This window comes from Marinomonas ostreistagni, from assembly GCF_016461785.1.
GTDB lineage: Bacteria > Pseudomonadota > Gammaproteobacteria > Pseudomonadales > Marinomonadaceae > Marinomonas > Marinomonas ostreistagni_A.
Map to the genome: position 1 here is coordinate 173014 of NZ_JAEMUH010000004.1, position 57671 is coordinate 230684.

Here is a 57671-nt window from a genome sequence, read left to right on the forward strand (position 1 = left end):
CTGACCTCAGAAATGTCATCTACATGAGGTCCATCTTTACGCGCAAATAATGACTGACTAACGATAGAGTGAGGAGAAGAAAAGAAAATATGCTTGGCGCGCTCTTCTGAATAAGCAATGTTCTGTAGAACATCGTAGGTTCCATCTAATAACCCTGTATAAGCACTTTGCCAATCAGTCATGGTGAGGTCGATGTCTAGGCCCATGGTTTCTGCAATGGCGTATGTTAGTTCAACGGTATATCCCGCAGGCTGTCCTTCTTCGTCTAAAAACTCGTAAGGGGGGTAATTATAGTCTGCGGCAATATGCACTACCCGTTTAGGTGTATTGCTGAGTGTTGTTCGTGTTTCTGCATGAGCAAAAGAAACGCTAACTAATACCGTCATCAACCAGAGAATGAACGTTCTCATTGTATGTTTAATCTACAAAATTGGAGGAAGAGTGCATCTTAACGACTCTTCTAAGGGATGAGAAGAGGCGGAAGAATAACATGATTTTTATGTCTTATAACTTAAGTTATAGCTATAAGAAAGGTTATATGTCACTGGTTTGCCCCTTTAAAAATGGGCTTTTTAGCGATTCTGAGAGAGTTATTCATTGAAGAGTATAACTATTGTTATAGTCCGTAAGGTGCTAAAAATCACCTTTTTAAATTAAAAAATCTATATTAATCATTGGTTTAGGTTGTTTTTTCGAAATTGGCATCGTATTTGCCATAGATGTCCTTGTTTTGACAATTTGATAACAAAAAAATGACACAACGAGGAATTTTCAATGAAGAAAGCAATCTTTAAGACAGCGATCGCGACGGCTTTTGCCGCAGCTACAACGGTATCTATGGCGGCTGAAACTCAGTTCATTTCTATCGGTACTGGCGGTGTAACAGGTGTTTACTACCCAGCGGGTGGCTCTATCTGTCGTATGATCAACAAAGACCGTAAAGAGCACGGCATTCGCTGTTCTGTAGAGTCCACTGGCGGTTCTGGTTACAACGTAAACAGCATTCGCGCGGGCGAGCTTGAGTTCGGTGTAGCGCAGTCTGACGTTCAAGCTGCAGCAATTGCAGGCAAAGGCCAGTTTGAAGGTAACCCATTCCCAGAATTGCGCTCTGTATTCTCTCTTCACCCAGAGCCTATTCACCTAATGGCTCGTGCTGACTCTGGCATTAAGTCGTTTGACGACCTTAAAGGTAAGCGCGTTAACATCGGTAACCCAGGTTCCGGTAACCGTTCAATGATGGAACTTCTAATGTCTGAGAAAGGTTGGACAACAGAAGATTTCGCATTTGCTGCTGAGCTTAAATCTTCAGAAATGTCTCAAGCACTATGTGACGACAAGTTTGATGTGACTATCTTCGTTGCGGGTCTACCAAACGGTTCTGCGCAAGAAGCAACGACCACTTGTGACGTGCGTATGATTCCATTAACAGACGACGCTTCATTAAGCGTTCAGAAGAAACACAGCGAATTCTCTCAGGCTGTGATTCCTGGTGGTATGTACAACGGCAACCCAAATGACGTGGTTACCTTTGGTCCAAAAGCAACCATCGTAACGTCTAGCAACGTGTCTGATGAAGTGGTTTACCAAATGACAAAAGCGGTATTTGAAAACTTCGATTCTTTCAAACGTCTACACCCTGCATTTGCACCACTACAACCCGTTGAAATGGTTCACTCTTCTCTTGTAGCACCTCTACACCCTGGTGCTGAGAAGTACTACCGTGAGCAAGGCCTACTTAAATAATCCCTACCATTATTAAGTAGTCTGCCATGTGAAAGCGCCAGCCAAATGGTTGGCGCTTTCTTCTTCTATCGTTCGTACCTAGGAAACTTCTATGTCGACTCAAACCTCAAGCGCTTTGGATACCGATAAGCTCAATGAAATGGTGGCCGAAGCCGATACTGGTAAACGTGCGCCGACCGGTCGTTTTGCGTTGGGCTTGTTGTTCCTCGTCCCTCTAAGTTGGTCCCTATTTCAATTATGGATCGGCTCGCCTCTACCTTCTCAATTTGGTTTTGGCTTTTTAAACGATACCCAATCACGAGCACTGCATTTAGCCTTCGCTGTCAGTTTAGCGTTTATGGCCTTTCCTGCTTTCAGTTCAAGCCCTACTAGGCATATTCCAATTGTGGATTATGCTTTGGCAGCACTGGGAGCATTTTGTGCTTCGTACTTATTTTTATTTAATGATGAGCTGGCTATGCGCCCAGGCTTACCTACGACGTTGGATTTAGTGGTAGCAGGCATCGGCTTATTATTAACCCTAGAAGCAGCAAGACGTTCTTTAGGGCCACCACTGATGATGGTTGCTATTGTCTTTTTGCTTTACGTATTTTTTGGTGATTCGTCTTGGTTACCAGAGATCTTACGTTGGAAAGGGGCGTCGTTTGAAAAAGCCATGACGCACATGTGGCTTACCACAGAAGGTGTGTTTGGTATTGCCCTAGGCGTTTCGTCTGGCTTTGTTTTCTTGTTTGTATTGTTTGGCGCATTGCTCAACCAAGCAGGTGCCGGTAACTACTTTATTCAAGTGGCCTTTGCATTATTGGGCCATATGCGTGGTGGTCCTGCGAAAGCGGCGGTATTGTCTTCAGCAATGACTGGTCTGATCTCTGGCTCATCCATTGCTAACGTGGTAACGACGGGTACGTTTACGATTCCACTTATGAAGAAAGTAGGGTTCAGTCCTGAAAAAGCGGGTGCGGTAGAAGTCTCTTCATCGGTCAACGGTGTGATCATGCCACCTGTCATGGGGGCAGTGGCTTTCTTAATGGTGGAATACGTCGGTATTCCATACATTGAAGTGGTGAAGCATGCTTTCTTACCAGCAACGATTTCCTACATTGCCTTGCTTTACATTGTGCATCTTGAAGCCTTGAAAGCTGATATGCGTGGCTTACCTCGCTCAACACCTCCTCGTCCATGGAAAATCGCATTACTTCGTTCAGGCATCATTATGTCGAGCATGATGATTCTAGCGGGCGCGCTTTACTATTTGGTTCTAGGGATCAAATGGGCGCTGGGTGATTGGTCAAACCTTGGTCTGCTGTTGCTAGTGGTATTTGGCTACTTTGCTCTGCTGTTTATTTCAGCGAAATCTAAAGATCTAGACATGGGCGACACCAATGGTGAAATCGTAAAGCTGCCTGTGTTTGCAGACATTTACCGCGCTGGTCTTTACTATCTAGTACCACTGATCGTTTTGGTTTGGTTCTTGATGGTTGAGCGTAAGTCACCAGGCTTGTCCGCTTTCTGGGCAAGTATGTTGATGGCGTTTATCTTAATCACGCAAAAGCCTCTTAAAGCATATTTCCGTCAACATCAAAATGTGGGCGCTCAGTTTAAAGAGGGATTTTGGGATCTGATCGAAGGCCTAAATACTGGTGCGCGTAATATGATCGGTATCGGTGTGGCGACCGCGACCGCAGGTATCATTGTAGGTACGGTGACGCTAACAGGTGTAGGACAGGTCATGGCAGAGTTTGTAGAACTTCTGTCTGGTGGTGTTTTGATCATTATGTTGTTGATGGTGGCGCTGATTTCCCTTGTATTGGGTATGGGGCTACCGACAACGGCCAACTACATTGTTGTATCGTCATTGATGGCAAGTGTCGTAGTAGAGCTCGGTGCCCAGTCTGGTTTGATTGTGCCTATGATCGCAATTCATATGTTCGTGTTCTACTTCGGTATCATGGCAGATGTAACACCTCCGGTCGGCCTAGCATCCTTTGCAGCCGCGGCCGTATCGGGCGGTGATCCGATCAAGACTGGCTTTACTGCGTTCTTCTACTCAATGCGTACGGCGCTATTGCCATTCCTGTTTATCTTTAACACGGATTTGCTGCTCATTGATGTGACTTGGTATCAAGGCGTGATGGTGTTCTTCGTAGCGCTGGCCGCGATGTTGATTTTTGCTGCCGGCACACAAGGTTACTTCTTCGCGCGCAGCAAGCGCTGGGAAAGTGCCATTCTGTTGCTGGTCGCATTCACCTTATTCCGTCCAGGGTTCTGGTTGGATCAAATCATTGCCCCGCATGAGCATTATCAAGGTTCTGAGCTTACACAATACATTGAGCAACACCCAGATATGCAAAGTGTTCGTATAGCGGTGGAAGGTGAGAACCTTGATGGCCGATGGATCGAAAAAACGGTTGATCTACCACTAAGTGCTGCAGGCTCTGCTACGGACCGTCTGATGGAAGGTTCTGGACTTGAAGTACGTGATGAAGACGGACGTCTTTACATCGATAACATTGTTTGGGGTGGTGTTGCTGAGCAAATGCAGTTGGATTTCGATTGGGAAATCACAGGCTTCGATATTGAAAATGAACGTCCTGCAAAAGAATGGTTCTTTATTCCAGCCTTCTTATTGGTGCTATGGATCATTCGCCGCCAAAAGAAACGATTATCTGAATAATCCTCGCTAGCAAGCGACAGATTTGCCGGGGCTTTGCTCCGGCTTTTTTTATTAAGAGTTAGCGTTTTCAAATTTGGATGAAATATGTTCTTTTTTATCCAACTCAGATTTTCATCTGTTTACATGTTAGCTTTAACTATCAGTTATATTTTTTAGATAAAGACTAAGCATGATATTTGTTTTACTGACTTGTTTTACAGCGATTCTGTTTGCTGTCACTTTTTTGCCCATGATGCGCATTACTCATTGGGTGGTTCGCGCTTGTGATTTTCCACGACTGCAGTTTGCAGTTATTGCTGCTGTGCTATTGATACTGGAATTGCTCTATTTACCCTTTGGGCAGATATCGAGCTGCTTGATCCTTTTCATTACCTTGGTTTGTTTTTGTATACAGCTGTGGTGGGTTATACCTTACACACGGTTGTTTTCGAAAGAAGTGAAAGCTTCAGAGAACCCAGATCAGAGATCGCAAATCACTCTGCTAACGTCGAATGTGCTAACGCCTAATCGCCAAGTTCATAAGCTGATTAATCTGATAAAACATCATCAGCCTGATGTGGTGGTCACGTTAGAATCGGACCAATGGTGGGAAGAGCAACTAAGTGTCATTGAACAAGACTTGCCTTACACGGTTAAGTGTCCGCTCGATAATTTATATGGCATGCACGTATATTCTCGTTTTCCATTGAGTGACACGTCGCTAAGCTTTTTGGTCGAGGATGATGTGCCTTCTGTTCATACCAATATGATGTTAGCCAATGGTCAAGTGGTTCGCATACATTTCCTTCATCCTGCGCCACCTAGTCCTACTGAAAATACGCTATCGAGTGAAAGAGACGCAGAGATTGCTATTGTTGCAAGGAGCATTGCTGACAGCGATGAACCTGTTATCGTGACAGGCGACTTAAATGATGTCGCTTGGTCCACAACGACGCGGCTATTTCGCAAAATCAGTGGGTTACTTGACCCAAGAGTAGGGCGCGGAATGTTTTGTACCTTTCATGCTAGTTTTCCTTTTTTACGTTGGCCCCTGGATCATGTTTTCCATAGCTCGCATTTTACGCTAAGTCATATTGAAAGGTTGCCTTCCATTGGTTCTGACCACTTTCCGCTGCTGACTCAACTGGCCCTTACTCCCAAACAAGGACATGACCAAGAACCAATCAATGGCGATGTTGAAGATGAGCAATTAGCAAAAGATATGGCGCAAGAGGAAGGGGTGAGTGAACAAGATGTTCCTGAGCCAAGAAGCAATACTTAGGTCAATATAATTTGTATTAATAACCAAGTAGTCTTGTGAGATGCTAGGTTTTTATATAAGTTTATTCTAATTTAAGGCCGCCATACCAAGGAGCTGATATGAATATAGCCACTGATGAACTGCCTACTCCTGATATCTATAAATTGTTGGTAGGTGGTATCACGCCGCGTCCAATCGCTTGGATCAGCACGCGATCTGACCAAGGTGTTGATAACATTGCACCGTACTCATTTTTCTCCGTCGCCAGTGTGAATCCGCCTATTCTTAGCTATACCCAAGTTAATCCTCAGACAGGTAGTGATAAGGATACCCTAACAAATTTACTGGCGACCCAAGAGTGTGTGGTCCATATCGTGAACTCTGAAACAATGCAAAAGATGAACCTCTCCTGTGCTGGTTTGTCACCGGATCAAAGTGAATTTGAATTTGCAGATATTGCCTCAGAGCCAAGTCAGCGGGTTGCACCATTATCTGTATCGGACTCACCAGTAAGATATGAATGTCGCCTGCGTGAGGTCATACGTATGGGGGATCAGCCAGGGACTGGAAGCTTGGTGTTGTTGGATGTGGTTTCTGTATTTATTGCCGATCACCTGTACCAAGACGGAAAAGTGAATCAACAAGCGTTAGACAGTGTTGGAAAAATGGGCGGAGACTTTTACAGTTTTACTAAAACATTAGAATCTTTGGCAAGGCCTTAAAAATCGGTAGGTGAAAAGGTTGGCTTCATCGTGAAATCAAGCTAAGGTCGAGCTGACCATTTAGCCAACTTTTTGTTTCAGGTAATTTTATGTCCTCATCCTCCACTTATATCACCTCTAAGCAATACGATCATTTGGTGCATATAAAAGATCATTCAGAGTTGGCTCTGTATGAACTGATTCCCGATGTCGTGTGGTTCTTTGATTTAGATAAACATGGATGGTGGTGGGGCAATTCTGCGGCGGTGAAGTTTTGGGGTTTGAATAACGTTGAAGAGTTGATCAATAAAGATCTTTCTGGAGACACTCAGGGGGCCAAAGACCGAACCGCACAAACCTTTGAGTTAGCGGCTCAAAATGGATTAACGATTGATCCTTGGACAACCTACCCAAATGGTAAGCCTAAAACTCTTTACATGCGGCATCGAGCTGTTCTTCTAGGCCCAGAAAAACACCGAGGTATCATTGCATTCATTAATGAAGAGGTAAACTTAGGCGAGACACCTGAGAACCTTTTATTAGTTGAGGCGATGCGTTACACCCAAGTGCTCGTCACCAGTTTTACGTTCGATGGCGAGGCAGTTGTAGAAAACCCAGCCGCGACAGATGCGTACAAGCATATCGACCGTTCAAAACTAACGTCTCCTGATCAGTTTTTTAGTGCGCGTTTTACCAATCCCTTGGAAGGTAAAGCAATTCTGGCGCAGGCGGTGGCTGAAAAAGGTGGGCAATGGACACAGAAGGTGCAAACAGCAGAGGGAGAGCGTATTCATACAATTGATATAAGAGTGACGCGCCATCCTTTGACGGGGGACTTCTTGCTATTGGTCTCGGAATACGATGTCACGCCATTACATCAAGCATTAGATGTGGCTGAACGTGCCCAAGAGGAACTACGCCAACTGGCACATTTTGATGCGGTCACTGGTATTCCTTCTTTGCGCTATTTGATGGACCAAGAGAGTGAATTGATTAATAGTTCATCCTCAGATGAGTATTCTTTAGCCGTTCTATATTTTGACCTGGATGGCTTTAAAGAAGTGAATGACAGTTGCGGTCATGAAGCCGGTAATAAAGTTCTTACCGAGGTTGCGACTAGACTGAGCAAAGCCGTTGAAGGAATGGGTGGGGTAGCCCGCCTAGGTGGAGATGAGTTTTTAGTATGGCTAGAGCGTTTTGAAAACGAGCAAAATGTCTGTGAGATAGCTGAGCTGTTGCTTTCTGAAGTTCAAAAGCCGATTAATATTACACCTAATATTTCTTTTAAAGTCAGTGCTAGCATAGGGGTAGCTATGCACCGTCAACATGGCCAAACTTTAGATGAAATCATTCAAGCCGCTGACCAAGCCATGTACAGTATCAAGCGCTCTGGAAAATGTGGTGTAGAATTAGCGCCCCTAGCTGAATAGAGGCGCTTAGGAACGTTTAGGATTGCGCAGTGTTGCCTTCGTCGATACTGCGCTGGATGATAGGGGAAATGGTCGACCCCTGAACAATGATCGAGAAAATGACTACAATATAAGTCACTACAACAATAAGCGTATGGTAATCCGCTCCGTTTACCATTAAAGCTCCCTGCGGAATGGACGCTGCCATCGCTAACGCTAACCCTCCGCGCAAGCCTCCCCATGTTAAGATTTTTACTGAGTGAGGATCATACTTTCTAAAACGTCGGAAGACTTTGTACATAGCGCCAACGCTAATGAAGCGTGCGATAAGCACTGCTGGGATCATCAGTAAGCCAAGGCCAACCTCTCCCCATGTCACGGGCAGCACCACCAACAATAAGCCAATCAAGATAAACAGAAGAGAGTTCAAGAAAGCATCAACGGTATGCCAAAAGTGCGTCATAGTCGTCTGGCTCCTTTCTGAAAAGCCTTTCGAATGAGTCACATTTCCAATAAAGATACCACTTACAACCATCGCGAGAGGGCCTGAAATGCCCAGTACGTTCGCTAGTGCATAGCCTGCTGTTGGGATACACAATGTAATCAGTAGCTCTATGCTTGTGTCATGACTGGTTCGAATCAACCAGTGGGAAATCAGTGCAATGACTAGACCGAACAATACGCCACCCACTGCGTCCACTAGGAATAGCTCAGCCACACCACCAAATGTCGGTGTTTCTCCAGAGAAAGCTAGGGCAAAAATTGTAGTAAATACAACTAAGCCAATACCATCATTGAAAAGAGACTCACCTTCGACTTGAACTGAAATTTTCTCTGGTGCATTCATTTTTTTGATGATCGCGAGAACTGCAATAGGGTCAGTAGGGCTGATTAATGCGCCAAATAATAAGCAGTATATGAAGGGTAATTCCCAGCCAAATAGATGGAAGGTGCCATAGCAAAGTCCGCCAACAATGAATGTAGAGAGGATGGTCGAGAAAAAGGCCATGATAGCAATTTCCCAGCGCTGATTTCTCAGTAGTTTTAAGTCAATCTCTAATGCACCAGCAAACAGTAAAAATCCTAACATCCCGTTTAGCAACAACATATTGAAGTTTAAGCTAGCGACCGAGGTGGTAATTGCTTCTGTGAAACTATTGTCGTAAAACTGGGTGAAGCCCATTAATAGTAAGGAAATCACCACAGATCCTGTAGTGATGGCAATCGTTGTTTGAAGTTTGAGCACATATTGATTGCTAAAGGCAATTAAGATGGCAACTACGGATAGAAGACAGAGGAAGTACCAAGCGTTCATAGAGTTCCTATTTGATAAGCATGTTTACAACTAAACGCCCACAGAGGGAGGAAGGCAAAGCGTATGACGCTTAGTTTTAAACACGACAACGCTAAAATTATACGCCTGATACAGGTCAAACTTTTAGCGTCGCTTATTGTATTCCTATAAAAACACTATTTGTAGGGAATTGTGTAAAAAAATTACGTAATGGTCTCATCTACGAATGTTTAACGTTTTTAGCTGATAAGGTTGGCGATGCAATAAAGCTCGAAGTTGAGGCATAATACTCGCTTTATAAAATAAGTGATGCATTCGTGAATGATTCATCTAAAGGAGTACTTTTGAATCTTTTAAAGAAGGTGGTACAGGCAGCGGTTTTTTACAGTGTCTGTTCTAATGCGTTGGCTGATCAAGTGCATGTTGCGGTGGCATCGAATTTCTCAGGTGCAGTAAAAGCACTGGTGGAACAGTTTGAATATGAAACGGAACACGATGTTGTATTGTCGTTCGGCTCTTCGGGTAAAATTCTAGCGCAAATTCAAAATGGTGCACCATTTGATGTGTTTTTATCCGCTGACCAAGCGAAGCCTGCCGCGCTTGAAGTGACCAACTATGCCGTGCCTGATACACGCTTTACTTATGCTATTGGTGCACTGGCGTTGTGGTCTTCAATACCTGAATTTCTAGATGGGTCTCCCACTAAGCTTTTATCAGGCGAGTTTAATAAGATCGCATTAGCTAACCCCAAATTAGCGCCTTATGGATTCGCCGCGACGGAAGTTCTTAGTGCTATGGGAGTAACTGAATCGACGCAACCACATTGGGTAATGGGAGAAAACATTTCTCAGACTTATCAGTTTGTTGCGTCTGGAAATGCCGATCTTGGTTTTGTGGCTCTATCACAAGTTGTGTCGTATGAAAAAGTCAAGAAAGGCTCAAGCTGGGTGGTTCCGCAATCGCTTTATCACCCCATTAAACAGGACGCTGTTTTGCTGACACGAGGGCGGTACAATCTTGCTGCGAAGGATTTTATGGTGTTTCTGAAAAGTCCAGCTGCGCTGGAGACGATACATTCTTTTGGCTATCAGACAGATTCTAAGCTGTAATGTTTAGCGCGGCTGACTGGTCTGCAATCGCGTTAACGTTTCGTTTAGCGCTCACTGTTACCATTGTGTTGCTTATTTTAGGCACTCCTATTGCCTGGTGGTTGGCAAGAACACGCTCATATTGGCGAGGGCCAGTTGGGGCAGTAGTGGCTCTTCCCTTGGTATTGCCTCCTACCGTGTTAGGCTTTTACATGCTCATAGCCATGGGACCTAACGGGCCGGTCGGTCAGTTAACCCAAACTTTAGGTATTGGATTACTACCTTTTAGCTTTTGGGGGTTAGTGATTGCTTCGGTTTTTTATTCATTACCCTTTGTTGTACAACCTATACAAAATGCTTTCGAATCATTAGGTGAGCGTCCACTAGAAGTGGCGGCTACGTTACGCTGCGGACCTTGGGAGACATTCTTTTGTGTGGTCGTGCCACTGGCTAAGCCTGGTTTTCTCACTGCTGCAATTCTTGGTTTTGCTCATACTGTCGGAGAGTTTGGAGTAGTCCTTATGATCGGTGGCAACATTCCTAACGAAACTCGGGTGGTGTCGGTACAGATTTATGATTATGTAGAGGCTTTAGAGTATGGCCGAGCACATAGCTTGTCTCTCGCAATGATACTTTTTGCTTTTGTTGTTTTACTGGGGGTATACGGCATAAGACGTAATGCTAAAACCTCCTCTTTTTGGAAAGCTAGATAATGGGTAGCGTTGAAAATGACATTAAAGTCCAGCTTAAGTTAAATAAGCAAAATAGCTTCAGGTTGGATATTGAATGTCATTTACCGATACAAGGTGTGACGGCTATCTTTGGCCCTTCAGGTTCAGGGAAAACCACCTTTTTACGCTGTATGGCTGGCCTGGAACGACCAGAGGTGGGGAATATCAATGTAGCAGGTGAATGTTGGCAAAGTTCTGAGCTATTTTTACCTGCTTACCAACGAGCTATCGGCTATGTATTCCAAGAAGCGAGTTTATTTGAGCATCTGAGTGCTCAAGGTAATTTACAATTTGCCCTCAATAGAGCGGCAGATCCGATTTCTGATCTGTTTTTTGATGAAATCATCGACCTTCTAGGACTGAAGAAACTGCTCAATCGCTATCCTAATGAACTTTCAGGAGGAGAGCGCCAACGTGTTGCTATTGCTCGTGCCTTGTTGATTCAGCCACAAATATTGCTGATGGATGAGCCATTAGCATCACTTGATCAGTCGCGTCGAGAGGAGATTATCCCTTACCTGTCTAAATTACGTAAGACTTTGTCTATCCCTATACTTTATGTGACGCACTCAATCGATGAAATCGTGCAATTCGCTGATTATATTTTGGTGTTAGAGGAAGGGCGCCAAATGGCTGAAGGGCCAGTATCTGATGTCTTATCTCGTTCCGATTTGTCGGCTTTTTCTGGGTACAATACTGGCTGTTTATGGGAAGGAAAAGTTGTTGAGCGCTCAGAGGATTGGCATTTGGCCAAAATTGAGTGTTTTTCGGATGTTTTTTTATGGGTAAAGGATACAGGCGTTGAGGTTGGTGAAACATTGCGGGTTCGTATTCTTGCGCGGGATGTCAGCCTTACTCTCTCTGAAGATAATTCGACTAGTATTTTAAACAAACTACCGGCAAAAGTGGCTGATGTAACTGACGATCAAGATGTGGGGATGGTATTGGTTCAGTTGGATTGTGAGTCTGGCTCTTTAACAGCGCGTATCACAAAACGCTCCGCCAATGAGTTGGGTATCTCTGTTGGGGCAAATGTCTTTGCCCAAGTGAAGTCTGTTGCTTTGGTTTGTTAATAATCAGCAAGACTATTTGCCAAAAGATAGTGGCGCATAGTCTTGCCGGTTGTGGCTAACCGTCTTGATTGACTATTTTAATAATGTCCGCAAGTGCTTGTTCGGCTTGCTCGTTATCTATCTGGCACGTACCAGCGTTCAAATGACCGCCTCCGCCATATTTCAAACACAATTCTCCGACATTAGTATGTGAGCTGCGATTTAATATGGATTTGCCGATTGCAAATACGGTGTTCTGCTTTTTTAGTCCCCACATTTTGTGGATTGAAATATTGCAATCTGGATATAACGCATAAATCACGAAGCGGTTGGTGGTATAAATGGTTTCTTCATTTAGCAAATCCAGCACAACAAGGTTGCCGTGAACGGTCGCACAACGTTGGATTTGTTCTTTCGCTTTTGCATCGTGTTCAAGATATAAATCAACACGCTCATTAACATCTTCGAGAGCCAGAATTTCTTCAATCGTGTGACTTTTACAATAATCGATGAGTTGCATCATTAGCTGATAGTTTGAGATACGGAATTCACGGAATCGACCAAGGCCTGTGCGAGCATCCATAATGAAATTCAAAAGTACCCAGCCTGATGGGTTAAGTACTTCATCTTCATTAAACTGAGCTGAATCGCCCTTATCGACGGCATCCATCATATCAGTAGAAATATCAGGAAAACGCTCTTTGCCACCATAATAGTCGTATACCACACGAGCTGCTGAAGGTGCATTTGGGTCGATAATATGGTTTTGGATGTTGCTATCGTTTCGGACTGTTTCACTAAGGTGGTGGTCGAATGCTAAATGGCAGCCTGCAACATAAGGTAGGTTTGTGGTGATGTCATTGGCATTGATGTCAACTTTGCCATCTTGCATGTCTTTGGGGTGTACGAATAAGATATCGTCAATAAGATCTAGATCTTTTAGTAGAACGGCACATACCAGCCCGTCAAAGTCACTGCGAGTCACTAAACGAAATTTTTCGTTGCTCATATTTTTACGTCCCTACGCTGAGTTCTATAAGAATGCCTTTTAGTTTAACAGCGATTCTTTGGCTCTGTGTAAAATTTAGTGTAGCGCTTTATTAATCTTTATCAATATTTAAGTCATTGCTGATATTGAGAGGTATCCATTGTGATCTGACCGTCTGTTAATAAATTCTCAAGGTCATTTTCCCGTGATTTATATTGGTGGCATAATACTTCCAAAATTTATCATCAATACAGTGTAAAGAGACGTTTCATGGCGAGAGGGCGACCCTCCAAAAAAGGTGTAATTGCAGAGGCTGCGTTACGTTTATTTGAAGTAGCTGGGTATCAAGGAACCAGTATTGATCAAGTGGTACTGGAGGCAGGCGTCTCAAAACCCACGGTATACAGTAACTATCCGTCGAAGTTGTTGCTCTGGCAGGAAGTGCTCAAACGAATTATAACACGTAGCCAGCTAGAGCTTGATCAGTTATGTAATAAGCTGGAACAGGACGAAGTTCTGTTTTCTGAGGGTTGGGTACGGTTGTGGTTAGAATGGTCTAGCGCAAAAGACCGCATTGCCGCATATCGAGTGCATTGGGGCGAGCAACATAAATTAAGTGCTGACGAAAAGCAGCTTTTTGACGAGTTTGAAAACGCGCTCACAAGTGCTCTGAAACGTTGGATGCGGTATCACAGTATTCATGAGAGACATTTGTTTATTTTATTTGCTTCTGCCCGTGAAGCCTTCTTATTACCGAAGATTAGTCAATGCGCAAGTTCAGTTAAGCAACCGTTTGAGTCGTATCAAGGTCTAATAGACGCAGTGCTGAAAGATACCCAGATTGATTAATGCTCTAAACGGACTGCTAGATAGGCAAAGAGACTTCCCATCAGGCAGATGAACCATACTAAGCCGATCAGCCCATGTAATCCGTAAGCTGTAATTAAGGTGGCGAAACTTGGAGGGCCTATGGTTGCCCCAAGGTTGCCTAACTGAGCAATCAAACCGTAGCCGTTTGCTTGTTCGTTACTGTCACGCGCTAAGCGTGGAATCATTGCAAGTGCAGCCCCTGGGATGAGTCCTGCAAAAAGCACCATTTGACCTACAACAAAGCAGAATGTAATCGGCGTGGTGAACCCCATAAAGAGCATAAAAGCACCAAATGCAAGGCCTGCATAGGCCATCTGCGCGACTCTTTGTGGCTTCATCAAATATTGCGATAACGCACCTGCTATAAAAGTGCCTGCAGTACTGAGTAAGGGTAATACCACTTGCATGGTAGCTCGCAGAGAATCTGATGCTATAAAATTTGGGATATAGGTCAGTAACGAGACCAGTGTGCAAGTATAAAAAACGAACACTAGTCCAGGTAGTAGTGTCTGTGGTGTGCGATAGATCTTTCCCAGCTTTTTGAAATAAGGCTCTGAATTCGAAGTGGATCCTGTGTGATAGCGTTGCTCATCTGCATCCAGTAGAAAAATCAGTGCAACAGCCATGACTCCCATTAATAATCCGTGTGTTAGGTATAAGCCATTCAGTTGGTAAGCGGCTATTAAAGGTTTACCAAACAATCCTGTTAATGCGAAGGCCACTCCAAAGAAAGTTCCCCATAACCCCATGGTAATAGAGCGATGCTGTGGTGCGCTCAATTTTGCAATCATTGTAGGTGCTGCCACGACCACTCCAAGCTGAGAGAACCCCTCAAGAATGCGTGTGGCCATAATGATTTCAAAACTTGGTAAGAAAGATTGAATAAAAGAGAGGGCTGTTCCTAGCATTAGCGCCCCAATTAAGACTTTTCGATAGCCTATTTTGCTAGCGATGAGTCCAGCTGTAACGCCAAACACAAGGCCAATCGTACCAACCACCGAAATAGATGCGCCGGTCCAAGTCGGTCCTGCTTGATAATAGGCTAGTAGTTCATTATATGAGACAGAGAACTTTGCAAACTGCATGGCCGCACTTATGCCTGCAAACCAAAGTAAACCTATTTCTAGCCAAGCCGTTTTCTCTGCCGCAGCGGTGGACATGACGCTTCCTTATATTCCATCAACCAAGTACTTAAAATGAGTGCGCATTCTAAACCGTTTGGTCAATAATGTCCTTAGATTATTCCTGTGACTGTTTTGCCAACAGATTTAATAATTCTTCTTTCTCAACAGGGTACGAAAGGTAATACCCTTGTGCTGCTGTACAGCCTATATTTTTGAGCGCACCCAGTTGCTGTTCGGTTTCTACGCCTTCGGCGATGGCATCAAGGTGCAGTCCTTTGGCAATAGACAGAATGGATTCAATGATGACGTAATCTCTGGACTCATCAGCTAGTCCATTTATGAAGCTCCTATCGAGCTTGAGTAGGTCAACAGGAAGGTGCTTTAATGTCGCTAAAGAAGAATAACCTGTCCCAAAGTCATCAATCGCGATCTTGAAACCTAGCTGTTTGATTTGATGAATAGCATGTTCACATTGCTTGATATTGGTGATCATATCGCGCTCGGTAAGCTCTAAAATGATCTTGCTTACCACCTTTGCAGACACATGATAATAGTCATGTAACTGCTGAAGAAGTGACTCCGAAAAGAGCTTTCTACCTGAGAAATTAATGGAAACTTTGAAGTCATCATCAATGAGCCCTGATTCAACCCACGAAAGTAACTCCTCGAATACTAGATGAAAAACATACTCATCAAGATCAACGATAATGCCAGTTTGTTCTGCGACATGGAGAAATTCATCAGGCCTTAAAACCCCTTTTGTGGGGTGGTCCCATCGGACAAGGGCTTCCGCACCAAAAATTTTTCCTGTCGTTAAATCGTACTGAGGCTGGAAGACAACAAAAAGCTCTTTATTGATGAGCGCATTTTTTAGTCCCGAGCTTTTTGACATAAGCTCATGGGCTTCTGAAGTCATTGAGTTTTTGTAAACACGAAAATCATCTCTGCCCTCCCGTTTAGCATGATACATGGCTGTATCTGCATTTCGTACCAGCGTTTCAGCGGAATCACCGTGTTCAGGGTACAAACACACACCAATACTGCTACTCACGTAAACAGTCTGATTTTCTACGGTAAAAGGGCTGCGAAGTGATTCGTTAATCGCTTTCGCCAGTTGGGTGAGCGCCACCATTGAGGTAGCCGAATAGCATAACACCATGAATTCGTCGCCGCCTAAGCGTGAGACGATATCAGATTGGTTCGTTAGACTCTGTAAACGATGAGCCACTTCCTTAAGAAGTTCATCCCCCGCATTATGTCCAAGTGAATCATTAACCGTTTTGAAGTGATCAATATCCATGTAAAGAATGGAAAAGGTTGGTTGATCCGTGTGGGTCTTTAGTTGAATCGCTTTGTTTAACTCTTTATAGATCAATAGTCGATTCGCTAGACCTGTGAGTGGGTCTTGGTGAGCAAGTTGGTCTAGCTTAATGCGCTCTTCTTCTAAATCGCCATAAGTCTTTTTAAGGCGCGTCGACATCCGATTCAAAGCACTTTCTATTATTAGCCATTCATCGTGTCTATCTAAGCTTACTGGGTGATCGAAATTGTTATGTTCAATTTCTTTAAAGCTATCTTTTAGTTGTGTTAGTGGTTTTGTTATGTGGCGCCTTACCATTATCAAAATAATGGATATGCCGAATATTAGGGCTGCAAAACTGATCACAAATACCCAAGCTCGTGTGACCACTAGATCATTTTTTAAGTCAGTAGAAATTCGTAGCGCACTGTTTTGAACAGCCTGTTCATTACTTGCAACATAATCAATAAGGTTTGACTGAGAGTCTATTAATGCAGACATGACTTCCCAGCGCTGGTTTAGGTTAGCGGTCATTTTCCTTAGCGCGGCGCGGTAGCGTCGAATGGTGCGTTTCATCGATTTCTGAGCACTTTGTACTTGATTATCATACGTACGCATATTCGTGAGATGCATTTCAAGAATGTTAAGCTCTTTCTCAACTTTTATAATGATCACTCTCTCTGTATCAGGAGTGATACGACTGCGTACAGAGGCCGCCATTTTGCCTGCTCTTAGATACGTTTCGCGGATAAAGTGCATCGTATCTAGATCATTCGAGTTAGGCGCTGGCGAAGTGTTAAGCGTTTGATTGACAAAATGTTTGGTAAGCTCTGCGTCTAGGGCATCAATCTCTCTTTCTAGTTGCTCATCAATCACTGATAGCTCTTTCAGAATGCGATTAAGTGTTACGGAGTTACCAATAAAGCGATGGAAATCAACGATAAAGTCATCCATCTTTAAAACGAAATTTGAGTCGTCGGATAAGGCTCTAATCTTTTGCAATTGCTCGTCGATATTAAAGCCTTGTTCTGACAAGATATCTTCATCATAAAGAAAGGTTTGTTCCAGAAGCTTCACTCGTGATGAAAGCTCGAAGATTTCACGGCTTACAACAGAATTTACAGTCAGCTCTTGGATATGGCGCGCTGACTCCTGCTCTAAAAGAGCCTCTATGGAAAATAAAGAGCGTATTAAAAAACCGATCCCAAGCCCAAATACTGAGAACAAGACAATGACTGTTAACGCAAATCGGGCGCTTAGGCTCACTCTTTTAAAGATCATTTCCAGATCCTCTTATAGGCCTCTCGATATGAATTCTTCGGATCATATACACCAATATTCCTGTCTATGGCTTCAACATTTTCGTTTACGATCAAGTGAACAGGAGCATTATATCCACTAGGGGGCAAGCGATTAAATGCGCGATTAAATTCGTCTACGATTTGCCAGCCTTGCATAAAAAGGGGTTCTGGTACAGTAGCAAGCTGAAAAGATTGATTTCGGATCCGGTGGTAGGCTTCAACGCTCCCGTCGCCTGCAGAAATACTTTTTGGAAGTAGGTGTTGGTTTTGCCCTGAAGCGATTAAAGAGGGTATGGCAAAATCAATATACAGGTCATTGATCACCAGAAAGTGCGTAATCTGTCTAGGGTATTGCTTGAGTAGTCGAGCAATCGTAGTGGGAAGCTCGTTCGCTATATTGTCCAGCGGAATGTCTTCTATGGATAGCAACTCACAACGCTTACATTGGTCGATGGTTGACGCCATACTTTGTGCTTTAAGCTGCGCAATACTGTAATTAGAATCAGTAAAAATCACCACTTTCGCGTACTCTTTTGCATCGACAATTGCCAATGCAGCAGCAATGGCTCCAACTTCCTCTGCGTTGGTGGTGATATTTGTGAAAAGGCCAAGCTCTGGGTGGTTATTGAGATCATTGACCGCGTGCCAACCAATCACTGTGATGCCAAGTGCTTTCGCTTTTTGCAGGGCTTGCTCATGGTATTTAGCGTCAATTCCACCTAAAACAATACCATCTGGTTGTAATGCCAGAGCTCGGTTAATTGCGGCAGCTTGACGTAATTTCGAGCCATTTCCATCCAGTAAACGTAGATTCCAATCCAGCTCAGTTATGGCGTTTGTCATGCCTTTTGCAACGCTGCTTACGCCATCGTTCCGTAAATCTGAGGCGATAAAAATAATTTGTTTTCCGGCGAGTGATTTAGGCCCTGAAGTGGGGCCTGTCCATTGTGAATCTTCTTGAATGGCAAACGCTACTTTTTCTACTAAGTCTGTGAAGTTGTCAGTCTTGGCAAGGGCCAGTGAACTGTGCTGCATCAGCAAGACTGCTAAAAAGGGAATGATGAATAGAGCTTTGAGTAATGTACGTCGTATCACGGTTACAAACCCTTACCTTTTTAAGTTAATGTAATAAGGAAATTCCGTGTACCTTTTGACTATATTGTATGCGTTAAAAACTGATTTGACTGTTTTTGTAGGAACGATAAATGTCTAAATTTGTAAAAGGAATGCTTTTGATAGCCTTAATGCCTTGTTTTGGTATGGCAGCAGATTCTGCTTTGCAAAGTGACGATGTAAAGCCTTACTTTCTTCCTGAGGAACTCAATTCTCCCGGGGTGCTGAATTCGTTTCAAGAACTAGTCAGCGCGCCCGCAGTACCTTTAAAAGATACTCAAAAACGTCTGGTTAACATTGCACTGATTTATCCAAGTAGTGATTTGTCTGACTTTTGGACCCGTAATTTTCAAGCTTTGACGGCGCGTCTTAACGATCTAAATATTGACTTCCAAGTGGACGAATACAGTTCTCGTCAGCTTGAGCATTCTCTTCAGACTCGATACACAGAAGAGGTGCTCGCTAAAGCAGACCATTATGATTACGTCATTTTTGGCCCTTCAGAGCTATTAGTCCAAACAGACAATATACAAAAACTGTCGGCATCATCTGAATTTCAAACTTATATTTGGGCTTTTCACACGCCTTATAAAGACTGGCAGTATCAGCCTGACGCATGGTTTGATTTCTCCAGCTCAGCGGGCGCTAAGGTGTTGTGCAAATTTATGATCGAACGTTTAGGGCATGACGTATATTTTGCCATGAACCGTGGCATACCAGGTATCACGGATGACCAACGCTCTGGAGAGTTTAAAGAGTGCGTCGAAGCCCAAGGTGACTGGTTGAATTTGTATGAACATTTTGGACAGTATCAAGCGGGTGGTGGGGTAGATGGTGCCTCGTTGGTAACAGAGAGTTTCCCCGAAGTTACTATGTTGCATAATGCCAATACTGCCATGACACTTGGTGTATTAAGGTATTTGAAAAAACACCAACTTTTGAACCAACTCTATGTCACTGGATGGGGTGGTACTGCTGCTGAAATTGATCAAATTAAGCAAGGGTATCTTAATGCGACACCCATGCGTATGGGGGACGATGTGGGAGTGGCGACCGCTGAAGCGATTAAGCTAACACTGGAAAATAAGATTGATCAAGTTCCAAAAATTTATCTCGGACGTATTCAAATCGTAGACGATCAAATGTCGAATGAAGAGATTAACAAACTGACAGACGAAGCGTTTCGATACTCAGGACATATTGATCAATAAGCTTTTTTGCAAGGTCTAATGCGCTGTTTTGTTATTTGCTGAGAGGGCTGGGTTTGCAATCATGAGTAGGTGTTGAATCTACTCGGAGCTTTGCCCATGGCAAAACCTAATAACAATAATTACCCACACTTGTTTCAACCGCTTGATCTAGGATTTACGACACTTAAAAATCGTATCTTGATGGGATCGATGCATACCGGTTTGGAAGAAAAAGACCGCACAGGTGAGCGTTTAGCCGCCTTTTACCGCGCCCGTGCCAAAGGTGGCGTCGGGCTGATCGTAACAGGTGGCTTTAGTCCTAACGCAGAAGGCTCTCCGTACCCATTTCCTTATGAACCGCTGCGCCTACCTGTTCATCAATGTATTACTGATGCAGTGCATGAAGAAGGTGGCAAAATTTGTCTGCAAATCCTTCACACAGGGCGTTATGCCTACCATCCAAACCTTGTTGCGCCTTCACCTATCACTGCTCCGATTAACCGTTTTGAGCCTCACGCGCTGAGTTCAGAGCAAATCGAGAAGCAAGTGCAAGACTTTGTTGATACCGCTTTGTTTGCTCGCACGGCTGGTTACGATGGCGTGGAAATCATGGCGTCTGAGGGCTATTTGCTAAACGAATTTTTAGTCAAACGCACCAACCATAGGGAGGATGAATGGGGTGGGGAGTTCACGAATCGCATTCGCTTTCCCGTTGATGTAGTTCGTCGCATTCGAGCTGCCGTAGGCGAGCACTTTATAATTATTTTCCGTTTATCCATGTTGGACTTGGTTGAGCAAGGCTCTTCGTTTGAGGAGATTGTTGCACTGGGGCAGGCAGTTGAGCAGGCGGGCGCAACCATCATCAATACTGGTATTGGCTGGCATGAAGCCCGCGTACCGACCATCGCCACTTGTGTCCCTAGAGCGGGATTCAGTTGGGTGACTAAAGCTTTTAAAGACCACTTTTCTATCCCCGTGATCGCCACCAATCGCATTAACACGCCTGATATTGCTGAGCAAGTATTAGCTCGTGGTGATTCTGATATGGTGTCTATGGCGCGGCCATTCCTCGCGGATCCTGAGTTTGTGAACAAGGCCGAGCGAGGGCAAGCGGAGCGCATTAACACTTGTATCGGTTGTAACCAAGCCTGCTTAGATCATGTATTCGAAGGTAAAGTAGCGAGTTGCCTCGTCAATCCTTATGCCTGCCATGAAACGGAATTGGTCGTTCAGCCAGCAGAAACAGCTCGTAGGATCGCTGTTGTCGGCGCTGGGCCAGCGGGACTTGCTGCGGCTGTGACGGCTGCAGAACGGGGCCATCAAGTGACCTTGATCGACGCGAACGACCGTGTTGGTGGGCAATTTAATGTTGCCAAAACCATCCCAGGAAAATCCGAATTCTCAGAAACATTGCGCTATTTTTCTACGCGACTGAAAGAATTAGGGGTAGAGGTTCGTCTAAATACTAAAGTAGACGCCAGTACCCTAAATGCTATGTCTGTTGATCATGTGCTATTGGCCACGGGTATTCGCCCTAGAGTGCCTGAGCTGGAGGGCGTTGGTCATGAGAAAGTGCTTTCGTACCTCGACGTTCTGAAAGATCGAGTCAACGTTGGTAAAACTGTAGCGATTATTGGTGCCGGAGGCATTGGCTTTGATACGGCTGAGTTCTTGCTAAATGAAGCCGACGAGACGACCACGGTTGAACAATTTGCTCAGCAGTGGGGTATTGATCAAACCTTACAAGCGCGAGGCGGATTAGCCGCTGAATCCAGTCAACCAATGATGGAGTCGGCACGTAAGATTTATCTACTGCAACGCAAGCGCAGTAAGCCTGGGGCAGGACTCGGTAAGACAACTGGTTGGATACATCGAGCGCAATTGAAACAGCATGGCGTTGAGATGTGGTCAGGCTGTCAGTATCAGCGAATTGATGACTCGGGACTGTGGATCGAACGTGATGAACAGAGCCTTTGTTTAGCGGTTGATCATGTCATTTTATGTGCGGGTCAAGAGCCTGATCGCACCCTAGTCGATGGGTTGGAGTTGCCTTACACCCTGATCGGTGGTGCAGACGTTGCCAAAGAATTGGATGCGAAACGAGCTATTGCCCAGGGAACAAAAGTCGCTTTGCAAATTTAAAAGAGGACGATACCAGTCCTCTTCCTACTCAACGATACAGAGTAATGAATAAGAGGACAGGTTATGAAACAGCTTCTTTTAACCAGTGCCGTGACATTCGCGGCACTGAATATGACTACCCCAACTATGGCGCAAGAGCAAAGCTTGATTGTTGCTGGCGGCTGCTTTTGGTGTGTCGAATCCGACTTTGAAAGCATTGAAGGTGTCACCGATGTAGTGTCAGGCTACATCGGTGGACACGTTGCCAACCCGACTTATCAGCAGGTTTCGAGCAAAAAAACAGGGCATTACGAAGCCGTCAAAATCACCTTTGACGATGACGTCGTTAGCCTACGAGAACTCACCGATTATTTTTGGTTAACCATCGATCCAACCGACGCAACAGGACAATTCTGCGATAAAGGTGATCCTTATCGCACCGGCTTGTTTTATCAAAATGCGCAACAGCACGACGTGTTTAAAGCCTCACTCGCAAGCACTGCTAAGAACAAACCTTTTGACGCCGACATCGTCACCGAAATCCTCCCTGCAAGCACCTTCTACTTGGCCGAAGACTACCACCAAGACTACTACCTGAAAAACAACCTTCGTTACAAGTTCTACCGCTTCAACTGCGGGCGGGATGCACGCATCGAAGAGCTATGGGGGAGCGTGGCGAGTAAACAATCTCAAAAATGATTATTCTGAGATGATATAGCACTTAAGTATGACTTGTTGACATAGACAGCCTTAGACGACTGTGACAGTCTAACTGCACGGTGAGCTAAGCATTGAATCGTCAAAGGAATATATAGGGTGCTTTAATGGAATATTATGCCTATTGGGGAAAAGCCCAGAAGAATGAACTAGACAGCAAAGGTGATCCTTATCACTTATTAGCGTTTCACAGTTTGGATGTAGCTGCTGTGGGTAAAGTGTTGCTCACACAAAACAAAGCGTTAACTAAGAATATTGCGTCATTTCTTGAGCTAGACGAAGAAGCGTTTATTTCACTATTTATCTTTTGTTTGTTGCTCCATGACTTAGGTAAATTTGCGTCGGCCTTTCAGGCTTTATTCAAAGATGAGTCTGGTTTTCTATTTAATGCTAATCCCACATGGCACTACAACAGCAAAGAGCATCGTCATGATCAGCTGGGCTTATTTTTCTGGCATGAGCTTAGAGAATTAGAAGAGCTGTTCCCGCTCTCTCTTTCAGATAGTGAAGAAGCGCAGGCTTTTGAAACATTCTCAGTATTGATGGAGTGCAGTTTAGGGCATCACGGAAAGCCGATTCGGTTTGATAAGCCCAGCGATCTAAAACGTTATATTCAAAAGCACAATGTCTCGGCGGCAAAGTCTTTTGTTTTAGATGCTTATCATTTGATCAAACCGTCAATTCTATTCGAAAAGTTTCTTGATGCTTCATGGCGTGCACGTCTGAAGCAGGTGAGTTGGTTGCTTGCAGGAGTTGCTGTGTTAGCTGACTGGATGGGATCTGATCGAGCCTATTTTCCATATCGCTCTAAGCCTGTTGAGGCTCTAGGTGATTATTGGGAAGACGCACTGGCAAATGCTCAACGAGCTTGGCAAGCAGCTGGGTTAAGCAGTAGTGCTTCGATAAAACCTTTTCAGTCGGTGCAGGCTCAATTTGGCTTTTCACCAACGCCTCTGCAGGCTTGGGCTGAAAGTGTAGATATTGATGATTCACCACAGCTTTTTATCCTCGAGGACGTTACCGGGAGCGGTAAGACCGAAGCTGCTCAAGTGTTATTACATCGATTACTCGAAGCAGGGGCTGCTGATGGCTTTTATTTTGGTCTGCCAACCATGGCGACCTCTAATGCAATGTATCAGCGTGTGCTCGATCATTATTCATTCATGTTCCAAGATCATTCAGCTTTACCGAGCATTGTGTTAGCGCATGGCGCTCGTGATATGAACGAACAGTTCCAAGCCACCCTCATGTCTGAAGGTAGTAGTGAAACAAGTTATACCCGCGATGATCAAACTGCGACCGCTCAATGTAGCCAATGGTTAGGGGATTCGCGTAAGAAAGCTCTATTAGCACCGATTGGTGTTGGCACATTAGATCAAACTTTATTGGCAGTTTTACCGCGTCGTCATCAATCTTTGCGGTTATTGGGGCTACACCGAAAAGTATTGGTATTCGATGAGGTACATGCGGCTGATGAGTATATGTTTGAACTGCTCGAAAGTTTGCTATCACTGCATCTGCATTTTGGTGGTAGCGCTATTTTATTAACAGCAACTCTTTCTCAACAGCAGCGTCAGCGTCTCACAGATGTTTGGCTCAACGCTTCGGCTCACTCAGGTAAACAGCTAGAACAAACACATTTTCCTTTAGCGACTAAAGTCTCGCTTTCTAGCGAGCAGTCTTTACTAGAACAGCCGCTAGATAGCCGAGAAGATGTAAGCCGTTCGGTAGCTGTGCACTTTATTGATAAGAAAGACACGGTCGTTGAAAAGGTTGTTCAAGCAGCGAGGGCTGGTGAATGTGTTGTCTGGGTTCGTAATTCAGTAGACGATGCTATAAGTGCTTACACTGAAATCCGCGAGCAATTGGATAATCCAGATAATGCGCTCTTATTTCACAGCCGCTTTACATTGAGTGATCGTCAAACTATCGAGTACAAGGTGCTAAATTGGTTTGGTAAGCACAGTGACGCTCAAGCTCGACATGGCAAAGTGTTAGTGGCGACTCAAGTCTTTCAAGAAAGTTTGGACGCGGATGCGGATCTCATGATTTCCGATCTTTGCCCGATTGACGACCTTATACAGCGGGCTGGGCGTTTACAACGCCATACTCGCAATGCTCAGCGTGAACGAGAGCTCGGCATCCGCGATACGCGACCTGCGCCATTGCTGTACGTTCATGCACCAGCTTGGTCTGATGATCCTAGTGCGCATTGGTTGAGAGATGTTTTGCCTAGTGCGCAAGCAGTGTATCGCTCACCCGGTAGACTGTGGTTAGGGATGAAGACGTTAAGAGAGTTGGGCGGTATTCATATGCCGGAAAAAGCCCGCGATCTAATTGAGGCTGTGTACTCTCCAGAAGCTCAAATGCAGATCCCAAAAGCACTAGAGGAAGCAGAATTAGAAGCCGTTGGAGAGCAAGTTAGTAAAGTCAGTGCCGCTAAATTCAATCGGCTCCAGTGGCAAGATTATGGTTACAGCGCTCAAAGCAATCAACAATGGTACGACGATCAAACGGATATCAGCACGCGCTACAGCAACCTAGAATACGAAAATATTTTACTACTTAAACGTGATGGTAAAGGGGAGCTGGTGCCCTATGCTAATCAGCCTAAATTTGCTGTGCCGTTGAGTACTTTCAAAGTACTGAAAAGTAAGTTTGCGGATCAAATGACTCAAATCAGTGAAGAAGAGGGGCTTGCTTTGGAGATGCGCTATCCTAGTGCTAAATACCTTCAACCATGGCTCAACAGTGACGATCCGAATTTTAGTTATAGCGATGTGTTTGGTTTTCAACAATTCAATGAAAAGGATGCCTAATGAACTTAGTAAAAGACCCATGGTTGCCGATGCGAATGCGCGACGGCTCGGTGCAGTCGCTGCCGATTAGTCAGATTAGTGCAGATAGCGTAGTGGATTTTGCTTTGCCACGTGCAGACTTCCAAGGTGCGGCTTATCAGTTTGCAATTGGATTGTTACAGACAGCCTTTGCTCCTAAAGACTCAACGCAGTGGGTAGAGCGATTTAAGCAAGCACCTACTGAGCAGGAGCTTGAGCAAGCTTTGCAAGCAGTGGAGCATGCTTTTAATGCCGAGGGTGATGGCCCCCTGTTTATGCAAGACTTTGAATCACTCTCTGAGCAAAAGCCCTCAAATATTGCAGGACTACTGATCGACGCGCCAGGTGAAAACGGCATCAAGAACAACACTGATCACTTTATTAAACGTGGTGTGTGCGATCAGATGTCGTTAGAAATGGCCTTGTTAGCGCTATTCACTCTTCAAATCAACGCACCCTCAGGTGGTGCAGGGCATCGCGTAGGGCTACGTGGCGGTGGGCCGTTAACGTCTCTCGTGATACCGGCAGATTCGGATGCATCTTTGTGGCAAAAGCTTTGGCTCAATGTGATCAATCGCGAGAGCTGGGTCTATGATGCCCCTGATTTTAGTGATGGCTCAGTGTTTCCTTGGTTAGCTCCGACACGCACTAGCGAAAAGAAAGGCTCCGAAGTCCTTCACGATCATGTACATCCATTGCATATGTTCTGGGCCATGCCACGACGTATTCGTTTAGAAGTGCGAAACCAAGAAGGGACATGTGCGATTACTGGTCAGATGACGAGTAACGTTGTAAGTGACTATCGTACGCAAAACTACGGTTACAACTACTCGGGTAATTGGGCGCATCCGTTAACGCCTTATAAAAGCGATCCGAAAAAGCCCGATAGTGATTGGCTATCGGCTAAAGGTCAGCCAGGAGGGATTCAATACAAGATTTGGGATGCCTTGGCTTTTTCTAGTGAGGCAAATGCGCAGCGATGCGCAGCAGTGATTAGCCACTTTGAAAATGTGAGTGCTGCCAATCGCCGAGCATTTAAAAATGTTGTCACCAGTCTCTGGGTGTTTGGCTATGACATGGACAATATGAAGCCCCGTGGCTGGTACAGCACGACTATGCCTTTGTTTCAATTCGATCCTGAACAACAAACGGATCTTCTATTAGAGGTTAAGCGTTTACAAAAGCTTTCTGGAGACGCTTTGTGGCATTTACGCACACAAGTAAAAGCCGCGTGGTTTGAAAGCCCAGGTGATGCTAAGGGTGATATGTCTTTCATCGATTTGGAATTTTGGCAGCGCAGTGAGGCAAGTTTCTTTAGCGCTATCTCACAATTAATGGATGCTGTAGACGATGGCTCGGAAGTTTTACCTAGCGCCACTGCAAAAGTATGGCTCGGCCAATTGCAGCATACAGTCCTAGATTTATTTGACGAGTATGCGCTTTCGGAGCTTGGCTCGGAGCGAACCATGCTCAAACGAATCGAAGCTCGACGAGCATTGTGTGGCTGGTTGTTTGGTGGCAAAGATATCAAAACCTTTAAAAAAGATTATCGGATAGAGCAACAACAGGAGGTGATGCCATGAGTGGAATAAAACAATATGAACATACCGTCCTACGCTGGTGGCAGAGTATGTTTGAAGACTCTGCCACATTAAAAGCTAAGGGCAATGTGCCAGCGCCAACGTCTCACAAAGCTCAACTGAAGCGATGCGACAGCGCAGATGCAGTAATGCTACAAGAAGGCTTTCGCATGCTTTGGTTAGAATTGTTAAATCAAGGTCTTGAAGACTCATCACAAAACCTTGAAGCATGGGCGACTGTCGCTGCAGTACTGGTACATATCAAGCAAGATAATGGCGAGAAGCTGGCGTCCCAAGCAGGCAAAAAGGTAAACAAACATGGCGAGCCTGCTGAAAAATCGATTGTTAGTGAGCTTCGTTTTGCCAAGCTACAAAACGCCCCAACACCAGATGACTTCCTCAAGCGTATACGTCGTATTGTACTGCAATTAGATGGCAAAGCATCACCCACAAAAGTGGCTGATGACATATTGCAATGGTTTGATGAATTCTACGCATGGTCACCGCGTAAAGCGGATAAGCGCATTAGCGTGCGTTGGGCGATGGACTACTACCAAGCTGCTAACCAAAAATCTTCTAAATCTAAAACTGCTTAAAAAGGAATTTTCCATGAGTCAATTTATCCAACTTCACTTCCTAACCTCTTACGCACCATCTAATTTAAACCGTGATGACTTAGGGCGCCCAAAAACTGCAAAAATGGGCGGTTTTGATCGCTTGCGTGTTAGCTCACAAAGCTTGAAACGTAACTGGCGTTGCTCCGAAATCTTTGAAGAGTCTATGGCAAATAACCTTGGCAAGCGCACAAAACGTTTTGGCGGCGAAGTTTTTAAAGCTCTAGTTGAGAAAGGCGTAACCGAAAAGAACGCTCAAAAATTGGCGGCCAGTATTGCCGGTGTATTTGGTAAAGGTAAAAAGGATTCGCTTGAAATTGAGCAGTTAGCGCATATCAGTCCAGAAGAGCAACAAGCTGCCTTGGACTTGGCTGTTGTATTAGCAGAAGAAAGCCGCGAGCCAACTAAAGATGAGCTAGATTTGCTACGCCATAACCAAAGTGCGGTGGATATTGCACTGTTTGGTCGTATGTTGGCCTCTAGCCCAGCTTTTAATGTTGAAGCTGCTTGCCAAGTGGCCCATGCGTTAAGTGTTCATAGTGTAGTAGTGGAAGATGATTACTTCACTGCCGTAGACGATCTAAACGATGGTAAGGAAGATTCAGGCTCTTCTCATATCGGTGAATCTGGCTTTGCTGCGGCACTGTTTTACAGCTATGTTTGCATCAATAAAACTCAACTTATCGAGAATTTGGATGGCAACGAAGCTCTAGCAAACCAAGCTATTCAAGCTTTGACTGAAGCTGCGGTAAAAGTATCGCCAAAGGGCAAGCAAAACAGCTTTGCGTCACGCGCCTACGCGAGCTATGTACTGGCTGAAAAAGGTGAGCAACAACCGCGTTCCTTGTCCGCAGCTTTTCTAAAACCAATAAAAGGCGAAGATCAAGCGTTACTGGCGATTAGTGCATTAGAAAAGCAAACCGAGAATTTTGACAAGGTATACGGCCAGTGTGCGGATGCTCGTTATAGTATCAATGCAGTCGTTGGTGAAGGTTCATTTGATGAACTGAAAGCATTCGTTGCTAATTAATAGCTGGGGTGCAGATCATGAAAGACTATTTGGTATTTCAACTCTATGGACCTATGGCAAGCTGGGGCCAGCCAGCCGTAGGTGGCGATCGGGCGACACATATGTCGCCTACCCGCTCAGCTATTTTAGGGCTATTAGGAGCAGCTTTGGGGATTAAGCGTGAAGAGGAAGATCGCCTCCAAGCTCTACATCAAAGTGTGCTGGTTGCGACCAAGCAACTGACACCGACCAGTTTGCTACGTGACTACCATACCAGCCAAGTGCCTGCTCGTAACAACAAGTACGTTTATCGTACACGTAAAAACGAGCTGCTTGATGAATCAAAGGATAAATTAAATACTATTTTGTCCACGCGAGATTATCGTTGTGATGGTTTATGGGTGGTGGCGCTTTCTTTAACTGAAACGGCCACTATTACATTGGATGCACTTCGGCATGTGCTTATTCGTCCCGTGTTTACTTTGTATTTAGGGCGTAAGTCTTGTCCGGTTTCTGCGCCCTTATGCCCCGTATTAGTAGTTGATAGCGAATTGAAAGACGCCTTAGACCAAGATTTTCCAGAGCTAACACCAGAGGGCGTTTCAGATAACACTTGGTTGCGACGTAGCCGGGCGTTTACCTATACATGGGAAGGTGACATTTCTGAGATTCAAGGCGATACAGTTATGACTACGCACCCATGGGATGATCCGGTTAGTCGAACTCGATGGCAATTTCAACAACGTGCGATGCATCAAGTCACAACTCGGGCTTCTGAAACTAGCAAGGAGGTATAAATGTATTTATCAAAGATATCTTTGCAATCGTCAGATCAAGCGCGATTGTTACTAGCAGGTTTCGGGAATAAAGGTGTTTACTCTTCGCATCAAATTTTATGGCAATTATTTACTAACGATGAAGCTCGTTCGTTTTTATTTCGAGAAGAGCAAGACGATCAAGGGCGTCCGGTATTTTATGTCCAATCTGAAAACGAACCCGAAGTGGATAGCAGTTGTTTCAAAGTGCAGAGCAAGCGCTTTGAGCCAAAGTTGTATTCGGGTCAAAGGCTTAGTTTTACCTTAAGAGCCAACCCGACAATTACGGTTAAAAATGCGCAAGGTAAAAACCAGCGTCACGATGTCATGATGCACGCGAAACGAAATGCTAAACAGGAAGGTATTACTGACCCCGAGGAAATTAAAGAATTGATGGAGCAAGCTGCTCAACAGTGGTTAGTAGCATCGGATCGGCTTCAGGATTGGGGGATCACGCTTGATTCGCTACCATTTATTAAAAGTTATCAGCAACACCGTTCTAGAAAATCTTCTGATACGACGATTCAATTCTCAAGTGTCGATTATGAAGGGGTTCTGACAGTGCAAGATCCAAATCGTTTCGTAGGCAAGCTCAAGCAAGGTGTCGGGAAATCAAAAGCGCTTGGCTGTGGACTTATGTTAATCAAACCAATATAGCCATTTTAATATGAACTTAAGGACAAGATCATGACACCAAAATTGCAAGTTTTAGAGCAGGAGATACGTACTCTCACCAAGGATGGTGTGGAGTACATCTGCATTACAGACATTGCTCGCTATAAAAATCCTAGTAGAACCGGGGTAATTATTGGGAACTGGCTAAGAAACCGTAACACTTTAGAGTTTCTTGGTATCTGGGAGAGATTGAATAATGAAGCATTTAATGTCATCGAATTCGATGACATTAAAAAGGAAGCAGGACTCAACAGTTTCACGATAACGGTGACGGAGTGGGCTGTCAAAACATCAGCTATGGGACTTATTTCTAAAGCGGGGCGTTACGGTGGTACGTACGCTCAAAAAGACATAGCATTTGAGTTCGCAAGCTGGGTGTCGGTCGAATTCAAACTATATTTAATTAAAGAGTTCCAACGTCTCAAGGAAAGAGAGCATCAAACCTTAGGTTGGGATATTCGCCGAAATTTAGCCAAAGTTAACTACTTGATTCACACTGATGCGATTAAGGAAAACCTTATTCCTGATACCTTGTCAGCCTCTCAAATTCGGTTTGTATACGCTAGTGAAGCCGATGTTCTAAATATGGCGTTATTTGGAACTACCGCAAAGCAATGGCGTGATGCAAATCCTTCAACTCTGGGAAATGTTAGAGATCATGCCAATGTTCACCAGCTAGTGTGTTTAGCGAACTTGGAATCTCTAAACGCACATTTTATTGAACAGGGAGTCCCCCAATCTGAAAGACTAGTGAAACTAAACGAGTTAGCGATACGTCAGATGAGTATTCTAAGTAACTCACAGTTAAAACTGATGGACTCTGAGGCGTAAAACGATGAGTAGTTTTATCCCGCTAAATCCCATCCCGATTAAAAATCGCGTTTCGATGATCTTTCTACAATACGGTCAACTGGACGTCAAAGACGGCGCGTTCGTCTTGATTGATGTAAATGGTGTGCGTACCCATATTCCGGTGGGCTCGGTAGCATGCATTATGTTAGAGCCGGGCACACGGGTGTCCCATGCAGCAGTTAAGCTCGCCGCCACAGTGGGCACATTGCTGGTTTGGGTTGGTGAAGCGGGTGTGAGGTTATATGCCTCAGGGCAGCCTGGTGGTGCGCGCTCGGATCGTCTTCTATATCAAGCTAAACTCGCTTTAGATGAGAATTTAAGACTTAAAGTGGTGCGTAAAATGTTCGAACTACGCTTTGGGGAAGAACCGCCAAGCCGTCGTTCTGTGGAACAGTTGCGTGGTATTGAAGGCGCGCGTGTAAGGGAGACCTATAAGCTACTGGCGAAGCGTTACGGTGTGGATTGGCGGGGGCGCCGTTATGATCCTAAAGATTGGGAAAAAGGCGACACCGTAAACCAATGTATTAGTGCTGCAACTTCATGTCTTTATGGTATCACGGAAGCGGCCGTACTAGCCGCAGGATACGCACCAGCGATTGGCTTCGTTCATACAGGTAAGCCTTTGTCTTTTGTTTACGATATTGCTGACATTATTAAGTTCGATTCGGTCGTTCCCAAGGCATTTGAAATAGCATCGAAAGGTACTCACCAACCTGATAAAGATGTGCGTATTGCCTGTCGCGATATTTTTCGAAGTTCCAAAGTGTTAGATCGGCTAATTCCATTGATTGAGGAGGTACTTTCAGCTGGCAGAATAGAGCCTCCCGAACCACCTAAAGACAGCCAGCCTCCTGCGATTCCTGAACCAGAATCGTTAGCAGACAGTGGGCATCGCAGTCACTAGAGGAGGGAAGTTTATGAGTATGCTGGTAGTAGTAACAGAAAGCGTTCCAGATAGATTAAGGGGGCGTTTAGCTATTTGGTTACTCGAGATTCGCGCAGGTGTTTATATCGGCGATACCTCACGCAAAATACGTGAAATGATTTGGGAGCAAGTCAACGCATTAGCCGAGCAAGGAAATGTGGTAATGGCTTGGGCTACTAATACTGAATCGGGTTTTGAGTTCCAAACTTATGGCGAAAATAGACGAATTCCAGTGGACCTAGATGGGCTTCGTCTGGTGTCATTCTTGCCTCAGAAATAGTTAACATAATGATTTCTATGGATTTTTGGTGGAATTTAGATTTTTAAAAGTCTTTCGAATTAAACTCTTTACAATCAATTAGTTATAGATCTTTAAAAACTTGATATGAGCATTAAATCTTGGTGGATTTTTTTGTGAGATATATTCCTTTATAAAACAATCATCTACACTAAGAGCGTTCCCCGAGCACTCGGGGATTAACCGCATTCTTGGTTACAAACCATTTCACTCACTAAAGCGTTCCCCGAGCACTCGGGGATTAACCGTTGATTATATGACAAATTCAAATATAACTCTAGCGTTCCCCGAGCACTCGGGGATTAACCGCATATTTTTCTGTAGAGTTTATTCGCTTCATCGCGTTCCCCGAGCACTCGGGGATTAACCGGCTCTTTGCTGTTGTTCTAATAACTCTGAAATGCGTTCCCCGAGCACTCGGGGATTAACCGGAATGGCGACAGGCATTATTTTTTAAACAAAAGCGTTCCCCGAGCACTCGGGGATTAACCGGCGGTTACATTGTCAGGCACAGGAGCAGGGGCGCGTTCCCCGAGCACTCGGGGATTAACCGTCAGTGAACGACGTGGCAAGCTCTCCACTACCGCGTTCCCCGAGCACTCGGGGATTAACCGCGGGGCAGAAGCTACGCAAGAAGAAACCGACACGCGTTCCCCGAGCACTCGGGGATTAACCGCATTTGTAAGATTTTCTGTTTCATTGATTCCAGCGTTCCCCGAGCACTCGGGGATTAACCGCACCAATATCAATTACAGCATCATCTTCTAGGGCGTTCCCCGAGCACTCGGGGATTAACCGCACCAATATCAATTACAGCATCATCTTCTAGGGCGTTCCCCGAGCACTCGGGGATTAACCGATGAATGTAAATCTAGCGGTGATAAAGCAGGGGCGTTCCCCGAGCACTCGGGGATTAACCGCGTCGTAAATTCACTAAGACAGCAACGGGTGCGCGTTCCCCGAGCACTCGGGGATTAACCGCGTCGCTGGTTCCATTTTGTTGTCGGACTTGATGCGTTCCCCGAGCACTCGGGGATTAACCGATGCGACTGATTTCGTAAGACGCGTATTTCGAGCGTTCCCCGAGCACTCGGGGATTAACCGTGGGCGCTTAAGTACGGCTGGTCACGCGATCTGCGTTCCCCGAGCACTCGGGGATTAACCGATCGCCTACAGCCCTAAAGACGGTGCCAACCCGCATTCCCCGAGCACTCGGGGATTAACCGAAGACATTGTTGCAACAGCATCTGTTTATCGTGCGTTCCCCGAGCACTCGGGGATTAACCGTGTGATGTCGTAACCCAATCGGTGAGACGCGGCGCGTTCCCCGAGCACTCGGGGATTAACCGTAACCCAAATCTTGAATCACTTCACGCATCATGCGTTCCCCGAGCACTCGGGGATTAACCGTTTTCTGGAATATAGCGCTTTGACTTAACGAGGCGTTCCCCGAGCACTCGGGGATTAACCGGGAGGCATTGGGGACACAGCAATTTCTACATTGCGTTCCCCGAGCACTCGGGGATTAACCGTGGAACGATTCAGTTTTATGACAACCGAGCTTGCGTTCCCCGAGCACTCGGGGATTAACCGTAACCCAAATCTTGAATCACTTCACGCATCATGCGTTCCCCGAGCACTCGGGGATTAACCGTTTTCTGGAATATAGCGCTTTGACTTAACGAGGCGCTCCCCGAGCACTCGGGGATTAACCGGGAGGCATTGGGGACACAGCAATTTCTACATTGCGTTCCCCGAGCACTCGGGGATTAACCGTGTACGCCGCTAGTTTGGCAGTGCCGGACATTGCGTTCCCCGAGCACTCGGGGATTAACCGGGAATCAATACCGAGTGGGTGCGAAATCACTTGCGTTCCCCGAGCACTCGGGGATTAACCGCAGAAGCAAGCAGGCGCACAGGTTATCTACCAGCGTTCCCCGAGCACTCGGGGATTAACCGCCGACACCCTCAACCCAGAGCGACCTGATGCTGCGTTCCCCGAGCACTCGGGGATTAACCGGTGGAGAAAATGGATAAGACAACGAAAATGATGCGTTCCCCGAGTACTCGGGGATTAACCGACTACAACGAACAACGAGGAAAACCGCACACAGCGTTCCCCGAGCACTCGGGGATTAACCGTTCTGCCACTTCGATTTGCGATCATCAACTTGCGCGTTCCCCGAGCACTCGGGGATTAACCGTTTGTAACCTCGAATGAAGATGGAACATTAATGCGTTCCCCGAGCACTCGGGGATTAACCGGAGGCCGCTAGATGAAACGCTTTCTAATGTGTGCGTTCCCCGAGCACTCGGGGATTAACCGCGGAAATTTATCGCGCTCCATGACATCGTTGAGCGTTCCCCGAGCACTCGGGGATTAACCGTAGACCAGACTTTGGCGCCGATCCGTGAACGTGCGTTCCCTGAGCACTCGGGGATTAACCGTAGACCAGACTTTGGCGCCGATCCGTGAACGTGCGTTCCCCGAGCACTCGGGGATTAACCGTCTATATATTACTCTGGGACTGACTGTAAAGAGCGTTCTCCTAGCACTCGGGGATTATTAACGGCCGCAGCTAAGGGGCATACTAGTAGGTCAAATCCTTTCTTTGTTGGTAATTAGTCTTAATTATCTGGCTGTTTTCATAAGCATTGTATCTTTGCAAAACAGGTTTATACTGTATTTATATACAGTATTTTTTGGGTGGTTGTATGCGTGTAACGTATTTGGGTTCAGCTGAGTCGTCTGGTTTTTTTGCGGCGAAGCAGATGAAGATGCCGCTTTATGTGGAGTCGGTGTCGGCGGGTTTTCCATCGCCTGCTCAGGATTTTGTGGAATGCTCGTTGGATTTGAATGAGTTGTGTATTCAGCATCCGAGTGCGACGTTTTTTGTGCGGGCGCAGGGGGATTCTATGGTGGATGCTGGGATTCATTCTGGGGATGTGTTGGTGGTGGATCGGTCATTGACGGCGAAGCATGGCGACATTGTGATTGCGTCGATCCATGGTGAGTTAACCGTTAAGGAGTTGTGTTTAAAGCCTGAGTCGATTTTGCGTCCTCACAATAAGGCCTATCCTGTGATTCCGATTTCGGAGCATTCTGAATTCGAGATCTTTGGGGTGGTGACTGGGGTGGTGCGGAGGCTGGATCGCTGATGGATAAAGTCTTTGCTTTGGTGGATTGCAATAACTTCTATGCCAGTTGTGAAAAGCTGTTTCGCCCTGATTTAAAGCATGCTCCGGTGGTGGTGCTATCAAACAATGATGGCTGTGTGGTCGCGCGTTCGCGAGAGGTGAAAGCGCTAGGATTGAAAATGGGCGCGCCAGTCTTTCAGGTGCGTAACCTTATAGAGCAACACAATATTGCCTGTTTTTCGTCTAATTATGCGCTCTATGCAGATATGTCGAATCGAGTGATGACGGTACTGGAGCAAGAGGCACCGCAGGTTGAGATTTATTCCATCGATGAAGCCTTTCTTGACTTAACGGGCATCGATGCTGTGTATGATGTGGCGTGTCAGATCAAAGCCAAGGTCGATCAATACACGGGGATTACGGTTGGAGTGGGGGTTGCGCCCACTAAAACGTTAGCAAAGCTAGCCAATCATGCGGCGAAGGCTTACCCCGCTACAGGTGGGGTGGTGGATCTAACGGATCGTGAGCGGCAGCGGCGATTGATGGCATTGGTGGAGGTCGGTGAAGTCTGGGGCGTAGGGCGTCGCTTGACCAAACATTTGCAGGCACGGGGCTTACGGACTGCATTGGATTTGGCGGATGCCGACCCGAAAATGATTCGTCGAGAGTTCTCTGTGGTACTAGAGCGTACCGTGCGAGAACTCAACGGCATTTCCTGCTTGGAGTTAGAGTCGATGGCGCCGACGAAACAGCAAATTGTCTGTAGCCGTTCGTTTGGAGAGCGCATCACCCAAAAGGGCGAGTTAAAAGAAGCGCTGGCAAAGTACGTGGCGCGGGCGGCTGAAAAGCTGCGCCAAGAGACGTGCCTCGCCCAAGTCTTACAGGTGTTTATTCGCACAGGTGTGTTCAACCCTAATGAGCGCCATTATTCCAATTCTGCGTCGGTAAAATTATCCGCTCCTTGTGATGATACACGCGCCTTCCTCGCTGCGATGGAGCCATTGTTTGAGTCGATATATCGCCCCGGGTTTCGCTATGCAAAAGCCGGCGTGATGTTGACGGATTTTTATCAACCGAATACCTATCAAACCGATCTTTTCTATCCAGAAGAGGACAGAGAACGTTCCAAGAATTTGATGGACGTATTGGACAAGATCAACCGCCAAGGGCGCGGCCATCTCTTTTTTGCTGCTCAAGGGGTAACGCCGCAGTGGTCTATGAAACGCGAATTTCTTTCTCCTGCGTACACCACTAATTGGAACAGCTTGCCCAAGGTCTATTAAAACTAGGATTGAGCAAAAGAGTGAGATAGGGCAAGATGCCCCTTAAGTTGATAACTGGTAATTCCATGAAACCTGTTGATGTTGCACCGAGCACTTTTGCGCAAATATGCCCACTTTGTCAGAGCGAAAACCATTGTGCTATGACGATTGGCCAAGTCCCTGAAACCTGCTGGTGTCATCAACCAGCGGTCGAGATCAAAGCGGAATGGTTGGAGTCGTTATCAGATGAGGTCAAAGGAAAGGTGTGCCTTTGCCAACGTTGTATCGATACATTGGCAAAGCAAGCCGAGAATAAAAACGGCTAGAAAGGGCAGGGGGCGACAAACTTTACCCATGCTTGAGTAAAGGGGTGAAAGAACTCAACACGATATGCGTGCAAGCGCAAACGCTCGTCGTCACTCGGTTTGATAGAGTCGTAAAAGTCATCACCAATGATGGGGTGACCTAAGCTTTGCATATGAACGCGCAGCTGATGGGAGCGCCCAGTGATAGGCGTTAGACTGACTCGTGTATGGCCATGTTCATAACCAAGAGGTCGCCAATGGGTGATGGCGTCTTTACCCCACTCAGTGCAAATCATTTGTCTGGGGCGCCTGTCCCAGTCACAACGCAGTGGCTTACGCACTTCGCCAAACTCTCCGAGCAACCGCCCACGCACTAAGGCACGATATTCCTTTTGCACATGACGTTCACGAAATTGTGCGTACATCCGCTTCTGACACTCAAGGTCGCGAGCGATCAGAATCAATCCCGACGTCGCGTAATCGAGACGGTGAATGGCATGAGCTTCACCATAGCGCTGCTCCGCTCTGGTCACGATAGAGTCATACTTGTCAGCGCCACGACCGGGCACTGACAAGCTTTTCGCAGGTTTATTGACGACCACTAACCACTGGTCTTCGTACAGAATGTCTAGCACGGATTACTCTGGTTTAGTGGTCAGAATAATACGAATAGCGTCCAAACGGATTTGGTGCTCATCGATGCGTGTTAAACCTTCTTTTAGATATTGCTCGTATTCAGCAATGTGCTCATCTTTAATCGCTGAGTTCTGCTGTTGCAACTCTCGAAGACGATCAATCTCAGCTTGCCATTTACGCTGGTAAGCTTCTTTCGCTGCATGGACCGTAGGGCGTGCCTGATCTTGTGCATTCAGTTGGTGAGCTTGCAGAATATCCAATAGCTGAGAGCGCAGGGCGGCAACCCATTGCTCCGCGACGCGATTTGGCACGCCTTTTAGCTTCTCTGCCCACTTGTCCGCAGTGAACTGGTTGTGCAGGAATTTGCTGTTCGCATCAGACAGTTGCCAGATCGGCGTCAAAGGTAAGGATTGAGCAAGCTTCAAACGCGGGTGGCCTGTTGCTTCAATCACAAACATACTTTCTACCAATACTGTGCCTTCTGGCAGTGCTGCAATCGGAAGAATCGCAGAGGTTAGTTTACCCGAGTCGAAACCTTGAACTTCATCCATCAACATGGTGATCAGCGGGTGTTCCCACGTGGCAAAGGCAACATCTTCACGTTGGCTGGCTTGGCGACGGTCTAACATGAGGACTTTACCTTCTTCCTCAATACCAGGTAGCGCCTCAAGCATCATGTCAGTAGAAGGGCGGATGAACCACGCACCTTGTTCAGGCTCGTCGTTCAAGCAGTCGGCATAAATGTTGAAGGCATGGGTGACTTGCTCAATGTAGTCGTGCAGGCCATGCCCCGCTTGATCATTAATTTGATCAATCAAAGACTGGGCAACGGTTGGGCGACAAGACGACATTTCTAACAGTCGATTACGGCCTTCTTCCATCTGCTTGAGCAAAGCTTCGTGATAAATACGCGCTTCTTCAATCAGTGCTTGATCATCGTCACTACCATATAAGAACGATTGCAATGGTTCTTTGAAGGCAGAATTCACTTTGTCACCAGAGCCTGTAGTACGGTTAAAGGCATTCAGCGCGTTGTGATACCACTGGTATAGACGCTCTTGAACACTGCCTTCTAGGTAAGGGACATGAATTTGTACCGTGTGACGTTGGCCTAAACGGTCCAAACGGCCAATGCGCTGCTCTAATAGGTCAGGGTGCTCTGGTAGATCGTACATCACCAAGTTATGGCTGAACTGGAAGTTACGACCTTCACTGCCGATTTCAGAACATACCAGCACCTGTGCGCCCTCAGGGTCAGCAAAGTATGCTGCCGCTCGGTCGCGGTGAATCAAAGGCATTTGCTCATGGAAGTCAGCGCTCTGGAAGCCTGCAAACGTCAGCTGGTCGTTTAGCCAACGCGCCATGTCCGCAGTATGACAAATGACCAGCACTTTGGTCTTGGCTTTTTGATCCCCTAGGAACTCTTTTAACCATAACCAACGTGGATCATTTTCCCAAAGACCATGATCGACACCAGACTCAGGTAGTACATGATGCGCAGCGCTAGCAAATGCATCGTGATTAACCAATGGGTAGGCGTTTAGATGACGCTCAGGGAAGCCGCCGATGGCCGCACGGGTGTTACGGAACATTTCACGGCCTGTACCATGGCGGTCGATCAGCCAGTTGATAGCATCTTGAGCCCCTGTTTGCTGTTTCTCGGCATCATTGGATGTGAGTAATTCGAACCACTCTTTGTTTTGTACATCGTGTAAATAGTCCGAGAACACTTGCTTCCAATTGAGGTTATCAAGGTCGTGATCGGCTTCTGTGAACGGTAACAAAGATTCGGCTAATTCCGCCGCTTGTTTGAAATCGTTCTGTTGTGCTTGATATACCTCAAAGCTATGGTAATGCTCTGGGTCTAAAAACTGCAAACGCGAGAAGTGTTCACGCTCACCGGTTTGTTCTGGTGTTGCGCTGAGTAGCAGCAATGACTCGCTTTCTGCCGCGAGACGAGCGACGAGCTGATAGCCTACGCTCGGTGCGTCCGGCTCCCATGAAAGGTGGTGGGCCTCATCGACAATGACCATGTCCCACTCAGACATCAGCATGTGCTGCGCCGCTTTACTGTGTTGGGCAACCCAATCAATTGGTGCAATTACAAACGGCTGAGCGTCGAATGGATTATCATCGCCGTCCATGTAGTCTTCATAGACAGATTCATTAATCAACGTGAATGGCTGATGGAAGCGGCGCAACATCTCGACCAACCATTGGTGCTGCAAGTTGGTCGGTGTCAAAATTAAGGCGCGACGTGATAAGCCATTTAATACGCGATGATGAAGGATAAGACCTGCTTCAAGGGTTTTACCCATACCAACTTCGTCACACAGAAGCGCACGGGCCGCTGGACGATTGGCAATGTCATGGGCCAAGTACATTTGGTGCGGTAGCAGTTCGGCCTTCAATCCCATCAAGCCGCGTACCGGGCTCGCAGAATGGGCCGCTTGGTGTTCTAACGTTTTACGACGTAGGTCGAACCACATACGGCGCGCAGGAGACAAAGCTAAGATAGAGTCCAGCTCGTTTTTGTCATTGCGCGGGAATTGAATCTCAGATTCATCGATCCACTCGTCACCAATGTTGTATTCCATTAAGGAATCGTACTCACGTACTTCCAATACTGAATGCGCTTCACCTTCAAAAATAAGCTGATCACCTGGTGTCAGGGTTCGGCGCACTAGGCTGGTTTGAGAAACGGAATAATTACGCTCTGTTTCTGCATCGGAAAAGTACAAAACAAAGGATTTCGCTTGTAATTCAATAATAATGCCGATACCAAGATCTGGTTCGTTTCGGCTACTCCAACGTTGTCCTATTTGATACATAACTACTCTGTGTCGCTTTCAATAATCGTAATATTGCCCTGACATAAGTCGATCAAGGCCTGTTTCTGTTCTGCCCACGTCCGTTCAATCACGGCGAGGGTGATATCGATGTTTTCACCAAACTGTTTATCTTCCACATCAATATCGCTATTTTCTAACCAATATTCCACTTTACCCATAATAGGATAGGCGATCTTGATGAAAACCGTTTGACGAGGATAAATTTCTTCCCAAACAAGTTGATCTAATGCTTCCACTACCGCTTGGCTATAAGCCCGTACTAAACCGCCTGCGCCAAGCTTGATACCACCAAAGTAGCGTGTCACCACTACGGTGATCTCACCAAAATTAGAATGCTGTAACACATTTAACATGGGCTTACCTGCGGTTCCCTTTGGCTCGCCATCGTCGCTTTGATCCCAAAGATGAACATTATTGGGTGCGCCGGCCACAAATGCCCAGCAATTATGGTTGGCATCCGGATAACGCTGGTTCATTTCTTCGATAAAGGCCTTGGCTTCATCGCGTCCACGAGTCCGTCGAATAGTGGTAATGAACTGGCTGTTTTTAATTTCCAGATCAAAGCGTTGCTCGTGTGTTGGGCTCTGGTAGTAATCCATGTAAACTTCGCTTAGCGATTGTTTTTAAAAGTAAAGTGGCGGGTTAAATAAATGACAGACTGGATGCAGCAATCTGTGTGGATGGCGTTAGCTTGTGTGGTCGGTGTGGCCATCACGACTACCATCGCGGGTGTTATTGTACAGAGAATCCAGCGTAAGTGGCAGGTTGAGCATGAAAATTCTGTGCAGGAATTGACGCAAACGCAGCAAAAGTTGGAACGAGCGCAGCAAGAAATTCACCAATTAGAAAAAGAAGCATTGACCCTAGAGCAGCAATTCGCTGCAGCCCAAGAAATTTGGCAACAAAAAGAGCATTTCTTTGAGCAGCAAAAACGTCAAAATGAAGTGCAATTTAAACAGCTAGCACAAGAAATTATTCAGCAGCAAGGGGCTCGGTTAGCGACTGAAAATGAAAAGCAGCTGAGTGCTATTTTGTCGCCGCTTGGCCAAAAAATTAACGACTTTCAGCAGCGTGTTGAACAAAGCTATGATCAAGAGGCTCGTGAACGCTTTTCCTTGGTCAAAGAAATTAAAAATCTTCAGCTGTTAAATCAGCGTATCAGTGACGATGCGATGAGCTTAACGGAAGCGTTGAAGGGGCAAAACAAAGTTCAAGGTGGCTGGGGCGAGGTGATTCTTGAGCGAATTCTAGAGCGCTCGGGCTTAGAGAAAGGCCGTGAATATGAGGTTCAAGTATCGCTCAATACTGAGGATGGAAAGCGCTATCAGCCTGATGTCATTGTTCACTTGCCAGAGAACAAACAAATCATTATCGACTCTAAAATGGTGTTAGTGAGCTACCTTGCTTATGTGGAGGCGGAAGACGATGCCACTCGTCAGCAATCACTTAGACAGCACCTTGATGCCATTCGCCGTCATATGAAAGAACTAAGTGCCAAGAATTATCACGACTTAAAAGGCATTACATCGCTGGATTTCGTGATTATGTTTATTCCAATAGAAGCGGCTTATGGTTTAGCCCTACAAGCGGAGAACGGTCTGTTCTCAGAGGCGTTTGAGCACAACATAATTATCACAGGCCCTTCTAACCTGCTGGCAACGCTGCGCACCGTACAGAACATCTGGCGTAATGAGAAACAGAGTCAAAATGCCTTGGAGATCGCAAGACAAGCAGGAGCGATGTACGACAAGTTCGCTGGCTTTGTCCAGGATATGGACGATATCGGCGCCAAGATAGACACGCTCTCACGCAGCCATGATCAAGCGATGAAAAAACTGTCTATCGGCCGCGGTAATCTTATGAGTCGCGCAGAGCGTTTGCGCTTGATGGGAGCGAAAACCAATAAACAGTTAACGCTCCCAGAAGATGATCAAGACGAGATTTAATCGAACTGCCAGAGCACCTTATGGTCTTGGCCATAAGGCAGGTTTTGCAAGTCAAATAAGACACTGTTAGTGACTTTCGTCAGATCTTGGCTAGGCGCATTGCTGGCTTTACCTATCAAGTGAATATTTAGGGTTTTGTTCAGGTAATGAAGCTCTGTACTTTCTAAATCAATATAGTCGCGATGGCTGCGTAGCATAAAACCTAGGTCGGCAAGAATTTGATCTCGCGCTGGTAATTTCAGGGCGGGTGGGCGTCCGGTTGATTCGTGATTAACTGTATCAGATTGGATATGGTCGTCTGTGTCCACATGCACCATGACATCTTGCACCTGAGGGTGGGCTTTCTTAATGGTATACACCACCAAGTCGCTTAAATAGTGGCCTTCACTGACGGTCGCGTGCGCAGGGACATGGATGTGCATGTCGAGGAAGATTTTGCCCGCCATGGAACGTGCACGAATGTCGTGGGGTGCCATGATATTTTTTAGGCTGGCTGCTGTGTCACGAATTTGCTCAATGGTTTTAGGATCGGGAGCGGTATCTACCAGCTCTTTCACATTATCCCAAATCATCTCCACAGCAATTTTGCCAATCAAGATACCGACAATGATTGAAGCCACTTTGTCGGCCCAGTCATAGCCGAGATACACCCCCGCTAAACCTGCTAATACGGCAACAGAAGACAGTGCATCACTACGACTGTGCCAAGCGTTAGCGATTAATAATTTACTGCCGATCTGTTTACCAGCACGGTGGGTGTAGTGAAAAATTGCTTCTTTAACGACGATGGTTAACACCACGGCCGCCAAACCGTACCAAGTTACCGTTGGGGAAAGCTCGGCATTGAAAGCTTCAAAGACAATTCCCGTGGCAACCACAATGAGTACAACACCCAAAATAACCGTGGTTAATGTTTCAAAGCGCAAATGACCATACGGATGATTTTTATCAGGTGCTTGGCGTGCGTTGTTGGCAGCAATCAGTACGAACACATCAGTAACTAGGTCGGATAAGGAGTGGATACCATCGGCGACAAGAGCTTGGGATTGAGATAACCAGCCGGCAATGATTTTGGCGATACCCAGAACGGCATCCCAAAACGCTCCGACAAGGGTAACTCGTTGAGCTATTTGCTTTTCTTGTTGCATTTTTGACATGAATCAGCGACCTAAAATTAAATTAATGTAGCGATATACGCCGACTAAAAAAACAGGGAACGACGGGGTGCAAGTATACTCTGACATAGCCATCGTTCTCCCCAATGTTATCCACCCAAACTGTGGAAAACTAGTTCTCGTCCTGAATCTCAAACCATACTTTATAGGACTCGAAAAAGTCGCGTACGGTCAGAGACATCAACGCAAAATTGGCATCCATATCCGATAGTGCACCACCTTGAGAATCATTAAAGGCATTGTCCTTTAATGTGTCGTCAAACTTCACTTTCTTAAGGGTTAAGTCATCATTGAGAACAAAAGACATCTTATCGGTCCAGCGCAGTGCTAAGTTTTTAACGCTCATGCCTTGTTCAAGATGTCGCGTTACGTCCTCTGAAAGTGGCTCTAGGGATTTGAAGCGAATTTTTGCACGATCTTCTGAGGCATCTTGGATTTCGACTTCATCACCGGTTTCTAGGCTTGCAGGCACGTCATTTTTGATCAGCCAGTCTGTCATAATGGAAGACGGCGATACGGTGGCTTGTAAGGGCACCATTGGGAAGCTGCCAAGGGTGGTTTGTAATAGTTTGAATAGCTGCTCTGTCATGCCTGCATTGGTGCTGTTTAAAACTAACAGCTTGGCTTTTAGGTCAATGTACGCCCAAATATCAGAGCGCTTTGCAAACGCCTTTGGGCGCAGGGAAAACACTAATTCTTCTTTGAGGTCTGCTTTCTCTTTACGACCGACTTTGCGGCCCTCTACCAGCTCGATCTCGGCAACTTTTGCTTCAAGTTCTTCACGAACGACGGCAGTAGGAAGTACTTTTTCCTCTTTTCCCGCGCGAACGAGCATGCACAGATCACTGGAGATCGACCATTGCTCACTGTTACGAATCAATGGTAGCCAACCAAAGGTAAATTCGTCCTGAGAGCCACACTCACGCAGAGGGTGATCTGGAAGTTTGGTGACGAGGTCGGTACTGCTAAAGTTCTCTGTGTCCTTGAGTTGGAAAATCTGTAAATTCTTAAACCACATAAATCAGTCCTTCATCGCTTCTTTAAAATGTTTACGGCATACGGAAATATAGCGATCGTTGCCACCAATTTCGATTTGTGTACCTTCTTTGATTGCGTGGCCATGTTCATCCACTCGAATGACCATGGTGGCTTTGCTACCACAATGACAGATGGTTTTTAATTCAATTAAAGCATCCGACCAAGCCAGTAAGGCTTTACTGCCGGGAAATAACTCGCCTTGAAAGTCCGTGCGTATACCAAAGGCTAGGACGGGAATATTGAGTCGGTCGACCACGTCCGATAGCTGATAAACCTGCTCTTTGGTGAGGAACTGAGCTTCATCAACAAGCACGCAACCAACGGTATCGATTTGGTGATTACGTTCAACGAGAGAAAACAGCTCGGTTTCGGCTTGAAACAACTCAGCCTCAGCGGCAATACCAATGCGCGAGGTAATCTGTCCTTGATCGTAGCGATCATCCAGTGCCGCAGTGAGCAGTAGTGTATTCATACCTCGTTCTTGATAATTATAAGCAGACTGTAGCAAGGTGGTGGATTTTCCTGCATTCATGGCAGAATAGTAATAATAGAGTTTCGCCATACTAGGAGTCTTTCGTTGTCATTTTAGATTTGTTGAAGGCTAGGGCGACCTGCATAGTGAGCCAATCTGCCCGTTTAATTCCTGACATGTCACACAGCATGTCGAGCTTTTTTACGGTATCCTCATCCACGACTAATTCAACTCGTTTCATCCCTAATGATTTTTCTTTCTCGCGTTGCGCGCGTTTATTCGCTTTAAGTTGGTCTTTGCGAGGTAGAGGGTGAGTCCGGGGGCGGCCGCGCACCTTACCAAATAGGTCAATGGTATTGCGGTCAGAAGAAGCTTTAGCCATAACGTTAATAGAATCGATTTTATCAGTAGGTTGATATGGAAATAGAAGAATTTGAGTCCATCATGGTGACCGTCTTAATAAGCGGTTTTTGCCTATTCATGTTGTTCATCATGTGGGACCTTGCTCGTAAGTCAAATGCCGGTAAATTAGGCACATTCGTTATTATCGGCGGTTTAGGCCTTGGAATGCTAGCATTTGTCTTAAAAGGTGTTGTGATTGAGCTTATTTTAGGTGGGGCAGGCTGACCTAACACAGGCCAGCTTGCCCAATCCAATGCTAGTGGCTTTGCTGATATAAGCTGATGAAATCTAAGATAACCTCAGCGGCCTCGTGAGCGTAGACGTCTTCTTCAGGCGATTCAATGTCTTCGACGTTGTCGAGGGTAGGTAGGTTAAGCGCTTTACGGCGTTTGTTTTCCCTATCAAGTTCACTCTTTTCACTCTCTTCTCTTTGTTGCTCTCGTGCTTGTTCATTCAGAGAGATGGATTTGAAGTGCTCAGATTGCTTTTTGACGTAATCAATTTGTTCCTCTAACGCAATGAAGTTAGCATCTTGTTTAATGCGTTTATTATGAAGGTGAGTAAGGTCTTCGATGTATTCGTCAAAATCCCAGTAGACAGGGTAGCGGGTATCATGGATTTTGTCCCAAGGTAATGGATTTTCTAGAGCACTCTCGCCCACATCATCGGTATTGATCAGAGATGGGAAGTTGATGTCTGGCATCACACCTTTATGTTGAGTACTTTCTCCCGAGACGCGGTAAAACTTAGCTTGGGTAATCTTTAGCTGACCTTTATCCAGCTCCTGTAACACTTGAACGGTACCTTTGCCAAAGGTCTGATCCCCAACAACAATGGCTCTACCGTAGTCTTTTAGTGCACCGGCAACGATTTCAGAGGCAGAGGCACTCATGCGGTTTACCATGACTGCCATCGGGCCACTGTAAGTGATGTCACGATCTTGATCGCCTAAAATGCTGACTCGTCCAGAGGCATCACGGATTTGCACAACTGGGCCTGCTGGAATGAATAGTCCGGTTAATGAGTTTGCTTCTTGTAGAGAGCCGCCACCATTATTTCTAAGGTCTAAAATGAGCGCGGTAATATCCTCTTTTTGAAGTTCTTCGATCAGTTTCTTGGTATCTCGAGTCGAACTCTTGTAATCGCGGTCGCCACGTTGAATGGCGGCAAAATCTGAGTAGAAGGTTGGCAGTTCGATAACGCCTACTTTAAAGGTTTTACCGCCGCGCTCTACTTCGACAATTTTCTTTTGAGCGGACTGATCTTCAAGTTTCACTTTTTCACGAGTGATGGTGATTTTTTTGCTATTCTGGGTGTTGCTGTTGGCAGGGATGATTTCAAGGATGACATTTGTGCCACGTTCACCTCGAATCATATCCACTACGTCGTCAAGGCGCATACCGACTACATCAATCATAGGCTTGCCTTCTTGACCAACGGCGATGATGCGGTCGTTAGGTGCTAATTCATTTTGAGCTTCCGCTGGGCCACCAGGAATCAGTCGAACGACTTTCGTGTAGTCGTCTTCCATTTGAAGTACGGCACCAATGCCCTCTAAAGAAAGGCTCATGTTGATATTGAATGCTTCAGATGCACGGGGAGCGAAATAGCTAGTATGAGGGTCTAGTACTGCCGTCACGGAGTTTGCAAAACTTTGAAATACATCCACTGCATTGGTTTGGTCTATTTGCTTTAGCTGGCTTTTATAGCGACGCTCAATGGCATCGATGATATCCGCTTCTTCTTCCCCATTAAGCTTCAGAGTTAGCGCTCGATTTTTAATACGCTTTCGCCAGTAGTCGTCGAGCTCTTCTTGGCTTTTGGCCCAAGCTAGCTTGTCTGGGTCAATATTTAGGCTTTCGTTTTGGGTAAAGTCGAACCCTTTTACCATGTTTGGAATTTCAGCTAAGACTTTCTCAAGTCGAGCTTCGGCACGCTCTAGGTAAAGGTTATATATATCGTAAGCAACTTGTGAATCTCCGTCACGTAGGGCATCGTCAAAATCATCCCTGTATTGAGTTAATAGATTCACATCTTCTTGTAATAGAAAACTGCGCGATGGATCTAGAGCGTTTAAGTAATTATCAAACGCTTGCTCAGAGATTTCATCGTCAATCATTGTTTTGTTATAGTGGACGTTTTCTAGAGTTGATACGATTTCTTGTGCAACACGGTCGTAGTCATGAGGTGGTTCGAGCTTTTCATACGCCGAAACGGAACCGCTGGCTAACGCGATACTAGGAAGTAAACTTAACAACAGGCGTTTGTAGATCATCCGCGATTGGTTCCCTTAAACTGATTAGTCTGTGATTACTAAAATCATATTAGACTCGTATCGACAAGACCAGTCCAGCGACAAAAAAGTCGTTTTTTATCTCATTGACTTAGTAGGAAAATATGAATCAAGCCAGTTTTAATCAATCTTTGTTGTCATTTCTTGATGATTCCCCAACACCATTTCATGCCGTTGCGACAATGAAGCGGGATCTGCTGGCTGAAGGCTATGAGCAGCTTGATGAACAGCAAGAGTGGGTGATTAGTGAAGGTGGCAAGTATTTTGTGACTCGTAATGACTCTTCTATCATTGCGTTTACTACACCTACTTTAGATTTTGCACACCAAGGCTTCCGTATGATTGGTGCCCATACTGACAGCCCATGTTTGAAGCTGAAGCCTAACGCTCACGTAGAACGTTTTGGCTATCACCAGCTAGGAGTGGAAGTGTACGGCGGTGTGCTGCTTCACACTTGGCTTGACCGTGATCTTTCTATTGCTGGGCGTGTGACGTTTAAGACGGAGTCTGGTGAGCTGAAGAGCCGCCTGATTGACTTTAAAGATCCGATTGCCTTAGTACCCAATTTAGCCATTCATTTGAGTCGTGGAGTCAATACCGAAGGCTTTAAGGTTAATCCGCAAGAAGAGATCTTGCCAGTGCTTTGTGGTGCAGAGCATACCTTTGAGCTTGAAGCGCTATTGAAAGAGCAAATTATTCGTCAGAATAGTGATGTGACAGTGGAATCTGTCTTGAGCTTTGAACTGAGTCTGTACGATGTACAAAAAGCGGCGATTACTGGTTTGCATGGGGATTATATCAGCGCTGCACGTTTGGATAATTTGCTGAGCTGCTACGTTGGTATGCAAGCGTTACTAAATGCTGATCCAGCGCGCCCGACTTTGTTAATCTGTACAGATCACGAAGAGGTGGGCAGCCAATCTTCTTGTGGTGCAAATGGCCCATTCCTAGAAGATGTACTTCGCCGCTTAACACCGGTGCCAGAGCAATACACTCAGACGATACAACATTCTATGCTGATTTCAGCAGACAATGCTCATGCCTTGCATCCGAACTATGCAGCGAAGCATGACCAACTTCATGCACCTTTGATCAACCAAGGGGCAGTGATTAAGGTGAATAATAACCAACGCTATGCCACCAACAGTGAAACAGCAGCAATTTATAAAGACATTGCTAATAGCTTAGGGCTTCCGGCACAAACCTTCGTGGTTCGTAGCGATATGGCATGTGGCAGTACCATTGGTCCGATCACGTCGGGAGAGATTGGTGTGGCGACATTGGATATTGGCTTACCAACGTTTGGTATGCATTCGATCCGTGAACTGGCTGGCAGTGTGGATGCCTTCAATTTATACAAGATTCTAGTGGCGTTTACTGAGCGGGAATATTTGATTACCGCCTAAGGCAAGTTAACTAAACTAGGTAGCTCTTAGAGCAAAAAAAAACAGCGCATGATGCGCTGTTTTTTATTAAATGCTAGAAAGCATTAGATCAGCCATTGGTTCAGTTCAGCAATATCTTCTTCACTAAGATCACCAGTTAGCTGGTCTAGAGTGATTTGCTGTAAAACGAAGCTGTAACGAAGTTGTTCGTAGGTATTCTTAGCATCGAAGTAAGTGGATTGAGCATCCAACAGTTCAACGATATTACGTGTGCCCACATCATAACCAGCTTGTGTCGCTTCTAATGCGCTTTCTGAAGAGCGAATAACTTGCTGTTGTGCCTTAACTTGGGCAGCAAGTGTTTTAAGTTGCAACACGGCACTTCGGATACTCAATTCGATATCTTGAATTGAGCTGGCACGAGTTTCTGTAGCAGATTCTGCGCTCGCAACGGCTTGACGAACTGAGGCACTGATCGCACCGCCACTGTAAAGCGGAATTGAAACGCCTAAACCGATAGATGCAGTATTGGTTACACCATCTTGTCGAGACGATGTTTCAACAGAGTAATTATTGTCTGTGCGAGCGATTGAGCCGGTAATTGAAACCGTTGGCACGCGACCACTTGCTTTTTGAATATCGATATTGTTCTGAGCAGACTCAACGGTTAAATCCAAAAGTTGAACGCTTTTGTTAGCCGCCATCGCTCGCTGAATCAGATCATTGGCATTGAGCGTTGGGTCAACCTTAATGGGAAATGACTCAGAAAGGCGAGGAATGTCTTGAATGCTCTGCCCAGTTCGTTGGTAAAGCGATTCCATGGCAATTGTTAGTTGTGCTTCTGCGTCAAGTTCAGTTACCAGAATAGAATCGTAAGCTGCTTGTGCATCTTGTAGATCTGTCACAGACACTAAACCTACTTCGTATTGCTTTTTCACTCGGTCTAATTGACCTGCGTAGCTTTTCACCTGAGAGCGAGTAGTATCCAGAGTTGCCTGAGCCGTTAAAACGGCAAAATAGTCATTCAGGGTATTATAAATAAGCAACTCTTTTGCTTGCTCTAGCTCTACACCAGAACTTGCGAAGGTAATTTCAACCGCATCAACACCGTAATCTAAAGCAGGAGAATAGATAGGGTAATCGAGGTTTAATGCTAACTGGTTTTGAGTATTTCCATAAGAATCAGCATTTTCTGGATCAGTGTTTGTGTAACCAAGGTTGCCACTGAAACTGATATTTGGATATAGGTTACCTCTAGTTACTTCAACTTGTTCTTTGTCTGCTCGGTAAGAAGCGTTAGCAGCGCGTAAACTAGGGTCATGTGCTTTGGCTAAATCGTAGACTTCACTGAGACTCTCTGCATGCACTGAAGGTAGTGCCACCGTTGCCGTAATAAGCGACGCGATAATGTGCTTTTTCATAGGTTCCTTTCTTGCCTCGATATGAAATAAATTTATACTACCTGACGATAAAGACAGTGAATACTGCGTTTTTTGTTATATCTTGTATGACTGTTGACAATATCATACCCATTAGCAAAATCGTTCGAGCCTATTGTGTAAATAATGCAATATAGCCATGAGAACTCTGCAAGAAAGTTCTCATTTAGGCATAAATTGCTTCGTTATGAGCCAGAAGAGGCTAATTCAACTGTATAGCGAATTTTATATGTGGCATTGGGGGCGAGGGCTCCATTGAGTGCTACGGTGTTCGCGTTAACTTGTTCAAGGGAGCGCAAAGACAGCTCGCGAATTGATGCAGAGAAACGGTGATTAATCTGATAATCCTGAGGGCGCTTAGATAAGTTTTTTAGGTTCAATTCCCAAGTTTGCATAATACCTTTAGCGTCTTTAGACTCTGTAACAAGCGTCAAGTCACCGGTTAAGTCTAGGCTTTTATTTAGCATAACTTCAACTTCTGCACCTTCGCGCATGCTTTTCAAAACAACAGGCTGGCCGTTTAAATAGTAAGGCTTTTTGTGCCATAGGGTTTGGTAAGTACCAGGCATCAGATCTTTTGGACTATCAAAGCGTATCTGCTGTTGAAAGTTCAACGGAAGCTTTGACGCTGAAGGATAGCTATAAACCGATGATACATTACTACGTTTAGTGATTTGACTTGAGTGTTTACCCAAATCCACCAACGTTTTTGATGCAGCCGGTAGGGTTATATCGGTCAACTCAAGGGTGATTTCACTGTCTTGATAGTCAGTACTCGGCGCACTTCGCTCTGCCATCATGTCCCCAGCGACAGCACTTTTCATCATCATGGGTCTAAGGGCAGGATTACGCTGACTATAATGCAGCAATGCGCTATCAAGAGCGATATCCAGCGAGGCGCTGTTTTGGATACTGGCCTGCTGAATAAGCGTCACATCTTGCTCATCAATGATCATAGACAACTCAGGATGCCAGCGAATATCCGAGGTTTGATAGGTGAGAGTTCCTTGATAGTTAAGCGATGTACGACGATTCGATGCGGCCAATTTAGGAACTAGATAAAAATCATTTAGTGGGTAGCTGGCAGAGACTCGTTTGATGCTAAGAGTGAAGTATTGGTCATTGACAGCTTCCAAAGTCCCTTCAAAAGATAGGTCGCGACTCTTGTGCTCAACTCTCACACTCTGTCCTAAATGGTCGCTCCAGCCGATACGAGTGCCATGATAGATGTCTGGCAATTGAAAAGGAGAATAGTTTTTACCAATAGGGAGGATGCTTCCTTCTTGAGGCGTAAAACTTAACGATTCTCCCTTTGATAGACTCTCTGTAACTTGGCTTCCATTTTGATCAATGACAACGGCATCTGGTGCTGCAAAGGCTGCAACGGAAGTGAGCAATAAGCCAGTCATGGTGGTATTACTTAAAATTGTTTTAGTTTCCATATGCTATCCTATTTTTGAAATATATCTTTGAAGCTTGCCAGTGCTCCTTTCTAAACGAGAATAACGTAGAATAGTCAAAGATAAATAGAACACAAAATGGAAGGTTGTTGTGCAAAACGGGCTTTTACTTATTGATGCCTTAAACTTGATAAGACGCTTACATGCAGCGCTTGAACATGAGCAAGATGAACAGCGGCGCATTGAGCGTACACAAAGTCTTTGTGTCGATGCTTTGGCTAAGCTTGTCGCTCAATTCACTCCTGCTTATATGGCGATTGTGTTTGATTCGCCCAGTAAAACATGGCGTCATGAGGTGTTCCCTGAATATAAGTTAGGGCGTCCTCCAATGGATGACTTATTACTTGAATCCATGCCAAAGTTTGCTGAAGTGTTTCGTTTTAATAGTTGGCCATGTCTTAGATTGACTGGATGGGAAGCCGATGATCTTGTAGCGACGCTAGCGTATAAAGCGAGTTTACATGCTATTCCCTCAATGATCGTTTCGACCGATAAGGGATATACTCAATTACTGCAATACCCCAATATTCTGCAATACGACTATTTCGCAAAACAAGGCTATGATCCGCAATGGGTCGTACAAAAATATGGTGTTAAGCCAAAGTTGTTACCCGATTATTGGGCTCTGGTTGGAGATACAACTAATCATATTCCTGGAGTTAAAGGAGTTGGTCCTAAGTCTTCCGTTACGATTCTTGAAGGAAAAAGTGGCTTAGAAAATGTGTTTGATTCCTTATCAGAATACCCTGCAAAATTCCAAAAACTGCTAGAAGGGCAATTGGCTCATTGCCAATTTGCCCGCTCACTGGTGACACTCAAATGTGACGTAGACATCGGTATTCGGCTATCGCAATTAACCTTGCCTAGCCACTGACCTTCGAGCTAATGGTTTTATAACCTTTCAATATACAGTCATATAGCTGATCAATCACTTGAGTTGATTCTTTAAAGAGAAAGTCTGGATCCTGCTCTTTCAAACTCGAGGTTTCAGCCCCATTACGGATGATGTGTAAGAAGTCTTTTAATTGAGAGAGACTGGAGGCAGGGAAGTGTTGCTGTAGCGAAGCGAGCCTGTCTTCAATTCGCGTTAATGTATACATTAATTGAAGCTTTTTATCGGCACTAATTTCATGCCTACTAGCGACTTGTATTGATAACCCCCTCACTTGTGCCAAAGACTCAGTCAGCTCTGGTACTGTTTTGACCATCTGGTTGGCTAGTTCTCTGACATCTGGGTCAGCATTGGTCGTTAGATTGTATTTGTCAGCAATTTCTAAAAGGCCTTCTAACGCTCGGCTGATAATGCTTGAGTGACTTCTAAAGCTTTCTTCTGCACTTGAAAAGTGTTGACTCATCGTTTGTTGCCAACGAGCTTTAAGGGACTTTATACCCACTTGAAATGGATTGTTGCTTGTAGCTTGGAACTGCTCAAGGGCTATAAAACGGTGGCTTAAGTCTACCTCAATCAATTGAATCTTTTGTTTAAACTCTTGGTTCCCGTTGAGTAGCCCTGAATGGAGTGCTCGGTGTTGTTGTATGAGCTTTATTATCTCAAGAAGTTGACGCAAAGCGTCTAACCCTTTTACCGTCATCGCGCGACTTTTTTTATCGCTAAGGTAATAGCGTAAGGTTGCCAACCCAGACAATAAAACACATAAAGCAATGGCGCTAATAACAATGATCATGTTACACCTCCTGTGGCGCTAAGCGCGTTGATAACCACTCTAAATAACGCACCATATCTTTGGTGCTTTGGCTGTTTTGTGTTTGTTTTTCGCTTACCTGAGCGATATCTTGTAAACGACGGCATAAATCGTCGTTCGCGGACTGGAAATCATGGATAGTAGATTGAGAAGAGTGCATGTCTGTCTGAGTTTGTTCTGCTGCTTCTTTTATGTCAACGAGCAGAGTTTGGAACTGTATTAAAGAGCTGCTTGCTTGTTCTGCCTGATTGATCAATTCGTTGCTGTTACGATGAGACACCGTGACTTGCTCCGTCATTGAGTGGACCAAACGAGCAATATCGCTGGTGACCGTTTCAGTGTTGGCGGCTAAAGTGCGGACCTCATTCGCTACCACAGCAAAGCCTCTACCTGCCTCACCAGCACGGGCAGATTCAATCGCAGCATTGAGTGAGAGTAAATTAATCTGCTCGGTTATATCGCCAATGCGAGTAACGAATTCAGAAATATTTTGTGCCGCTTCGCTTAGTGACTCAATTTGGTTTTGATTAAGAGAAACGGTTTGATTCATTGAAGAAATCTTTTGTTCAAGGTCCGACAGTGCGATGCTGCCTTTCTGAGAGCGAGCAAGTGTTTGAGAGGACATTTGAGCCGTAGTATCTAAATGGTTTGATATTTCGCCAATCGTAACGCTCATTTCTTCGCTGGTTGTCGCCAGTTCATCTAAAGCCATGGACTCTTTCTGCGCACCTTCTGCCACTTCATTCGACGACTTAAGTAGTTCCTTTGCTGTAAAACTGGCTTCTGTGGCACAGCTTTTAAGTAATTCATCCTTGCTATCCAATGCTCGTTTTAGGGTATTTATACAGTCTGCAATAGCGTTGAATTCCGTATCACTTCGAGAGAGAAGGATGTTTTGAGCTTCTTTTATAGGCTCAATAACAAGCTGGAGACGTTTTCGTGTAAGACTTATCTGAGCCATGCTCAGATACACGATTAAGGAAACCCCAATGGGGGTAAGCCATTGAGAGAGTGGTCCGTAGTTTAAAATGAGTGTTAAGCCCCCAATACTGAAAAAAACGATCATTTTTCCATAATATGAAAGACTTGAGATTAAAAGAGCCCCCGGTGCGAATATCATCCTGTTTTTCCTTCTACTATGATGGCAAATTTTGTTATTAGATTTTTCTAATAAATTGCAACATTTAGGCCATAAATGCATGTGATGACAAGGGGCTGGACTTTATGCATGAAGCAAGAAATTATACAGAAATATCAATGAGTAATATTTAATTGAATGATTGATATAAAATACAAGACCTTGTTTGAATTCTGTCGTATCGAGAATGTGTTTTAAAAAAGAGCAACAGAGTGATACATCTTGGTGCAAATAAAAATATTCTCATTGATTGCAAGCTAGCACGGAAAAGATTCACGAATAGACCTTACCGATAATGCTTAACAGGCATATAATATGTCGCAATATTCACCCGATTAATGAGATAGGATATGTCTGAGGTAAGAACTCGTATTGCGCCGTCTCCAACTGGCGACCCTCACGTTGGTACTGCATACATCGCACTGTTTAACATGGCTTTTGCTAAGAAAATGGGCGGTGAATTCATTCTACGTATCGAAGATACTGACCAAACACGCAGTACCCCTGAATCGGAGAAGATGATCCTTGATGCACTGCGTTGGTTAGGTCTCGAATGGGCTGAAGGTCCAGACGTAGGTGGCCCACATGGCCCTTACCGTCAGAGCGAACGTGGCGATATTTATAAAGATTATGCTCTTGAGCTAGTTGAAAAAGGCCACGCTTTCTATGCGTTTGAAACGCCAGAAGAGCTAGACCAAATGCGTGCTGAGCAGAAAGAACAAGGCTTACCACAGAAATATGACGGCCGTGCTCTAAACCTTACAGCGGAAGAAGTTCAAGCAAAACTTGACGCTGGCGTACCATACGTTATCCGTATGAAAGTGCCAGAAGAAGGTACTTGTGTGGTTCAAGATATGCTGCGTGGCACGATCGAGATCGATTGGGCTCAGATTGACCAGCAAGTGCTTCTAAAAGCAGATGGTCTGCCTACTTATCACCTAGCAAACGTTGTTGATGATCATCTAATGAAAATCACCCACGTGATTCGTGGTGAAGAGTGGATCAACTCTGCGCCTAAGCATATTTTGCTGTACCAATACTTTGGTTGGGATATGCCAACATTGTGCCACATGCCATTGTTGCGTAACCCGGACAAGTCTAAGCTGTCTAAGCGTAAGAACCCAACATCGATTTTGTACTACCAGCGCATGGGCTTCTTGCCTGAAGCGGTCATCAACTACTTAGGTCGTATGGGTTGGTCAATGCCTGATGAGCGTGAAAAGTTCGCCTTGTCTGAAATGATCGAAAACTTTGATATCCAGCGTGTTTCATTGGGTGGCCCAGTATTTGATGTTGAGAAGCTTAAATGGCTGAACGGCGTTTGGATTCGTGAAGATCTATCGGTTGCAGATTTTGCTCAGAAGTTTGCTGAGTGGGGTTTGAACAGTGAATACGTGAACGCTATTTTGCCATTAATCATTCCACGAATCGATACATTCTCTGATGTAGCAGATGTCGCTGGCTTCTTCTTCAAAGGTCAATTGGATGTAACAGCAGAGTCGTTTGCTGACATCAAGATGGAAGAAGAAACACTGCGCAAAGCATTGCAGTTTGCTCTGTGGAAGCTTGAAGCGCTGCGTTCTTGGGAGAAAGATAAGATCTTTGCTGAAATGAAGTCACTTGCGCAAGCGATGGATGTGAAGCCAAAAGATTTCTTCGCGCCATTATTTGTCGCAGTAGCGGGTACAACAGCGTCTGTATCAGTGTTTGACTCCATGACTATTCTCGGTCCTGATATGACTCGTGCTCGCCTACGTCATGCTGTGAACGCAGTAGGCGGTCCATCTAAGAAAGAAACCAAGCGCTGGGAAAAAGAGTTCGCTGAACTGTAATCCGCTTAGCTTTATCTTCTAATAAAAAACCGGCCATATGGGCCGGTTTTTTTACGCTGTGTTTTATTACTTGGTTGTGAAAACGCTGGTTTTCTTCTCAAGTGCAGATACTTGGTCATGAATATGACGGGTATTACCTTCAATACTACCAATATCTGAGCTATCACGTTGTAATTGCTGCGCAATACGGTCCATCTCTTCACTCATGTGAACAGCTGTTTTGGCAACTTCTTGAATAGAGTGTGCCATGTTCGCAGAAGACAAAGAACTGGTTTGTGCATTTTGCTCAATTTCGCGAATTGCTAATTCTGCTTTTTCACTGAATTCCTCAATGGAACGAAGGTTTTCCTGTCCACTTGTCATAGTCGTGATCGCCGTTTGCGTAGATGTTTGAATCGTGCCAACGATATCAGTGATCTTCGCAGTTGCGTCCACAGTTTTTTCAGCCAGTGAACGTACTTCATCTGCTACAACCGAAAACCCGCGTCCTGCTTCACCTGCACGCGCGGCTTCTATTGCTGCGTTTAAAGCCAAAAGGTTCGTTTGATTGGCCAAATCGTTAATCATGGCGATGACGTTGTCGATGTCTTTTGATAATTGTCCAAGCTCGTTCAATTGGCGTCCAGTTTGGTTTACGACCTCAATGGTTTGGCCTAGGTTTGAAAGGGCTCCTTTGATGGTTTCAGCACCTAATTTTGCAGACTCATAAGTGTCTTTAGACTGCTGACTCAACTCATCAGTCGTATGGGAAATGCTGCTAATTGTTGTGGAAATCTCTTCTGTCGCTGCTGCAAGTGAGTTGGTCTGCTCACTGACTGATCGGTTGCTTTCAGCAATATTTCCGACGGCACTGTTGAGTTGACTCACCATGTTACTGACGTCGCCAGTTGTGTGAACAACATCCCCAATTACGGAACTAAGGCCAGTTGTCATT

48 protein-coding genes and 1 CRISPR repeat array (2 of these 49 only partly in view) are annotated in these 57671 nt (G+C 45.3%); of the genes, 29 read left to right on the forward strand and 19 right to left on the reverse strand.

What is annotated here, in order from left to right; genetic code table 11:
* Positions 1–410, reverse strand: partial view of a transporter substrate-binding domain-containing protein gene (locus tag JHD44_RS05265; RefSeq protein WP_199461718.1) — the 5' portion only. It extends 1270 nt beyond the left edge of the window; the window shows 410 of its 1680 coding nt (coding positions 1–410); its start codon is at positions 408–410; its stop codon lies off the left edge, out of view.
* A 364-nt stretch (positions 411–774) separates the two neighbouring features.
* Between JHD44_RS05265 and JHD44_RS05270 the strand changes: the two genes are divergently transcribed.
* From JHD44_RS05270 to JHD44_RS05290, 5 genes are all read left to right on the forward strand, one after another.
* Complete coding sequence (locus JHD44_RS05270; RefSeq protein WP_199461719.1) at positions 775–1743, forward strand: TAXI family TRAP transporter solute-binding subunit; 969 nt, start codon at positions 775–777, stop codon at positions 1741–1743.
* Between the two features lie 91 nt (positions 1744–1834).
* A complete protein-coding gene (locus tag JHD44_RS05275) occupies positions 1835–4417 on the forward strand; it encodes a TRAP transporter permease (protein WP_199461720.1) in 2583 nt (860 codons plus the stop codon).
* A gap of 169 nt (positions 4418–4586) precedes the next feature.
* On the forward strand, positions 4587–5678 hold the full coding sequence (locus tag JHD44_RS05280; protein WP_199461721.1) for an endonuclease/exonuclease/phosphatase family protein: 1092 nt from the start codon (positions 4587–4589) through the stop codon (positions 5676–5678).
* A 98-nt stretch (positions 5679–5776) separates the two neighbouring features.
* Complete coding sequence (locus JHD44_RS05285) at positions 5777–6379, forward strand: flavin reductase family protein (RefSeq protein WP_199461722.1); 603 nt, start codon at positions 5777–5779, stop codon at positions 6377–6379.
* Positions 6380–6468: 89 nt separating this feature from the next.
* Positions 6469–7788 (forward strand): GGDEF domain-containing protein, encoded by a 1320-nt coding sequence (locus JHD44_RS05290; RefSeq protein WP_199461723.1) that lies wholly within the window; start codon positions 6469–6471, stop codon positions 7786–7788.
* A gap of 16 nt (positions 7789–7804) precedes the next feature.
* Here JHD44_RS05290 and JHD44_RS05295 read toward each other — a convergent pair whose 3' ends face one another.
* Positions 7805–9082: a cation:proton antiporter gene (locus tag JHD44_RS05295; protein WP_199461724.1), complete on the reverse strand. Its 1278-nt coding sequence runs from the start codon at positions 9080–9082 to the stop codon at positions 7805–7807.
* A 323-nt stretch (positions 9083–9405) separates the two neighbouring features.
* Here JHD44_RS05295 and modA point away from each other — a divergent pair, with 323 nt between their 5' ends.
* Genes modA through modC form a run of 3 tightly spaced genes read left to right on the forward strand, consistent with a single transcriptional unit; the run spans position 9406 to position 11953 of the window.
* Positions 9406–10170, forward strand: a complete 765-nt coding sequence (gene modA / locus JHD44_RS05300) for a molybdate ABC transporter substrate-binding protein (RefSeq protein ID WP_199461725.1) — start codon at positions 9406–9408, stop codon at positions 10168–10170.
* Positions 10170–10862, forward strand: coding sequence for a molybdate ABC transporter permease subunit (modB, locus tag JHD44_RS05305; protein WP_199461726.1), 693 nt, complete (start codon positions 10170–10172; stop codon positions 10860–10862). The genes modA and modB overlap by 1 nt, the downstream gene beginning before the upstream one ends.
* Positions 10862–11953: a molybdenum ABC transporter ATP-binding protein gene (modC, locus tag JHD44_RS05310; protein WP_199461727.1), complete on the forward strand. Its 1092-nt coding sequence runs from the start codon at positions 10862–10864 to the stop codon at positions 11951–11953. The genes modB and modC overlap by 1 nt, the downstream gene beginning before the upstream one ends.
* A gap of 55 nt (positions 11954–12008) precedes the next feature.
* Here the strand turns inward: modC and JHD44_RS05315 are convergent, their stop codons facing one another.
* Complete coding sequence (locus JHD44_RS05315) at positions 12009–12941, reverse strand: exopolyphosphatase (RefSeq protein ID WP_199461728.1); 933 nt, start codon at positions 12939–12941, stop codon at positions 12009–12011.
* 249 nt (positions 12942–13190) lie between these two features.
* Between JHD44_RS05315 and JHD44_RS05320 the strand changes: the two genes are divergently transcribed.
* Entirely contained in the window at positions 13191–13769 is a 579-nt protein-coding gene (locus tag JHD44_RS05320) for a TetR/AcrR family transcriptional regulator (protein WP_199461729.1), read from the forward strand.
* Here JHD44_RS05320 and JHD44_RS05325 read toward each other — a convergent pair.
* From JHD44_RS05325 to JHD44_RS05335, 3 genes are all read right to left on the reverse strand, one after another.
* Positions 13766–14950, reverse strand: coding sequence for an MFS transporter (locus tag JHD44_RS05325; protein ID WP_199461730.1), 1185 nt, complete (start codon positions 14948–14950; stop codon positions 13766–13768). The two genes, JHD44_RS05320 and JHD44_RS05325, sit on opposite strands and share 4 nt — an antisense overlap.
* A 79-nt stretch (positions 14951–15029) precedes the next feature.
* On the reverse strand, positions 15030–17495 hold the full coding sequence (locus JHD44_RS05330; protein ID WP_199461731.1) for a putative bifunctional diguanylate cyclase/phosphodiesterase: 2466 nt from the start codon (positions 17493–17495) through the stop codon (positions 15030–15032).
* Complete coding sequence (locus tag JHD44_RS05335) at positions 17492–18610, reverse strand: substrate-binding domain-containing protein (RefSeq protein WP_199461732.1); 1119 nt, start codon at positions 18608–18610, stop codon at positions 17492–17494. Before JHD44_RS05335 ends, JHD44_RS05330 begins: the two co-directional genes overlap by 4 nt.
* A gap of 110 nt (positions 18611–18720) precedes the next feature.
* On the opposite strand from JHD44_RS05335, the gene JHD44_RS05340 reads away from it, so the two are divergent.
* The 15 genes from JHD44_RS05340 (at position 18721) to JHD44_RS05410 (ending at position 36987) form a co-directional block, all read left to right on the forward strand.
* Positions 18721–19839, forward strand: a complete 1119-nt coding sequence (locus JHD44_RS05340; protein WP_199461733.1) for a substrate-binding domain-containing protein — start codon at positions 18721–18723, stop codon at positions 19837–19839.
* A gap of 96 nt (positions 19840–19935) precedes the next feature.
* Positions 19936–21960, forward strand: a complete 2025-nt coding sequence (locus tag JHD44_RS05345; protein ID WP_199461734.1) for an NADPH-dependent 2,4-dienoyl-CoA reductase — start codon at positions 19936–19938, stop codon at positions 21958–21960.
* 63 nt (positions 21961–22023) lie between these two features.
* Positions 22024–22638 (forward strand): peptide-methionine (S)-S-oxide reductase MsrA, encoded by a 615-nt coding sequence (gene msrA / locus JHD44_RS05350; RefSeq protein WP_199461735.1) that lies wholly within the window; start codon positions 22024–22026, stop codon positions 22636–22638.
* A gap of 125 nt (positions 22639–22763) precedes the next feature.
* Complete coding sequence (gene cas3, locus JHD44_RS05355) at positions 22764–25475, forward strand: CRISPR-associated helicase Cas3' (protein ID WP_199461736.1); 2712 nt, start codon at positions 22764–22766, stop codon at positions 25473–25475.
* Positions 25475–27076 (forward strand): type I-E CRISPR-associated protein Cse1/CasA, encoded by a 1602-nt coding sequence (casA, locus tag JHD44_RS05360; protein ID WP_199461737.1) that lies wholly within the window; start codon positions 25475–25477, stop codon positions 27074–27076. Before cas3 ends, casA begins: the two co-directional genes overlap by 1 nt.
* A complete protein-coding gene (casB, locus tag JHD44_RS05365; protein ID WP_199461738.1) occupies positions 27073–27669 on the forward strand; it encodes a type I-E CRISPR-associated protein Cse2/CasB in 597 nt (198 codons plus the stop codon). The genes casA and casB overlap by 4 nt, the downstream gene beginning before the upstream one ends.
* Before the next feature lie 13 nt (positions 27670–27682).
* On the forward strand, positions 27683–28717 hold the full coding sequence (gene cas7e, locus JHD44_RS05370; protein ID WP_199461739.1) for a type I-E CRISPR-associated protein Cas7/Cse4/CasC: 1035 nt from the start codon (positions 27683–27685) through the stop codon (positions 28715–28717).
* A gap of 17 nt (positions 28718–28734) precedes the next feature.
* Positions 28735–29493 (forward strand): type I-E CRISPR-associated protein Cas5/CasD, encoded by a 759-nt coding sequence (cas5e, locus tag JHD44_RS05375; protein WP_199461740.1) that lies wholly within the window; start codon positions 28735–28737, stop codon positions 29491–29493.
* A complete protein-coding gene (gene cas6e / locus JHD44_RS05380; RefSeq protein WP_199461741.1) occupies positions 29494–30168 on the forward strand; it encodes a type I-E CRISPR-associated protein Cas6/Cse3/CasE in 675 nt (224 codons plus the stop codon). It begins immediately after the preceding gene.
* Positions 30169–30198: 30 nt separating this feature from the next.
* Positions 30199–31017, forward strand: coding sequence for a KilA-N domain-containing protein (locus JHD44_RS05385; protein ID WP_199461742.1), 819 nt, complete (start codon positions 30199–30201; stop codon positions 31015–31017).
* 4 nt (positions 31018–31021) lie between these two features.
* Positions 31022–31942, forward strand: a complete 921-nt coding sequence (gene cas1e / locus JHD44_RS05390) for a type I-E CRISPR-associated endonuclease Cas1e (protein WP_199461743.1) — start codon at positions 31022–31024, stop codon at positions 31940–31942.
* Positions 31943–31955: 13 nt separating this feature from the next.
* Positions 31956–32243, forward strand: coding sequence for a type I-E CRISPR-associated endoribonuclease Cas2e (gene cas2e / locus JHD44_RS05395; protein ID WP_199461744.1), 288 nt, complete (start codon positions 31956–31958; stop codon positions 32241–32243).
* A 175-nt stretch (positions 32244–32418) separates the two neighbouring features.
* Positions 32419–34770: a CRISPR direct-repeat array (repeat unit 29 nt; unit sequence GCGTTCCCCGAGCACTCGGGGATTAACCG).
* Between the two features lie 206 nt (positions 34771–34976).
* On the forward strand, positions 34977–35420 hold the full coding sequence (umuD, locus tag JHD44_RS05400) for a translesion error-prone DNA polymerase V autoproteolytic subunit (RefSeq protein WP_133564020.1): 444 nt from the start codon (positions 34977–34979) through the stop codon (positions 35418–35420).
* Positions 35420–36682, forward strand: coding sequence for a translesion error-prone DNA polymerase V subunit UmuC (umuC, locus tag JHD44_RS05405; RefSeq protein WP_199461745.1), 1263 nt, complete (start codon positions 35420–35422; stop codon positions 36680–36682). Before umuD ends, umuC begins: the two co-directional genes overlap by 1 nt.
* 65 nt (positions 36683–36747) lie before the next feature.
* On the forward strand, positions 36748–36987 hold the full coding sequence (locus JHD44_RS05410) for a cysteine-rich CWC family protein (RefSeq protein WP_199461746.1): 240 nt from the start codon (positions 36748–36750) through the stop codon (positions 36985–36987).
* On the opposite strand, the gene JHD44_RS05415 is transcribed toward JHD44_RS05410, so the two are convergent.
* From JHD44_RS05415 to JHD44_RS05425, 3 genes are read right to left on the reverse strand one after another with little or no spacing between them, the layout of a single operon-like run.
* The gene (locus JHD44_RS05415) at positions 36984–37601 is read right to left on the reverse strand and encodes an RluA family pseudouridine synthase (RefSeq protein WP_199461747.1); all 618 of its coding nucleotides are present in this window, start codon (positions 37599–37601) and stop codon (positions 36984–36986) included. The two genes, JHD44_RS05410 and JHD44_RS05415, sit on opposite strands and share 4 nt — an antisense overlap.
* 3 nt (positions 37602–37604) lie before the next feature.
* Positions 37605–40433: an RNA polymerase-associated protein RapA gene (rapA, locus tag JHD44_RS05420; RefSeq protein WP_199461748.1), complete on the reverse strand. Its 2829-nt coding sequence runs from the start codon at positions 40431–40433 to the stop codon at positions 37605–37607.
* 2 nt (positions 40434–40435) lie between these two features.
* Entirely contained in the window at positions 40436–41053 is a 618-nt protein-coding gene (locus tag JHD44_RS05425; protein ID WP_199461749.1) for a YigZ family protein, read from the reverse strand.
* Between the two features lie 51 nt (positions 41054–41104).
* Between JHD44_RS05425 and rmuC the strand changes: the two genes are divergently transcribed.
* The gene (rmuC, locus tag JHD44_RS05430; protein WP_199461750.1) at positions 41105–42400 is read left to right on the forward strand and encodes a DNA recombination protein RmuC; all 1296 of its coding nucleotides are present in this window, start codon (positions 41105–41107) and stop codon (positions 42398–42400) included.
* Here the strand turns inward: rmuC and JHD44_RS05435 are convergent.
* From JHD44_RS05435 to ybfE, 4 genes are all read right to left on the reverse strand, one after another.
* Positions 42397–43557 (reverse strand): cation diffusion facilitator family transporter, encoded by a 1161-nt coding sequence (locus JHD44_RS05435; RefSeq protein WP_199461751.1) that lies wholly within the window; start codon positions 43555–43557, stop codon positions 42397–42399. The genes rmuC and JHD44_RS05435 overlap by 4 nt on opposite strands.
* Before the next feature lie 130 nt (positions 43558–43687).
* On the reverse strand, positions 43688–44593 hold the full coding sequence (locus JHD44_RS05440) for a recombination-associated protein RdgC (RefSeq protein WP_199461752.1): 906 nt from the start codon (positions 44591–44593) through the stop codon (positions 43688–43690).
* Positions 44594–44596: 3 nt separating this feature from the next.
* On the reverse strand, positions 44597–45175 hold the full coding sequence (locus tag JHD44_RS05445) for a thymidine kinase (RefSeq protein ID WP_199461753.1): 579 nt from the start codon (positions 45173–45175) through the stop codon (positions 44597–44599).
* Position 45176: 1 nt separating this feature from the next.
* Entirely contained in the window at positions 45177–45467 is a 291-nt protein-coding gene (gene ybfE, locus JHD44_RS05450; protein WP_199461754.1) for a LexA regulated protein, read from the reverse strand.
* A gap of 35 nt (positions 45468–45502) precedes the next feature.
* On the opposite strand from ybfE, the gene JHD44_RS05455 reads away from it, so the two are divergent.
* On the forward strand, positions 45503–45712 hold the full coding sequence (locus JHD44_RS05455; RefSeq protein WP_199461755.1) for a DUF2788 domain-containing protein: 210 nt from the start codon (positions 45503–45505) through the stop codon (positions 45710–45712).
* A gap of 31 nt (positions 45713–45743) precedes the next feature.
* On the opposite strand, the gene JHD44_RS05460 is transcribed toward JHD44_RS05455, so the two are convergent.
* Positions 45744–47762, reverse strand: coding sequence for a carboxy terminal-processing peptidase (locus tag JHD44_RS05460; RefSeq protein WP_199461756.1), 2019 nt, complete (start codon positions 47760–47762; stop codon positions 45744–45746).
* Between the two features lie 122 nt (positions 47763–47884).
* Between JHD44_RS05460 and JHD44_RS05465 the strand changes: the two genes are divergently transcribed.
* Positions 47885–49186, forward strand: a complete 1302-nt coding sequence (locus JHD44_RS05465) for a M18 family aminopeptidase (protein WP_199461757.1) — start codon at positions 47885–47887, stop codon at positions 49184–49186.
* An 83-nt stretch (positions 49187–49269) separates the two neighbouring features.
* On the opposite strand, the gene JHD44_RS05470 is transcribed toward JHD44_RS05465, so the two are convergent.
* Positions 49270–50586 carry a TolC family outer membrane protein gene (locus JHD44_RS05470; protein WP_199461758.1) on the reverse strand — a complete coding sequence of 439 codons (1317 nt, stop codon included), beginning with the start codon at positions 50584–50586 and terminating at the stop codon, positions 49270–49272.
* A gap of 203 nt (positions 50587–50789) precedes the next feature.
* Entirely contained in the window at positions 50790–52046 is a 1257-nt protein-coding gene (locus tag JHD44_RS05475; RefSeq protein WP_199461759.1) for a hypothetical protein, read from the reverse strand.
* Between the two features lie 109 nt (positions 52047–52155).
* Between JHD44_RS05475 and JHD44_RS19065 the strand changes: the two genes are divergently transcribed.
* Positions 52156–52938 carry a 5'-3' exonuclease H3TH domain-containing protein gene (locus JHD44_RS19065; RefSeq protein WP_199461760.1) on the forward strand — a complete coding sequence of 261 codons (783 nt, stop codon included), beginning with the start codon at positions 52156–52158 and terminating at the stop codon, positions 52936–52938.
* Here the strand turns inward: JHD44_RS19065 and JHD44_RS05485 are convergent.
* Together JHD44_RS05485 and JHD44_RS05490 are read right to left on the reverse strand one after the other, a co-directional pair.
* Positions 52928–53749, reverse strand: a complete 822-nt coding sequence (locus JHD44_RS05485) for a hypothetical protein (protein ID WP_199461761.1) — start codon at positions 53747–53749, stop codon at positions 52928–52930. The two genes, JHD44_RS19065 and JHD44_RS05485, sit on opposite strands and share 11 nt — an antisense overlap.
* A 1-nt stretch (position 53750) precedes the next feature.
* Complete coding sequence (locus JHD44_RS05490; RefSeq protein WP_199461762.1) at positions 53751–54728, reverse strand: methyl-accepting chemotaxis protein; 978 nt, start codon at positions 54726–54728, stop codon at positions 53751–53753.
* A gap of 527 nt (positions 54729–55255) precedes the next feature.
* Between JHD44_RS05490 and gltX the strand changes: the two genes are divergently transcribed.
* Positions 55256–56737, forward strand: a complete 1482-nt coding sequence (gene gltX, locus JHD44_RS05495; protein ID WP_199461763.1) for a glutamate--tRNA ligase — start codon at positions 55256–55258, stop codon at positions 56735–56737.
* A 66-nt stretch (positions 56738–56803) separates the two neighbouring features.
* Here gltX and JHD44_RS05500 read toward each other — a convergent pair whose 3' ends face one another.
* Positions 56804–57671: the 3' end of a methyl-accepting chemotaxis protein gene (locus JHD44_RS05500; RefSeq protein ID WP_199461764.1), read on the reverse strand. The gene runs 1019 nt beyond the window's last position; 868 of the gene's 1887 nt are visible here — the last part of the coding sequence; its start codon lies beyond the right edge, outside the window; it ends in the stop codon at positions 56804–56806.

Excerpts from the sequence above, each read along its gene's own strand:
- JHD44_RS05270 (WP_199461719.1), top strand. The coding sequence starts at position 775 with ATGAAGAAAGCAATCTTTAAGACAGCGATCGCGACGGCTTTTGCCGCA.
- JHD44_RS05275 (WP_199461720.1), top strand. The coding sequence starts at position 1,835 with ATGTCGACTCAAACCTCAAGCGCTTTGGATACCGATAAGCTCAATGAA.
- JHD44_RS05280 (WP_199461721.1), top strand. The coding sequence starts at position 4,587 with ATGATATTTGTTTTACTGACTTGTTTTACAGCGATTCTGTTTGCTGTC.
- JHD44_RS05285 (WP_199461722.1), top strand. The coding sequence starts at position 5,777 with ATGAATATAGCCACTGATGAACTGCCTACTCCTGATATCTATAAATTG.
- JHD44_RS05290 (WP_199461723.1), top strand. The coding sequence starts at position 6,469 with ATGTCCTCATCCTCCACTTATATCACCTCTAAGCAATACGATCATTTG.
- JHD44_RS05295 (WP_199461724.1), bottom strand. The coding sequence starts at position 9,082 with ATGAACGCTTGGTACTTCCTCTGTCTTCTATCCGTAGTTGCCATCTTA.
- modB (WP_199461726.1), top strand. The coding sequence starts at position 10,170 with ATGTTTAGCGCGGCTGACTGGTCTGCAATCGCGTTAACGTTTCGTTTA.
- modC (WP_199461727.1), top strand. The coding sequence starts at position 10,862 with ATGGGTAGCGTTGAAAATGACATTAAAGTCCAGCTTAAGTTAAATAAG.
- JHD44_RS05315 (WP_199461728.1), bottom strand. The coding sequence starts at position 12,941 with ATGAGCAACGAAAAATTTCGTTTAGTGACTCGCAGTGACTTTGACGGG.
- JHD44_RS05320 (WP_199461729.1), top strand. The coding sequence starts at position 13,191 with ATGGCGAGAGGGCGACCCTCCAAAAAAGGTGTAATTGCAGAGGCTGCG.
- JHD44_RS05325 (WP_199461730.1), bottom strand. The coding sequence starts at position 14,950 with ATGTCCACCGCTGCGGCAGAGAAAACGGCTTGGCTAGAAATAGGTTTA.
- JHD44_RS05330 (WP_199461731.1), bottom strand. The coding sequence starts at position 17,495 with ATGATCTTTAAAAGAGTGAGCCTAAGCGCCCGATTTGCGTTAACAGTC.
- JHD44_RS05340 (WP_199461733.1), top strand. The coding sequence starts at position 18,721 with ATGTCTAAATTTGTAAAAGGAATGCTTTTGATAGCCTTAATGCCTTGT.
- JHD44_RS05345 (WP_199461734.1), top strand. The coding sequence starts at position 19,936 with ATGGCAAAACCTAATAACAATAATTACCCACACTTGTTTCAACCGCTT.
- msrA (WP_199461735.1), top strand. The coding sequence starts at position 22,024 with ATGAAACAGCTTCTTTTAACCAGTGCCGTGACATTCGCGGCACTGAAT.
- cas3 (WP_199461736.1), top strand. The coding sequence starts at position 22,764 with ATGGAATATTATGCCTATTGGGGAAAAGCCCAGAAGAATGAACTAGAC.
- casA (WP_199461737.1), top strand. The coding sequence starts at position 25,475 with ATGAACTTAGTAAAAGACCCATGGTTGCCGATGCGAATGCGCGACGGC.
- casB (WP_199461738.1), top strand. The coding sequence starts at position 27,073 with ATGAGTGGAATAAAACAATATGAACATACCGTCCTACGCTGGTGGCAG.
- cas7e (WP_199461739.1), top strand. The coding sequence starts at position 27,683 with ATGAGTCAATTTATCCAACTTCACTTCCTAACCTCTTACGCACCATCT.
- cas5e (WP_199461740.1), top strand. The coding sequence starts at position 28,735 with ATGAAAGACTATTTGGTATTTCAACTCTATGGACCTATGGCAAGCTGG.
- cas6e (WP_199461741.1), top strand. The coding sequence starts at position 29,494 with ATGTATTTATCAAAGATATCTTTGCAATCGTCAGATCAAGCGCGATTG.
- JHD44_RS05385 (WP_199461742.1), top strand. The coding sequence starts at position 30,199 with ATGACACCAAAATTGCAAGTTTTAGAGCAGGAGATACGTACTCTCACC.
- cas1e (WP_199461743.1), top strand. The coding sequence starts at position 31,022 with ATGAGTAGTTTTATCCCGCTAAATCCCATCCCGATTAAAAATCGCGTT.
- cas2e (WP_199461744.1), top strand. The coding sequence starts at position 31,956 with ATGAGTATGCTGGTAGTAGTAACAGAAAGCGTTCCAGATAGATTAAGG.
- umuD (WP_133564020.1), top strand. The coding sequence starts at position 34,977 with ATGCGTGTAACGTATTTGGGTTCAGCTGAGTCGTCTGGTTTTTTTGCG.
- umuC (WP_199461745.1), top strand. The coding sequence starts at position 35,420 with ATGGATAAAGTCTTTGCTTTGGTGGATTGCAATAACTTCTATGCCAGT.
- JHD44_RS05410 (WP_199461746.1), top strand. The coding sequence starts at position 36,748 with ATGAAACCTGTTGATGTTGCACCGAGCACTTTTGCGCAAATATGCCCA.
- rapA (WP_199461748.1), bottom strand. The coding sequence starts at position 40,433 with ATGTATCAAATAGGACAACGTTGGAGTAGCCGAAACGAACCAGATCTT.
- JHD44_RS05425 (WP_199461749.1), bottom strand. The coding sequence starts at position 41,053 with ATGGATTACTACCAGAGCCCAACACACGAGCAACGCTTTGATCTGGAA.
- rmuC (WP_199461750.1), top strand. The coding sequence starts at position 41,105 with ATGACAGACTGGATGCAGCAATCTGTGTGGATGGCGTTAGCTTGTGTG.
- JHD44_RS05435 (WP_199461751.1), bottom strand. The coding sequence starts at position 43,557 with ATGTCAAAAATGCAACAAGAAAAGCAAATAGCTCAACGAGTTACCCTT.
- JHD44_RS05440 (WP_199461752.1), bottom strand. The coding sequence starts at position 44,593 with ATGTGGTTTAAGAATTTACAGATTTTCCAACTCAAGGACACAGAGAAC.
- JHD44_RS05445 (WP_199461753.1), bottom strand. The coding sequence starts at position 45,175 with ATGGCGAAACTCTATTATTACTATTCTGCCATGAATGCAGGAAAATCC.
- ybfE (WP_199461754.1), bottom strand. The coding sequence starts at position 45,467 with ATGGCTAAAGCTTCTTCTGACCGCAATACCATTGACCTATTTGGTAAG.
- JHD44_RS05455 (WP_199461755.1), top strand. The coding sequence starts at position 45,503 with ATGGAAATAGAAGAATTTGAGTCCATCATGGTGACCGTCTTAATAAGC.
- JHD44_RS05460 (WP_199461756.1), bottom strand. The coding sequence starts at position 47,762 with ATGATCTACAAACGCCTGTTGTTAAGTTTACTTCCTAGTATCGCGTTA.
- JHD44_RS05465 (WP_199461757.1), top strand. The coding sequence starts at position 47,885 with ATGAATCAAGCCAGTTTTAATCAATCTTTGTTGTCATTTCTTGATGAT.
- JHD44_RS05470 (WP_199461758.1), bottom strand. The coding sequence starts at position 50,586 with ATGAAAAAGCACATTATCGCGTCGCTTATTACGGCAACGGTGGCACTA.
- JHD44_RS05475 (WP_199461759.1), bottom strand. The coding sequence starts at position 52,046 with ATGGAAACTAAAACAATTTTAAGTAATACCACCATGACTGGCTTATTG.
- JHD44_RS05485 (WP_199461761.1), bottom strand. The coding sequence starts at position 53,749 with ATGATCATTGTTATTAGCGCCATTGCTTTATGTGTTTTATTGTCTGGG.
- JHD44_RS05490 (WP_199461762.1), bottom strand. The coding sequence starts at position 54,728 with ATGGCTCAGATAAGTCTTACACGAAAACGTCTCCAGCTTGTTATTGAG.
- gltX (WP_199461763.1), top strand. The coding sequence starts at position 55,256 with ATGTCTGAGGTAAGAACTCGTATTGCGCCGTCTCCAACTGGCGACCCT.